The sequence below is a fragment of the Saccharopolyspora flava genome (assembly GCF_900116135.1).
Classification (GTDB): Bacteria; Actinomycetota; Actinomycetes; order Mycobacteriales; family Pseudonocardiaceae; genus Saccharopolyspora; species Saccharopolyspora flava.
In genome coordinates, this window is record NZ_FOZX01000013.1 from 1 (window position 1) to 55,749 (window position 55,749).

Annotated in this window: 61 protein-coding genes, 3 pseudogenes and 1 riboswitch (1 of these 65 only partly in view); of the genes and pseudogenes, 44 read left to right on the top strand and 20 right to left on the bottom strand. The window is 68.7% G+C overall.

Annotation, left to right across the window (positions count from 1 at the left end):
* The 19 genes from BM424_RS25845 to BM424_RS25920 all read left to right on the top strand — a co-directional run.
* Positions 1–305 (top strand): transposase (locus BM424_RS25845; RefSeq protein ID WP_139274164.1); only part of this gene is annotated, 305 nt, incomplete at its 5' end.
* Between the two features lie 23 nt (positions 306–328).
* The gene (locus BM424_RS25850) at positions 329–1,210 is read left to right on the top strand and encodes an ABC transporter permease (RefSeq protein WP_245776131.1); all 882 of its coding nucleotides are present in this window, start codon (positions 329–331) and stop codon (positions 1,208–1,210) included.
* Positions 1,211–1,220: 10 nt separating this feature from the next.
* Positions 1,221–2,084 (top strand): ABC transporter permease, encoded by an 864-nt coding sequence (locus BM424_RS25855; RefSeq protein WP_093423213.1) that lies wholly within the window; start codon positions 1,221–1,223, stop codon positions 2,082–2,084.
* Positions 2,081–3,727: a dipeptide ABC transporter ATP-binding protein gene (locus BM424_RS25860; protein WP_093423216.1), complete on the top strand. Its 1,647-nt coding sequence runs from the start codon at positions 2,081–2,083 to the stop codon at positions 3,725–3,727. Before BM424_RS25855 ends, BM424_RS25860 begins: the two co-directional genes overlap by 4 nt.
* A gap of 11 nt (positions 3,728–3,738) precedes the next feature.
* Entirely contained in the window at positions 3,739–4,362 is a 624-nt protein-coding gene (locus BM424_RS29615) for an acyl-CoA dehydrogenase family protein (protein WP_245776132.1), read from the top strand.
* Entirely contained in the window at positions 4,287–4,958 is a 672-nt protein-coding gene (locus BM424_RS29620) for an acyl-CoA dehydrogenase family protein (RefSeq protein ID WP_245776133.1), read from the top strand. Before BM424_RS29615 ends, BM424_RS29620 begins: the two co-directional genes overlap by 76 nt.
* A 149-nt stretch (positions 4,959–5,107) precedes the next feature.
* On the top strand, positions 5,108–5,194 hold the full coding sequence (locus BM424_RS29920; RefSeq protein ID WP_425442077.1) for a putative leader peptide: 87 nt from the start codon (positions 5,108–5,110) through the stop codon (positions 5,192–5,194).
* A 167-nt stretch (positions 5,195–5,361) separates the two neighbouring features.
* Positions 5,362–5,922, top strand: coding sequence for an OsmC family protein (locus tag BM424_RS25870; protein WP_093423219.1), 561 nt, complete (start codon positions 5,362–5,364; stop codon positions 5,920–5,922).
* 15 nt (positions 5,923–5,937) lie between these two features.
* Positions 5,938–7,185, top strand: a complete 1,248-nt coding sequence (locus tag BM424_RS25875) for a flavin-containing monooxygenase (RefSeq protein WP_093423221.1) — start codon at positions 5,938–5,940, stop codon at positions 7,183–7,185.
* Between the two features lie 21 nt (positions 7,186–7,206).
* On the top strand, positions 7,207–8,499 hold the full coding sequence (locus tag BM424_RS25880; RefSeq protein ID WP_093423223.1) for an O-acetylhomoserine aminocarboxypropyltransferase/cysteine synthase family protein: 1,293 nt from the start codon (positions 7,207–7,209) through the stop codon (positions 8,497–8,499).
* Entirely contained in the window at positions 8,496–8,981 is a 486-nt protein-coding gene (locus tag BM424_RS25885) for a CoA-binding protein (protein WP_093423226.1), read from the top strand. The genes BM424_RS25880 and BM424_RS25885 overlap by 4 nt, the downstream gene beginning before the upstream one ends.
* 11 nt (positions 8,982–8,992) lie before the next feature.
* Positions 8,993–10,090, top strand: a complete 1,098-nt coding sequence (metX, locus tag BM424_RS25890; protein WP_093423500.1) for a homoserine O-acetyltransferase MetX — start codon at positions 8,993–8,995, stop codon at positions 10,088–10,090.
* A 366-nt stretch (positions 10,091–10,456) separates the two neighbouring features.
* A complete protein-coding gene (locus BM424_RS25895) occupies positions 10,457–11,224 on the top strand; it encodes a GntR family transcriptional regulator (protein WP_093423229.1) in 768 nt (255 codons plus the stop codon).
* Between the two features lie 168 nt (positions 11,225–11,392).
* Positions 11,393–11,620: a 4Fe-4S dicluster domain-containing protein gene (locus BM424_RS25900; RefSeq protein ID WP_093423232.1), complete on the top strand. Its 228-nt coding sequence runs from the start codon at positions 11,393–11,395 to the stop codon at positions 11,618–11,620.
* An 11-nt stretch (positions 11,621–11,631) separates the two neighbouring features.
* The gene (locus BM424_RS29285) at positions 11,632–11,826 is read left to right on the top strand and encodes a hypothetical protein (protein WP_217649840.1); all 195 of its coding nucleotides are present in this window, start codon (positions 11,632–11,634) and stop codon (positions 11,824–11,826) included.
* A 75-nt stretch (positions 11,827–11,901) separates the two neighbouring features.
* Positions 11,902–13,044: an ABC transporter substrate-binding protein gene (locus BM424_RS25905; protein ID WP_217649841.1), complete on the top strand. Its 1,143-nt coding sequence runs from the start codon at positions 11,902–11,904 to the stop codon at positions 13,042–13,044.
* On the top strand, positions 13,041–13,469 hold the full coding sequence (locus tag BM424_RS25910) for an ABC transporter permease (RefSeq protein ID WP_093423235.1): 429 nt from the start codon (positions 13,041–13,043) through the stop codon (positions 13,467–13,469). The genes BM424_RS25905 and BM424_RS25910 overlap by 4 nt, the downstream gene beginning before the upstream one ends.
* A 30-nt stretch (positions 13,470–13,499) precedes the next feature.
* Positions 13,500–14,117: a methylthioribulose 1-phosphate dehydratase gene (mtnB, locus tag BM424_RS25915; protein WP_093423238.1), complete on the top strand. Its 618-nt coding sequence runs from the start codon at positions 13,500–13,502 to the stop codon at positions 14,115–14,117.
* Positions 14,117–14,689, top strand: coding sequence for a 1,2-dihydroxy-3-keto-5-methylthiopentene dioxygenase (locus BM424_RS25920; protein ID WP_093423241.1), 573 nt, complete (start codon positions 14,117–14,119; stop codon positions 14,687–14,689). The genes mtnB and BM424_RS25920 overlap by 1 nt, the downstream gene beginning before the upstream one ends.
* 114 nt (positions 14,690–14,803) lie before the next feature.
* Here BM424_RS25920 and BM424_RS25925 read toward each other — a convergent pair whose 3' ends face one another.
* Complete coding sequence (locus BM424_RS25925) at positions 14,804–15,370, bottom strand: GNAT family N-acetyltransferase (RefSeq protein WP_245776153.1); 567 nt, start codon at positions 15,368–15,370, stop codon at positions 14,804–14,806.
* 80 nt (positions 15,371–15,450) lie between these two features.
* Positions 15,451–15,643: riboswitch (cobalamin riboswitch) on the top strand.
* A gap of 254 nt (positions 15,644–15,897) precedes the next feature.
* Here BM424_RS25925 and BM424_RS25930 point away from each other — a divergent pair.
* The 8 genes and pseudogenes from BM424_RS25930 to BM424_RS25965 form a co-directional block, all read left to right on the top strand.
* Positions 15,898–16,626, top strand: a complete 729-nt coding sequence (locus tag BM424_RS25930; RefSeq protein ID WP_245776134.1) for a Rossmann-like domain-containing protein — start codon at positions 15,898–15,900, stop codon at positions 16,624–16,626.
* Positions 16,623–17,753, top strand: coding sequence for a PLP-dependent cysteine synthase family protein (locus tag BM424_RS25935; protein ID WP_245776135.1), 1,131 nt, complete (start codon positions 16,623–16,625; stop codon positions 17,751–17,753). The genes BM424_RS25930 and BM424_RS25935 overlap by 4 nt, the downstream gene beginning before the upstream one ends.
* A complete protein-coding gene (locus tag BM424_RS25940; RefSeq protein WP_093423244.1) occupies positions 17,750–19,027 on the top strand; it encodes an MDR family MFS transporter in 1,278 nt (425 codons plus the stop codon). The genes BM424_RS25935 and BM424_RS25940 overlap by 4 nt, the downstream gene beginning before the upstream one ends.
* A gap of 38 nt (positions 19,028–19,065) precedes the next feature.
* Positions 19,066–20,562 (top strand): ABC transporter substrate-binding protein, encoded by a 1,497-nt coding sequence (locus BM424_RS25945; protein ID WP_093423247.1) that lies wholly within the window; start codon positions 19,066–19,068, stop codon positions 20,560–20,562.
* Positions 20,562–21,509 carry an ABC transporter permease gene (locus tag BM424_RS25950; RefSeq protein WP_093423250.1) on the top strand — a complete coding sequence of 316 codons (948 nt, stop codon included), beginning with the start codon at positions 20,562–20,564 and terminating at the stop codon, positions 21,507–21,509. The genes BM424_RS25945 and BM424_RS25950 overlap by 1 nt, the downstream gene beginning before the upstream one ends.
* Positions 21,506–22,312 (top strand): ABC transporter permease subunit, encoded by an 807-nt coding sequence (locus BM424_RS25955; protein WP_245776136.1) that lies wholly within the window; start codon positions 21,506–21,508, stop codon positions 22,310–22,312. The genes BM424_RS25950 and BM424_RS25955 overlap by 4 nt, the downstream gene beginning before the upstream one ends.
* Positions 22,309–23,886 carry an ABC transporter ATP-binding protein gene (locus BM424_RS25960; protein WP_175548272.1) on the top strand — a complete coding sequence of 526 codons (1,578 nt, stop codon included), beginning with the start codon at positions 22,309–22,311 and terminating at the stop codon, positions 23,884–23,886. The genes BM424_RS25955 and BM424_RS25960 overlap by 4 nt, the downstream gene beginning before the upstream one ends.
* A 142-nt stretch (positions 23,887–24,028) precedes the next feature.
* Positions 24,029–24,211: pseudogene (locus BM424_RS25965) on the top strand (hypothetical protein); the annotation flags it as partial.
* A 193-nt stretch (positions 24,212–24,404) separates the two neighbouring features.
* Here the strand turns inward: BM424_RS25965 and BM424_RS25970 are convergent.
* The 7 genes and pseudogenes from BM424_RS25970 to BM424_RS25995 form a co-directional block, all read right to left on the bottom strand.
* On the bottom strand, positions 24,405–25,079 hold the full coding sequence (locus BM424_RS25970) for a carbonic anhydrase (RefSeq protein ID WP_093423255.1): 675 nt from the start codon (positions 25,077–25,079) through the stop codon (positions 24,405–24,407).
* 108 nt (positions 25,080–25,187) lie between these two features.
* Positions 25,188–25,670, bottom strand: coding sequence for a SulP family inorganic anion transporter (locus BM424_RS25975; protein ID WP_139274165.1), 483 nt, complete (start codon positions 25,668–25,670; stop codon positions 25,188–25,190).
* 6 nt (positions 25,671–25,676) lie between these two features.
* Complete coding sequence (locus BM424_RS29925; RefSeq protein WP_425442078.1) at positions 25,677–25,829, bottom strand: SulP family inorganic anion transporter; 153 nt, start codon at positions 25,827–25,829, stop codon at positions 25,677–25,679.
* 182 nt (positions 25,830–26,011) lie between these two features.
* Positions 26,012–26,401 (bottom strand): annotated as a pseudogene (locus BM424_RS29930) (SulP family inorganic anion transporter); the annotation flags it as partial.
* Between the two features lie 534 nt (positions 26,402–26,935).
* Positions 26,936–28,213, bottom strand: coding sequence for an MFS transporter (locus BM424_RS25985; RefSeq protein WP_217649842.1), 1,278 nt, complete (start codon positions 28,211–28,213; stop codon positions 26,936–26,938).
* 44 nt (positions 28,214–28,257) lie between these two features.
* The gene (locus BM424_RS25990) at positions 28,258–29,478 is read right to left on the bottom strand and encodes an acyl-CoA dehydrogenase family protein (RefSeq protein ID WP_093423261.1); all 1,221 of its coding nucleotides are present in this window, start codon (positions 29,476–29,478) and stop codon (positions 28,258–28,260) included.
* A gap of 30 nt (positions 29,479–29,508) precedes the next feature.
* Complete coding sequence (locus BM424_RS25995; RefSeq protein WP_093423263.1) at positions 29,509–31,074, bottom strand: type I 3-dehydroquinate dehydratase; 1,566 nt, start codon at positions 31,072–31,074, stop codon at positions 29,509–29,511.
* Positions 31,075–31,928: 854 nt separating this feature from the next.
* Between BM424_RS25995 and BM424_RS26000 the strand changes: the two genes are divergently transcribed.
* The gene (locus BM424_RS26000) at positions 31,929–32,489 is read left to right on the top strand and encodes a Chromate resistance protein ChrB (RefSeq protein WP_093423268.1); all 561 of its coding nucleotides are present in this window, start codon (positions 31,929–31,931) and stop codon (positions 32,487–32,489) included.
* A 146-nt stretch (positions 32,490–32,635) separates the two neighbouring features.
* Here BM424_RS26000 and BM424_RS29015 read toward each other — a convergent pair whose 3' ends face one another.
* Together BM424_RS29015 and BM424_RS26005 are read right to left on the bottom strand one after the other, a co-directional pair.
* On the bottom strand, positions 32,636–32,782 hold the full coding sequence (locus BM424_RS29015) for a hypothetical protein (RefSeq protein ID WP_175548275.1): 147 nt from the start codon (positions 32,780–32,782) through the stop codon (positions 32,636–32,638).
* A gap of 1 nt (position 32,783) precedes the next feature.
* Positions 32,784–32,996: a hypothetical protein gene (locus BM424_RS26005; protein WP_093423271.1), complete on the bottom strand. Its 213-nt coding sequence runs from the start codon at positions 32,994–32,996 to the stop codon at positions 32,784–32,786.
* A 229-nt stretch (positions 32,997–33,225) separates the two neighbouring features.
* Between BM424_RS26005 and BM424_RS26010 the strand changes: the two genes are divergently transcribed.
* From BM424_RS26010 to BM424_RS28595, 6 genes are all read left to right on the top strand, one after another.
* The gene (locus BM424_RS26010; RefSeq protein WP_093423274.1) at positions 33,226–34,353 is read left to right on the top strand and encodes an ABC transporter substrate-binding protein; all 1,128 of its coding nucleotides are present in this window, start codon (positions 33,226–33,228) and stop codon (positions 34,351–34,353) included.
* 27 nt (positions 34,354–34,380) lie between these two features.
* On the top strand, positions 34,381–35,379 hold the full coding sequence (locus BM424_RS26015) for a FecCD family ABC transporter permease (RefSeq protein ID WP_217649843.1): 999 nt from the start codon (positions 34,381–34,383) through the stop codon (positions 35,377–35,379).
* Positions 35,379–36,446, top strand: coding sequence for a FecCD family ABC transporter permease (locus BM424_RS26020; protein ID WP_093423516.1), 1,068 nt, complete (start codon positions 35,379–35,381; stop codon positions 36,444–36,446). Before BM424_RS26015 ends, BM424_RS26020 begins: the two co-directional genes overlap by 1 nt.
* Positions 36,447–36,511: 65 nt before the next feature.
* Positions 36,512–37,330, top strand: a complete 819-nt coding sequence (locus BM424_RS26025) for an ABC transporter ATP-binding protein (protein ID WP_093423280.1) — start codon at positions 36,512–36,514, stop codon at positions 37,328–37,330.
* A 62-nt stretch (positions 37,331–37,392) separates the two neighbouring features.
* A complete protein-coding gene (locus BM424_RS29935; protein WP_139274167.1) occupies positions 37,393–37,821 on the top strand; it encodes a transposase in 429 nt (142 codons plus the stop codon).
* Positions 37,730–38,128 (top strand): hypothetical protein, encoded by a 399-nt coding sequence (locus tag BM424_RS28595; protein ID WP_175548271.1) that lies wholly within the window; start codon positions 37,730–37,732, stop codon positions 38,126–38,128. The genes BM424_RS29935 and BM424_RS28595 overlap by 92 nt, the downstream gene beginning before the upstream one ends.
* Positions 38,129–38,298: 170 nt before the next feature.
* Here the strand turns inward: BM424_RS28595 and BM424_RS29840 are convergent, their stop codons facing one another.
* The 4 genes from BM424_RS29840 to BM424_RS26045 form a co-directional block, all read right to left on the bottom strand.
* Positions 38,299–38,526 carry a hypothetical protein gene (locus BM424_RS29840; protein ID WP_342742654.1) on the bottom strand — a complete coding sequence of 76 codons (228 nt, stop codon included), beginning with the start codon at positions 38,524–38,526 and terminating at the stop codon, positions 38,299–38,301.
* On the bottom strand, positions 38,523–39,332 hold the full coding sequence (locus BM424_RS26035) for a tyrosine-type recombinase/integrase (RefSeq protein WP_342742655.1): 810 nt from the start codon (positions 39,330–39,332) through the stop codon (positions 38,523–38,525). Before BM424_RS26035 ends, BM424_RS29840 begins: the two co-directional genes overlap by 4 nt.
* A complete protein-coding gene (locus tag BM424_RS26040) occupies positions 39,329–39,799 on the bottom strand; it encodes a hypothetical protein (protein WP_093423283.1) in 471 nt (156 codons plus the stop codon). Before BM424_RS26040 ends, BM424_RS26035 begins: the two co-directional genes overlap by 4 nt.
* Before the next feature lie 179 nt (positions 39,800–39,978).
* The gene (locus BM424_RS26045) at positions 39,979–41,550 is read right to left on the bottom strand and encodes a recombinase family protein (RefSeq protein WP_093423286.1); all 1,572 of its coding nucleotides are present in this window, start codon (positions 41,548–41,550) and stop codon (positions 39,979–39,981) included.
* Here BM424_RS26045 and BM424_RS29775 point away from each other — a divergent pair.
* The 4 genes and pseudogenes from BM424_RS29775 to BM424_RS26060 all read left to right on the top strand — a co-directional run.
* Positions 41,459–41,926 (top strand): annotated as a pseudogene (locus BM424_RS29775) (AMP-binding protein); the annotation flags it as partial. The gene BM424_RS26045 and the pseudogene BM424_RS29775 sit on opposite strands and share 92 nt — an antisense overlap.
* Positions 41,924–42,352 carry an AMP-binding enzyme gene (locus BM424_RS29780; protein WP_342742656.1) on the top strand — a complete coding sequence of 143 codons (429 nt, stop codon included), beginning with the start codon at positions 41,924–41,926 and terminating at the stop codon, positions 42,350–42,352. The pseudogene BM424_RS29775 and the gene BM424_RS29780, both read left to right, overlap by 3 nt.
* Before the next feature lie 115 nt (positions 42,353–42,467).
* Positions 42,468–43,274, top strand: coding sequence for an Abi-alpha family protein (locus BM424_RS26055; protein ID WP_093423291.1), 807 nt, complete (start codon positions 42,468–42,470; stop codon positions 43,272–43,274).
* A gap of 75 nt (positions 43,275–43,349) precedes the next feature.
* Positions 43,350–44,582 (top strand): DUF445 domain-containing protein, encoded by a 1,233-nt coding sequence (locus BM424_RS26060; protein WP_093423294.1) that lies wholly within the window; start codon positions 43,350–43,352, stop codon positions 44,580–44,582.
* Here the strand turns inward: BM424_RS26060 and BM424_RS26065 are convergent.
* Together BM424_RS26065 and BM424_RS26070 are read right to left on the bottom strand one after the other, a co-directional pair.
* Complete coding sequence (locus BM424_RS26065) at positions 44,579–45,196, bottom strand: acyltransferase (RefSeq protein ID WP_093423297.1); 618 nt, start codon at positions 45,194–45,196, stop codon at positions 44,579–44,581. The two genes, BM424_RS26060 and BM424_RS26065, sit on opposite strands and share 4 nt — an antisense overlap.
* A gap of 278 nt (positions 45,197–45,474) precedes the next feature.
* Entirely contained in the window at positions 45,475–45,699 is a 225-nt protein-coding gene (locus BM424_RS26070) for a hypothetical protein (protein WP_093423300.1), read from the bottom strand.
* 139 nt (positions 45,700–45,838) lie between these two features.
* Between BM424_RS26070 and BM424_RS26075 the strand changes: the two genes are divergently transcribed.
* The gene (locus BM424_RS26075; RefSeq protein ID WP_093423303.1) at positions 45,839–46,039 is read left to right on the top strand and encodes a MerR family transcriptional regulator; all 201 of its coding nucleotides are present in this window, start codon (positions 45,839–45,841) and stop codon (positions 46,037–46,039) included.
* Positions 46,040–46,773: 734 nt separating this feature from the next.
* Here the strand turns inward: BM424_RS26075 and BM424_RS26085 are convergent.
* Positions 46,774–47,619, bottom strand: coding sequence for a helix-turn-helix transcriptional regulator (locus tag BM424_RS26085; protein ID WP_217649845.1), 846 nt, complete (start codon positions 47,617–47,619; stop codon positions 46,774–46,776).
* A 102-nt stretch (positions 47,620–47,721) separates the two neighbouring features.
* On the opposite strand from BM424_RS26085, the gene BM424_RS26090 reads away from it, so the two are divergent.
* Complete coding sequence (locus tag BM424_RS26090) at positions 47,722–48,717, top strand: aldo/keto reductase (RefSeq protein WP_245776138.1); 996 nt, start codon at positions 47,722–47,724, stop codon at positions 48,715–48,717.
* Positions 48,718–48,724: 7 nt separating this feature from the next.
* Here BM424_RS26090 and BM424_RS26095 read toward each other — a convergent pair whose 3' ends face one another.
* A complete protein-coding gene (locus BM424_RS26095; protein WP_093423311.1) occupies positions 48,725–49,522 on the bottom strand; it encodes an SAM-dependent methyltransferase in 798 nt (265 codons plus the stop codon).
* A 68-nt stretch (positions 49,523–49,590) separates the two neighbouring features.
* Positions 49,591–51,453 (bottom strand): DNA helicase RecQ, encoded by a 1,863-nt coding sequence (recQ, locus tag BM424_RS26100; protein ID WP_093423314.1) that lies wholly within the window; start codon positions 51,451–51,453, stop codon positions 49,591–49,593.
* A 208-nt stretch (positions 51,454–51,661) separates the two neighbouring features.
* On the opposite strand from recQ, the gene BM424_RS26105 reads away from it, so the two are divergent.
* The 4 genes from BM424_RS26105 (at position 51,662) to BM424_RS26120 (ending at position 55,589) form a co-directional block, all read left to right on the top strand.
* On the top strand, positions 51,662–52,765 hold the full coding sequence (locus BM424_RS26105; RefSeq protein WP_093423317.1) for an LLM class flavin-dependent oxidoreductase: 1,104 nt from the start codon (positions 51,662–51,664) through the stop codon (positions 52,763–52,765).
* Positions 52,762–53,364, top strand: a complete 603-nt coding sequence (locus tag BM424_RS26110) for an FMN reductase (RefSeq protein WP_093423319.1) — start codon at positions 52,762–52,764, stop codon at positions 53,362–53,364. Before BM424_RS26105 ends, BM424_RS26110 begins: the two co-directional genes overlap by 4 nt.
* 102 nt (positions 53,365–53,466) lie before the next feature.
* Positions 53,467–54,846: a type I glutamate--ammonia ligase gene (locus tag BM424_RS26115; protein WP_093423322.1), complete on the top strand. Its 1,380-nt coding sequence runs from the start codon at positions 53,467–53,469 to the stop codon at positions 54,844–54,846.
* Between the two features lie 65 nt (positions 54,847–54,911).
* On the top strand, positions 54,912–55,589 hold the full coding sequence (locus BM424_RS26120; protein ID WP_093423324.1) for a GNAT family N-acetyltransferase: 678 nt from the start codon (positions 54,912–54,914) through the stop codon (positions 55,587–55,589).
* A gap of 35 nt (positions 55,590–55,624) precedes the next feature.
* Here the strand turns inward: BM424_RS26120 and BM424_RS26125 are convergent, their stop codons facing one another.
* A protein-coding gene (locus BM424_RS26125) for a DUF2252 domain-containing protein (protein WP_093423327.1) crosses the window boundary here: on the bottom strand, positions 55,625–55,749 show its 3' portion. Its footprint extends 1,222 nt past the window's final position; 125 of the gene's 1,347 nt are visible here — the last part of the coding sequence; the start codon falls outside the window, past its right edge; it ends in the stop codon at positions 55,625–55,627.

Here is a 55,749-nt window from a genome sequence, read left to right on the forward strand (position 1 = left end):
ACCTCCTGGCTCGCCTGCGCTATCTGTGCCCGACCATCCGATTGGTCTGGGCCGATTCCGGCTACACCGGCACGCTCATCGACTGGACCAGATCGTTGTTCGGGATCAGCATCGAAATCGTCTCGAAACTCGCAGGTCAGGTCGGGTTCGTCGCCCTGCCACGTCGATGGGTCGTGGAACGCACTCTGGCCTGGATCAACCAGCACCGCCGCTGCGTGCGCGACTACGAACGCCGCCCCGAACACCACGAAGCCATGGTCCGCTGGGCCATGATCCACACCATCAGCAAGCGCCTCACTCGCTAGTTCAGGAACAGGCTCTCACGTTCGTGCTGCTGTTCGTGCTGCCCGCGAACCCGGTCGACCTGCTCTTTGACCCGGCCGAGCTCAACGTCGTCCCGCCGGAGGTGCGGGCGCAGGTCGCCGCGTCCTACGGGTTCGACGAACCGGTGCTGCTGCAGTACCTGGGGCGGTTCGGGCACGCCCTGGTGGGCGATTTCGGCAGCTCGGTGCAGTCGGGGCAGCCCGTGGTCACCGCGGTCGCCGACGTGCTGCCTCAGACCCTGGTGCTCACCCTCGGCGCGCTGCTGCTCGCCCTGGTGATCGCGTTCGCCATCGCGCTGGTGGCCACCGCCACCAGGCACCCTTGGCTGCGCAACCTGGTGGAGTCGTTGCCCACCGCCTCGGTGTCGGTACCGGTGTTCCTGTCCGGAGTGCTGTTCCTGCAGGTGTTCTCGTTCCAGCTCGGCTGGTTCCCCGCGTTCGGGGACCAGGGCTGGCGGAACCTGGTGCTGCCGCTGGTGACGCTGGCGATCCCGGTGTCCGGGCCGATCGCGCAGCTGTTGGTGCGCAACTTCGCAGCCGAGTTCCGGGCCGGTTACGTCGCCACCGGCTGGGCCAAGGGCGCGGGCCTCGGCAACGTCATCGCCGGTGACGTCTTCCGCAACGCGAGCCTTCCCGCGCTGACCATCGCCGGTGTGACGTTCGGGAACCTGCTGGTGGAATCGGTGATCGTCGAGACGGTCTTCGCCCGCAAGGGACTCGGCCGGATGGCCCAGACCGCGATCAGCACCCTCGACCTCCCGCTGGTGCAGGGAATCGTGGTGTTCGTCGCCGCCGCGTTCGCGCTGATCAACCTGGCCGTCGACCTGATCTACCCGCTGCTGGACCTGAGGCTGCGAGACGCGCTCGCGTCCGGGCGGACGGCGTGAGGAGCCGCAGATGACCGCGAACCCGCTGACCGCACCCGCCACCCCGATCCGGGCGGCGTTGTCCCGCGCCGGTGGTGCGGTGGCCAAACCGGGCTTGCTGCTGGCCTGGGTGATCGTGCTGATCGCCGTCGGCTGGGTGCTGTTCCCGGCCGCGTTCACCTCCTACGACCCGCTGATCGGGAACCCCTCGGCGGGCTTCTCGCCGCCGAGCGCGCAGCACCTCTTCGGCACCGACCGCCTCGGCCGCGACCTGTTCGCCCGCAGCGTCCACGGAGCCGCGACGACGCTCGCCGCGACGCTGTTCGCGGTGCTCATCGGCTTCGGGATCGGCTCCCTCGTCGGCCTGGCCGCGGGGTTCCTCGGCGGCGTGATCGACACCGCGATCATGCGGGTGGCCGATGTGTTCCTGGCGATCCCGAACCTGCTGCTGGCCATGGTGATCGTGTCCGTGCTGGGGTATTCGACCAACAACATCGCCCTGGCCGTGGGAATCTCCTCGGTCGGCTCGTTCGCGCGCGTGATGCGCGCCGACGTCTTCACGGTGATGACCCGCGACTACGTGCGCGCCGCGTACGGGCTCGGCGTCGGCCGCCTCGGCGTGGTGTTCGGGCACGTGGTGCCGAACGCGGCGAGCTCGGTGCTCGCCCTGGCCGCCCTGGAGATCGGCAAGGCGATCCTGGCGGTCGCCGGCCTCGGGTTCCTCGGTTACGGGGCCCCGCCCCCGACCCCGGAGTGGGGTCTGCTCGTGGCGGAAGGACGCGACTTCATTGCCGTCTACCCGTGGATCTCCCTGCTTCCGGGTGCGGCGCTGGCCGTGGTCGTGCTCGCCACCCACCGCATCAGCACCTCGTTGAGGAAGGACCACGGGCGATGACCGACACATCCACCCTGCTGCGCATCGACGGCCTGACCGTCGACTACCGCGCGGGAGCGCGCCGGTGGCGCAACGCGATCACCGACCTGGACCTGCACGTGGACCGGGGGGAGCTCGTCTCGTTGGTGGGGGAGTCCGGTTCGGGCAAGACCACCGCCGTGCACGCCGCGCTCGGCCTGCTGCCACCGGAGGCGCGGATCCGGTCCGGTTCCGTCGTCTACTCCGACGTCGAGGTCACCGGCTGGAACCACCAGCGGATGTCGCTGGTGCGCGGCAACCACGTGGGCTTCATCCCGCAGGATCCCAACACCTCCCTCAACCCGGTGAAGAAGATCGGACGCCAGGTCGTCGAAGCCGTCCGGTTCAACGAGCGCCAACCCGCCGGTGGATCGCGGCGCGTCGAGTTCGCGTTGGAAAGCCTGCGCACGGCGGGCCTTCCGGATCCCGATCGGGTGTTCGGCCAGTACCCGCACGAGCTCAGCGGCGGTATGAAGCAGCGGGTGCTCATCGCGATCGCGCTCGCGGGAAGACCCGAGATCATCCTGGCCGATGAGCCGACCAGCGCACTCGACGTCACCGTGCAGAAGGCGATCCTCGACCACCTGCAGCGGCTCCGCGACGAGCTCGGCATCGGGATCCTGCTGGTGACCCACGACCTCGGCGTCGCGCTGGACCGCTCCGACCGCGTCCTGGTGATGCGCCATGGCGAGATCGTCGAATCGGGACCGGTCGACGCCGTCGTGGACGACACGGCCGACGACTACACCCGAACGCTCCTCGATGCCGCACCCAACCGGCACCGGCAACGCCTCGCCCCCACGACCGGACCCGCCACCGAACCTTCCGGTGAGGTCGTGATCGAGGCGCGAGGACTCACCAAGTCCTACCGCCTGCGAAGCGAGCGCGGTGAGCTCCGCGCCCTCGACGCCGCCGATCTGCGGGTGCGGGAGGGCACCACGCACGCGATCGTGGGCGAGTCCGGGGCGGGCAAATCGACGTTCGCGGGAATCCTCGCCGGCTTCACCGTCCCCGACGGTGGTGAGGTGCTCGCCGGGGAACGCTCCCTGGTCGGGCTGCGCGGCCGCAGGCTGCGGGAAGCTCGCCGGGACCTGCAGTTCGTCTTCCAGAACCCCTACACCTCGCTGGATCCGCGGTTCACGGTGCAGCGCATCATCGCCGAACCGCTCCGGGCGTTCGGTCTGGTCAGCGGGCGAGAGGAACGCACCGAACGGGTGCTGGAACTGCTGCGATCAGTCGGGCTGGACGAGAGCCACCTGAACCGGAGACCGAGCCAGCTCTCCGGCGGCCAACGGCAGCGGGTCGCGATCGCCCGCGCGCTCGCGCCGACCCCTCGGGTCCTGGTCCTCGACGAGGCCGTCAGCGCGCTGGACGTCTCGGCGCAGGCCCAGATCCTGCAACTGCTGGTCGATCTGCAAGCCCGGTCGGGGCTCAGCTACGTCTTCGTCACCCACGACCTCGGGGTGGTGAGGTTGATCGCTCACGACGTCACCGTGCTCAAGGACGGTTCCGTGCTGGAAACCGGTTCCGTGGACGAGGTCTTCGGCACGCCCCGGCACGACTACACCAGGCAACTGCTGGCGGCGATCCCGGGAGACCGGCTCGCCATCGCCGACGCCCGCTGAGGAGACACGACATGAGCGATCAGCTCTCCGCCACGGCGACCGCCGAACCGGCGGTCGGCCGCACCCCGACGGAGATCCGGGCCGCGGCGGCTCCCGTGCTGCAGCGGCTCGCGGCGACCGCGGCCGAACGGGAACGAGAACGCGCCTACGCCTTCGACGACGTCCGGGCCCTGGCCGAACAGCGGATCACCCTGATCGGTGTTCCCGCGGCCGACGGCGGAGCGGGCGGCAGCCTGCGCGACGTGACCGAGCTCGTGCGCGAGATCGCCCGCGCCGACTCCAACGTCGCGCAGGCGCTGCGCGGCAGCTTCCTGGTCGCCAACCGCGTCGCGGGCCGACCGGATCTGCCGAACCGGGACGTGACCCTTGCGCGGCTGCGCAACGGTGATCTGTTCGCCGGCACCGTCAACGAGCGCGCAGGCGGCCCGAACGGTTCGGTGCGCACCACGATCCGCCGAGCGGGGGAGGGCCACGTCCTCAACGGCGAGAAGTACTACTCGACCGGGGGGCTCACGCGACGTGGTTCTCCGGCACCGCCGAGAACGAAGACGGGTCCATCGTGGACTTCACGGTCCCAGTGGACCGCGACGGCGTGCTGCTCCTCGACGATTTCGACGCGATCGGCCAGCGCCTGACCGCCAGCGGCACGACGCGCCTGGTGAACGTGACCGTCGGTCCCGAGGAGGTGCACGCCCGCGACGAGCACATCCCGGACAACCCCTGGCAAGGATCGTTCCCGCAGCTCTACCTGTGCGCGGTGCAATCCGGGATCGCTGCGGCCGCGCTCGACGACGCGATCGCGCTCACCCGCGAGAAGGCTCGCCCGATCAAGCACAGCTCGGCCGGGACCAGCGCCGACGATCCCTACGTGCGCGAGGTCGTCGGCGAGATCGCCGCCCACGCCCAAGCGGCGCAGGCGGTGGTGCGATTCGCGGCGGAAGAGCTCGACGCCGTGCGCGGGCTCACCGGCGCGGAGGCCAGAACCGCGGGCGCGCAGGCCTCGGTCGCGGTGGCGCAGGCCGGGGTGACGGCCATCGCCTCCGCGCTGCGCGCCGCGGAACTGCTCTTCGACATCGGAGGCGGTTCGATCACCAACCGCGACCTGGGCTGCGATCGGCACTGGCGCAACGCCCGCACGGTCGCCAACCACAACCCCCGGCGCTGGCGCGCGGCCGTGGCGGGCGCGTACCACCTCACCGGTGAACAGCCGCCGACGACGGGACTGTTCTGATGCGCGCCGGGCCATTTTTCGGAATGGGTGGTCGCCACTTGCGGGACCGGCCCGGGAATTCGGGAAGCGGTCGGAAAACGAATCTTCGTGGTGGGGAGGTGTCATTCTTGATTGACAGGAAGACTCGGCTGCTGGCAACATGATGAACCATGCGCCTTGGGCAGCGGTTCATCACTCGACGCCACGTGGACTTGCGTCGAACCGCCAGCGCGTTGTGTGCCGACTCCATCGGCTGATCTCCCCGCGCCCTTTCGGCGACCGGGTATTCCGCGTCATTCATTTACCCGCTGACCTCTGTGGTTGAGCGGTGTTCAATTCTGCTCGCGAACCGCATTTTCGCATCCCCGTGCGAGTGCGGCACTTTTGTCACGTTTCGTGATGGACATTGTTTCAGGAGGCAATCATGACTTCGACCGACATTCCGGTCGACAACGGCGTCAACGTCGAGGCGCTGCTCGGTGCCCGCTCCGCGCTGGGGGACACACCGGAGATCGGGCAGTTCCGCTGGCGGGCGGTCAACTCCTGGGTGACGGGCACTCACAGCAAGTCCACCGTGGAGACCTTCTACGGGCTCGGCGACGAGCAGCGGCACAAGAAGGCCTTCGAGTACGAAGCGGACCACCCCGAGGTGTTCGCCGCCCAGGACAACGGCCCCACGCCGGTCGAGTTCGTGCTGGTGGCCCTGGGAAGCTGCCTCACCGCCGGGGTGGCCTCGGTCGCCCAGCAGCGCTCGATCCAGCTCCGGTCGGTGCGCGCCACCATCGAAGCCGACTTCGACCTGCACGGCATCCTGGGCGCCGATCCCGAGGTGCGGAACGGGTTCAGCGACGTTCGCGTGAAGTACGACATCGACGCCGACGCCAGCCGTGAGGAGATCGAGGCCGTCGTGGCGCAGTCGCAGAAGCGGTCGGCCGTCTACGACGTCCTCACCAATCCGACCAGCGTCTCCGTCGACGTGAACTGACCGAAGGGGACGGTCTTGTCGAAGGCGACCACGGTCATCATCGGGGCGGGGCACTGCGGGCTGGCCATGAGTCGCCACCTCGCCGCGGCGTCGATCGATCACGTGATCCTCGAACGCGGCGAGGTGGCCCAGTCGTGGCGGACGCAGCGCTGGGATTCCTTCCGGCTGCTCACGCCGAGCTGGATGACGCGACTGCCGGACCACGCCTACACCGGTGACGACCCGGACGGCTACTTCACGGCCGCGGAGACCGTTCGCCTGATCGATGACTACGCGACCGCGACCGGCGCCCCGGTTCGCACCAACACGACGGTGACCTCGGTGAAGCCCTCGGAGACCGGGTACGAGGTGCGGACCGACCAGGGCAGCTGGGAGGCGCGCACCGTCGTGGTCGCTTCCGGCGCCTGCAACGAGGCGACCGTTCCCGCTGTCGCCGAGCGGATTCCGCTGGAGATCCCGACGGTGACCGCGGTGGACTACCGCGCCCCGGACCAGTTGCCGGAAGGCGGAGTGCTCGTCGTGGGCGCGTCGTCCAGCGGGATCCAGATCGCCGATGAGGTGCACCGCTCCGGTCGGCCGGTGACGTTGGCGGTCGGGGAGCACGTCCGGATGCCCCGAACCTACCGGGGGCGGGACGTGCTGTGGTGGATGGACGCCGCGGGGTTCCTCGACGAGTCGTACGCCGACGTCGTGGATCTGGTTCGGGCGCGCAACTTGCCGTCGATGCAACTGGCGGGCACGCTGGAGCGCAGGACGCTCGATCTGAACGCCCTGCGCGGGATCGGTGTGCGGCTGGTGGGGCGGCTCGCCGGAGTGCGGGACACGACGTTGCAGTTCTCCGGTTCGCTGCCCAACATGTGCGCCTTGGCGGATCTGAAGCTGGGCCGGCTGCTGGAGGCCTTCGACGGATGGGCCGATTCGGCGGGTTTCAGCGACTGCGGGCCACCGGAGCGCTTCGACGCGACGGAACTCCCGTCCGCACCCCTCACCCTGGACCTGCGCCGCGGCGAGATCCGCAGCGTCGTCTGGGCGACCGGCTACCGCCCGGACCTGTCCTGGTTGGACGTTCCGGTGCTCGACCGGAAGGGGCACGCGGTGCACGACGGAGGTGTGACCGCCTCGCCAGGTCTCTACGTGATGGGGATGTCGTTCATGCGACGCCGCAAGTCCACCTTCATCGACGGCGCGGCGGACGACGCCCGCGACCTGACCGCCCACCTGCTGGAGCACCTCAGCCAACGGGGCGCGCGCCCCGTTGGCTGAGCGACACTTACCGGAGGACCGATGGACCGCCAGTGGGGCTTTCGCACCCGTGCGCTGCACGCCGGGGCGGTGCCCGACGTCGCGACCGGCGCCCGCGCGGTGCCGATCTACCAGAGCACCAGTTTCGTGTTCAAGGACACCGCCGACGCGGCGAGCCTGTTCGCGCTGCAGAAGTTCGGCACGGTGTACAGCCGGATGTCGAACCCGACCGTGGCGGTGCTGGAGGAGCGGCTTGCCAGCCTCGACGGCGGACTCGGGGCGGTGGCCACGGCCAGCGGGCAGTCCGCGGAGTTCCTGACCTTCGCGGCCCTGGCGGGAGCCGGGGACGAGATCGTCGCCGCGGCCGGGCTCTACGGCGGCACCATCACGCAGCTGGACGTGACGCTGCGCCGTTTCGGAGTGAGCACGACGTTCGTGCCCGGAGCGGATCCGGCCGCGGTCGCGGACGCGATCACCGATCGGACCAAGGTGGTGTTCGCCGAGGCGATCGCCAACCCCTCCGGGGAGGTCGCGGACATCGCGGGTCTGGCCGAAGTCGCGCACGCGGCGGGAGTGCCCCTGGCGATCGACGCCACGCTGGCAACGCCGTTCTTGCTCCGCCCGATCGAGCACGGTGCCGACATCGTGATCCACTCGGCGACGAAGTTCCTCGGCGGGCACGGCACCACGCTCGGCGGCGTGGTGGTCGAGGCCGGCCGGTTCGATTGGGGCAACGGGCGGTTCCCGAGCATGACCGAGCCGATCCCCTCCTACGGCGGGCTGAGCTGGTGGGGCAACTTCCAGGAGTTCGGTTTCCTGACGAAGCTCCGCGCCGAGCAGCTGCGCGACATCGGCCCCAGCTTGTCGCCGACGGCGGCCTTCCAGCTGTTGCAAGGGGTGGAGACGCTGCCGCTGCGGATGACCGAGCACGTCGCCAACGCCCGCGCGGTCGCCGAGTGGCTCGACGCCGATTCCCGGGTGTCCTACGTCCGTTGGGCGGGGTTGCCCGGCCATCCCCACCACGAGCGCGCTCGGCACTACACGCCGCTCGGGCCGGGTGCGGTCTTTTCGTTCGGGCTCGCCGGCGGCCGCGACGCGGGACGGGCGTTCATTGAATCGCTGCAGCTGTGCAGTCACCTGGCCAACGTCGGCGATTCCCGGACGTTGGTGATCCACCCCGCTTCGACCACGCACCAGCAGCTCAGCGAGTCGCAGTTGCGGGATGCCGGGGTGGAGCCGGATCTGGTCCGCATCAGCGTCGGGCTGGAGGACGTCGACGACATCCTCTGGGACCTCGACGTCGCACTCACCGAGGCGTGCAAGGAGCGGGCATGAACGCGAACGAGGCGTGGGCGAACCCCTCGGCGCGGCAGCGGCAGTCCCTGCTGAACCGGACGCGCAGCGTCGCGGTGGTGGGTGCTTCGCCGAATCCCGCTCGGGCGAGCAACTTCGTGGCCACCTACCTGCTGGCCAGCACCGGCTACGACGTGTACTTCGTCAACCCCAACGCCTCCGAGATCCTCGGGCGTCCCGCGTACGGGTCGCTCGCGGACCTGCCCGTGGTGCCCGACCTGGTGGACGTCTTCCGGCGCCCGGCGGACCTTCCCGCTGTGCTGGCCGAGACCCTCGAGGTGGGTGCGTCCGCGCTGTGGCTCCAGTTCGGGCTCCACGACGAGCGCATCGCGGTCGAGGCCGAGTCGGCGGGGCTCGCGGTGGTGATGGACCGGTGCCTGAAGATCGAGCACGCCCGCTTCCACGGCGGGCTCCACCTCTCCGGGTTCAACACCGGGGTGATCAGCTCGCGGCGGCCGCGGTGACCGCGGCCGGGATGGCCGTCACCGGCGCCTGGCGCGACGGCGACCCCGTGGGTCGGCGTCGGTTCGCGGAGATCCCGCCGATGCGCCTGGAACGCGGCACCGCGCTACCGCGAGCCAGGCTGGCCTACGAGACGTGGGGGCGGCTCAATCCCGCCCGGGACAACGCGGTTCTCGTGCTGCACGCGATGTCCGGTGACAGTCACGTGGCTGGGGACGCCGAACCCGGCCACCCCGGTCCGGGTTGGTGGAGCGGTGTCGTCGGGCCGGGGCTGGGCATCGACACGGACCGGTGGTTCGTCGTCTGCCCGAACGCGCTCGGCGGTTGCCAGGGCTCGACCGGGCCGTCCGCGCCGGCATCGGACGCCCGTCCGTGGGGAAGCCGGTGGCCTGCGCTCACGATCCGGGACCTGGTGGCGGCCGAGACGGCCGTCGCGTCCGCTCTCGGAGTGCGCAGCTGGGCCGCCGTGGTCGGCGGGTCGATGGGCGGCATGCGGGCGCTGGAATGGGCGCTGTCCCGACCGGAACAGGTCGAGCGCGCCGTCGTTCTCGCAGTCGGCGCGGAGGCCTCGGCCGACCAGATCGCCACCTGCAGCGTGCAGATCGATGCGATCCGGGCCGACCCGAACTGGCAGGCCGGCGACTACTACGACGGCCCGGCCGGCCCCGTCGACGGCATGGCCATCGCCCGCCGGATCGCGCACCTCACCTATCGCAGCGCGATGGAGATCGACAGCCGTTTCGGCCGCGAAACGAGGTTCGGCGGAGACCCGCTGAGCGAGGGCTTCGCGGTGGAGTCCTGGTTGGACCACGTCGTCGCGGGTTTGGTGAACCGGTTCGACGCGGGCACCTACGTCGCGCTGACCGAGGCGATGAACACCCACGACATCGGCAGAGGCAGGGGCGGTGCGGTTTCGGCGCTGAGCCGGATGCGCGCGCGGCCGACGATCGTCGGCGTGGATTCCGATCGCCTGTACCCGCTGCACCAGCAGGCGGAACTGGCCGAGCAGCTCGGCGTTCCGCTGCGCGTCGTGCGGTCCCAGCGCGGCCACGACGGTTTCCTGGTGGAGACCGATCAGGTCAACGAGATCCTGGCAGAAGCGCTGCGCTGAGCGCCGCCGGTGCGACGACCGCACGCCGATCTCCGGCCGCCGTCCAGCGGTGGAAGCACGCTCACCGACCTACCACTTCCGGTCGGCTCGCCCGGGAATCGAGCTCCTCGGCCGAGTCGTGCGGTGCCGCGTCGCGCGGCTCGGAAGCGTTGGCTCCGGCGGCGCAGGTCGATCATCCCAGATCGTGGAATCCGATCCCACGCGGTTGTGGTGGCGCATCCCGGGGCCCGTCCTTCGTTCCTGCTGTTCAGGACGTTATCGGCGCGCTGACCTGGTGGCGTGATGTCGCCGCGACCGTGCCGTTATCGTTCGGTGATGTCCGGACCGGATTGTCGTGGCTGCTGACCGACCACCACGGGAGCCCCGATGAACCCCCGAACCGCTCCGGCGCCAGGCGAGCCGATCGCCTCGCTCGCCGACCGGCGAACGCGAGCTGATCGCGCCCGGCAGGTGGCCGACGCGATCCGGACGCACATCGTCTCCGGGGTGTACGCCGGCGGTGTTCTGCCGCGGGAGCCGGAACTCGTCGCGGAGTTCCGCACCACCAGGAACACGGTGCGCCACGCGCTGGACCTGCTGCGCGTGGAAGGGCTCGTCGAGCGCTGCCCTGGAGTGGGGACGGTGGTCACCGCCGACAAGTACTCGCATGGCCTGGATCGCTTGCTCGGGCTGGCCGAGGTGATGCGGGAGCACGGGCCGATCAGCAACGAGGTGCGCACCGCGTCGGTCGTCGTCCCGCCCCGGGTGGTCGCGGACCGGCTGGAGCTACCGGAGGGCGCGTTCGTGATCTACCTGGAGCGGCTGCGCCGACTGGGTGGGATTCCGTTGTCCTTGGACCTGACCTATCTCCCCACGGACATGGGGGAGCAGCTGCTCGACGAGGACCTGGCCAACCGCGATGTTTTCGGCTTGATCGAGCACGTCACGGGGCGTCGGTTGGGCGATGCCGATGTCGCGATCGAAGCCGTCAACGCCGACCCGCATTCGGCGGCGGTGCTCGACACCCCTCGCGACGCCGCCTTGCTGCTGGTCGAGCGGCTGACCCGGCTCGATGACGGCCGCCCCGTCGATCTCGAGTTCATCCGGTTCCGCGCGGACCGGATCACGATGCGAGCGCAGGTGACCCGGTCATGACGCCCGGTGTCCCGCTGGTGTGCAGGCAGCACGTCGACCTGCGCCGTCAAGCCAGCGCGCTGTGTCGCTGACGTCTCTCTGAGCGCGGGGCGGACCGTCCCGCCTCGATCTCCGCTGCGCTTCTTCCGCTCGCGGGGCGTTGCGCCCTGCCCGTTTCCAGGAGTTCCCATGTCGCTCGCCGAACAGCGCGCCGATGTCCCGGTCACCATCGACGGTTCGCTCTGGCTGACCGGGTGCCGGCTGTGCGTGGACATGTGCCCGCTCGATTCGCTGGCAATCGACCCCGACACCGACAACGCCTACATGCACGTCGATGAGTGCTGGTACTGCGGCCCGTGCGCCGCCCGCTGCCCCACCGGCGCGGTCACCATCAACATGCCCTACCTGCTGCGATGAGGGAACAATCGATGGCATTCGTCCACAGAAGACTGATGGCGGCCGTTCTCGTCGGCGTCGCCCTCGCCGCCACCGGCTGCGATGTGCGCGCGACGGCCGGGGATACCCAGGTCGTGACCGTCGGCTACCAGTCCAAGACGATCAACACCGCCACCGCGGGCACCCTGCTGCGCGCTCGTGGCTACTTCGAACAGCGACTGGCATAACTGGGGAAATCCACCGGCAAGAACTACCGCGTCGAGTGGCAGGACTACGACACCGGCGCCCCGATCACCGCGCAGATGGTGGCGGGGAAGATCGACATCGGTTCGATGGGTGACTACCCGCTGCTGATCAACGGATCGAGAGCGGGTACCGGCGAGCACGGCACCACGTGGTTGTCGGTGACCGGCTACAACGCCCGAGGGGCGCTCAACGGTGTGGTGGCCAACCCCGGCGCCGGGATCAACGCGCTGTCCGACCTCAAGGGCAAGAAGATCTCCGCCAGCGTCGGATCGGCCGGTCACGGCACGCTCGTGCAGGCGCTGCAGCGCGCGGGGATCGACCGGGACGTCACCGTCCAGAACCAGGAGCCGAGCATCGGCGCCTCGGCGCTCAAGGCGGGATCGGTCGACGCCGTCAGCCAGTTCGTCGCTTGGCCGGGTCTGCTGGCCTTCCGCGACGGGGCACGACTGGTCTACGACGGTGGGCAGCTCGATCTGCCCACGCTGCACGGCGTCGTCGCCCGCAAGGACTTCGTCGGCTCCGACCGGGATGTCGTCAAAGCCTTCTTGCAGTCGCAGCTCGACGCGACCCGGTATCTGCACGAGCACCCGCTGGACGCGGCGGAATCGGTGGCGAGCGCCACCGGGCTGCCCGCCGAGGTGGTCTACCTCTACAACGGCCGGAACGGAGTGTCCACCTTCGACACGACGATCAAAAAGACCCAGGTCGACGCGCTCAAGCACGACGTGCCGTTCCTGAAATCCGTCGGTGTGCTGGACAAACCGGTCAACGTCGACGAGTTCCGAGACGACTCGCTGATCCGCGAGGTTCAAGGCGCCGAGTACGCCGAAGCCGCCGGTGCTCACGACAACCCGGTTGCGATCACCGGTGTCGATGAGACCTGCCACGCGCCCGTCACCGACCCGGCCGTGGCCGGTGAGGTGTGGGTGCGGGGCGAGAAGGACGCCCGACCGGCGGCGAATCCGACGTGCCTGCTCCGCAACGTCGAACGTCTGCAGTCCGAGGGCGCGAAGACCCGCGCGGTCTACGTCCCGGACGCCACGACGGGCACGCGCTGGTTCGCCGACAGGGCGATCTGGTTGCGCGACGGGAACGAGTTCCTGCCGTTCGCCACACCGGCCACCGCCGATGCCTACCGCGCGAAACGTCCTGGGGCGCAGCAGCTCACCTGGGATCAGGCCCTGGAGGCGGTGCGATGACGACCCGAATCGAGGAGTCCACCTCCGTCTCCACCGACCACGCCACCGAGACCGTGGACCCGAGGCACGAGCGGCGGTCGCGCGCAGCGCTGTCGTGGCTGCTGCGGGCCGGGTCGCTGGTGGGGGCTGTGCTGAGCTGGCACCTGCTGACGACCTACGACGTGCAGGCCTGGTTGCGGTTCGACGAGCTGCCCGCTCCGGTCGAGGTCTACCAGGCGCTCGTGCGGGAGCTGGGCGCCTCGGTCTACTACGTCGACGTGCTGCAGAGCCTCGTGCGGATCCTGTCCGGCTTCGCGATCGCGGCGGTCGCGGGCATCGCCCTCGGAACGCTGATCGCCCGGGTCCGCGTTCTCGGTGACGTGTTGCAGCCGCTGTTCGAGGTGAGCCGTTCGCCGACGCCGACTTCGGCCCGCACCGCGCGGTGAAGGAGCTGCCGGAGGTCGAGGTGGTGCCCGGTGGGTGACGAGGTGATCGAGATCGGGGCGCGCTTGGCGACCGAGTCCGCGCGCTACGCCGCGATGGGCTGGATGCGCGGCACGTCGGGAAACCTCTCGGAGGTGCTGTCCCGGGATCCGCTGCGCCTGGTGGTGACCGCCAGCGGCGGCGACAAGGGCGAGCTGACCGAGCACGACGCGGTGGTCGTGGACGAGCACGGCATCGCCGTCGACGGCGGCAAGCCCTCGGCCGAGGCGGGCCTGCACGCCCGGATCGCGTCGGTGTCGGGCGCGGGTGCGGTGGTCCACGTGCACGCGCTGGCCCCGGTGCTGGCCGCCGAGCGCTGGCCGGACGGTGTCGTCCTGCGGGACCTGGAGATGCTCAAGGGCTTCGGCCGCGCCGCCCACGACGACGTCGTGACGATCCCGGTGATCGGCAACGGCCAGGACATGACGGTGCTGGGGGATGCGTTCGAACGCGGCTTCCGCGCGGACACGCCTGCGCTGCTGGTCGCGCGGCACGGGGTCTACGTCTGGGGCGAGGACCTGCTCGAGGCTCGCCACCGGCTCGAATGCCTGGAGTGGTTGCTCCGGTTCGCCACGGCCACCAGCATGAACGTTGTTGAAGGGAGTGCGTGATGACGCTGTTGACGGTGTGGGCCGACGACGCCCCCGACGAGGTGCTGCTGCGGTCCACCGACGGCGAGGAGATCGCCGCCGAGCTCAAGGAGCTGGGCGTCCGGTTCGAGCGCTGGCCGCTGGTGGACCTGCCGGCCGAGCCGACATGTGACGAGGTGCTCGAGGCGTACTCGGACCAGGTGCAGCGCGTCGTGGACACCGAGGGCTACGTGCTCGTGGACGCGATGAGCATGATCCCGGAGGGCACGCCGGAGTGGGCGGAGAAGGCGGCCGTGGCTCGCGAGAAGTTCCTCTCCGAGCACACCCACGACGACGATGAGGATCGCTTCTTCGCCCGCGGCGCAGGCGTGTTCTACCTCCACGTCGGCGACCGCGTGTACGCGGTGCTGTGCGAAGCGGGCGACCTGATCAGCGTCCCCGCCCACACGACCCACTGGTTCGACATGGGCACTCGCCCGGACTACGTCTCGGTCCGCTTCTTCCACGACGAGGACGGCTGGGTCGGCAACTTCACCGGCAGCCGCCTCGCCGACTCCTTCCCTGACTTCGACACCTTGATCGCCTCGAAGTAGTCCACAGGATCGGAGCTGCGCGCGGCGACCACGGCAAGGATTGTGAACGGTGTGGTGGGCGCCGGGGAACCCCGATCCGTTGATGCCGGGGGGTACCAGTAGCGAGAGCGCAGGTCACGTGCCGGTCGTGGCTGGTGGTACCGGGATCTCGAAGTGGATGGTCGGGCTGTACTGGCTGTGGTTCCGCGCGTCGTAGATCTCCTTGGCCACGCTGCGCCAGAAGGGTTCTGCGCCTTCGATCGCCGGATTGGTGTGCAGGTAGATCGTGTCATAACGCCCGGTTTCGGCGATGAACTCGCATGACTGCTCCACCAGGGCACGGGCGAGCCCGTTCCTTCGGTGTTCGGGATTGACGTAGGTGCGGAACAGCTGGGCGGTACCGGGTGTGCCGTAGCGGTCGGCGATCCACTTCGGGTGTGGTGGATTCTTCGGCCCACTGGCGCGGACAGCGGCCGTCCCGACGACTTCGTCACCAAGCGTGGCGACGAACAGTGCTTGGCCTGGTGTGTGGAAGTAGGTTCGTTCGAGGTCGATCACGTCGGCGTGCCACTCGGCAACGTATCCGTGGCCCATGACCCAGTAGAAGGTGTTCAACATCAGCGTCCGAGCATTGTCGATGTCTTCTCTGCGGGCGCGTCGCACCTCGTAATCCCCGAGCACGCGGACTTTCTCCTGCAGCATTTCCACCTCCACATGTTCAAATGAACAGATCATCATTGTTGCTAGATCTGTGCAATAGATATCACTTGGCGATTGACTGCGCGCGGTTCCTGCTGCGATGTTGGTTCGAACATCCATGTGACGGCGTGGAGGAAGCCGGTGTGAATCCGGCACGGTCCCGCCACTGTGAGTGAGGAGTCGTCTTCGTTCGAGCCACTGCCGAGTGTCCGGTGGGAAGGCTGAAGGCGACGTCGATCCACGAGTCAGGAGACTCGCGTCGTCACGCCGATTCGTACGGGGTCGCGGAGCCCCGGAGGAGGTCACCGGTGCGTCCGGATCAGTGGGTCGTCGTGTCATTTTCGGGCCTGTCGAGGGCTCGTCTCGTTGCTGTCCGCATCGCATAGGGCCATGCGCTTCGTGGCCGTTCCTCTTGCGATGTGGAGACAACTGTGTCTGTGAGTTTTCCTTTTCCGCGGCAGCGCGCTCATTCGGCGTTGGAACGCGTGATCGGTGATCGGGACGGGAAATCCGTCGAGGCGAAGACATCGGTGGCTTTCCTGACCGTGCAGGCGGCGCAGCACGTGGGGCGCCGCAGCGGTTATGTGAACGCGGTGCTGAGCGTGCGGGTGGGCTCAGCGGTGGGCTCCTGCGCGGTCGAGCCCGGTGAGATCGACGACGAGGTCGTGCGCGAAATCGTCGGGGCCGATTTGGCCGAGCTGCTGCGGCACCCCGTGACGGCGGTGCGGGTGGCCGCGCTGGACGCCTGCCTGGGGGATGCGGTGCCGCACGCGCGGCACCCGCGGGCGCGCTCGGTGCGAGTGCCCGCGGGGACCTCGCTGGAGAAGTCCACGGCGCGTGCCCGTGCTGTGGCTGAGCTGGTCGAAGTGCCGGCAGGCGGGCGGGTCGCCGTGGTCGGGGTGGTCAACTCGCTTCTGGCGGCACTGCGCGAACGCGGGATCGACTACGTGCCCTGCGATCTCAAGGGCGGCGTGACGGAGTGGGAGGAACCCGTCCTCACCGATCACCAGCGCGCGATCGACGGTGCCGACGCGGTGCTCGCGTCCGGAATGGTGCTCGGCAACGGCACGTTCGACTCCATCGCCGCGCTGTGCCGGTCGCGGGAGCTGCCGTTGGTGATGTTCGCCCAGAGCGGGAGCGCGGTGTTCCGCGAGATGCTGGGCGAGGAGATCACGGGGCTGTCGGCCGAGCCGTACCCGTTCTTCTGGCTCAGCGGCGGCGACACCGACGTCCACCTCTACCGAGGGGGTCTAGGGTGATCCCGCTGCAGCAGGGCGCCGCCGACGGTGTCGCGGGTGGCAGGAAGTGCGAGTCGTTGCTCGATCTCATCGGCGACACCCCAGTGCTGCGCGTGGCGACACCGCTTCCGCGACCGCACCCGGGGTTCTGGGCGAAGCTGGAGTCGGTCGGTCCGGCGACCATGAAAGCCCGTGCTGCGCTGTCGATGCTGCGCGGCGCCCGCGAGCGCGGTGAGCTCCGCACCGGGGCTGCGGTGGTCGAGTCCAGCAGCGGCACCCTCGCCGTGGGACTGGCGTTCGTGGGCTCGGCGCTGGGACATCCGGTGGTCATCGTTGCCGACTCCGAGCTCGACGAGATGACCCGGCGGTTGTTGCGCGCCTACGGCGCCCGCGTGGAGATCGTCCCGCAACCACATCCGGTCGGTGGGTGGCAGCGGGCACGGCTGGACCGGGTGCACGAGCTGTTGGCGGAGATTCCCGGCGCCTACTGGCCGGATCAGTACAACAACCCGGACAACCCAGCGGGCTATCGGGAGATGGGCCGCGAACTCACCGTGCAGTTCGACGAGCTCGACGCGGTGGTGTGCAGCGTGGGAACCGGTGGTCACAGCGCGGGCATCGCCTCGGTGGTGCGCAAGCGGTGGCCCGGAGTGCGCGTCGTGGGCGTCGACTCGCCGAGGTCGAGCCTGTTCGGCCAAGTGCCCGGGCATCGCCTGATGCGCGGGCTGGGAAGCAGCATCCACCCGGGCAACGTCGCCTACGACCAGTTCGACGAGGTGCACTGGGTGGGGCCTGCCGAGGCGGCCGACGCGTGCCGCAGGCTGGCCGCGCGCAGCTTCGTCAGCGGTGGCTGGAGCACGGGTTCGACCGCGATGGTCGCCGCGTGGTGCGCGCGGGAACTCGATTCGGATCGGGTCGTGGCGGTCTTCCCCGACGGTCCGGACCGGTACTGGGAGTCCATCTACGACGACGACTTCTGCCGGCACCACGACTTGGTCGCACGCGCCGCCATGCCCTCCACCGTGGACCACCCGCGCGAGGCCGTGGGCCGGCGGTGGGCGCGGTGCCGCACCGTGGCTGATCCGTGCTGCCGACGAGCCACCTCGGGGCAGTGGTGCCCGGTGTGCGAGGAGGGCGCGACATCATGACGAGCAAGGGAGCTTTCCTGCGGTTGTCCACGCCCGCGCGGTTGCTGGTGGTCAACCAGTTCGGGATCAACGTCGGCTTCTACATGCTGCTGCCGTTCCTCGCCTCCTACATGAGCCACGACCTCGGCTACGGCGCGGCCGTGGTCGGACTCGTGCTCGGAGTGCGGAACTTGAGCCAGCAGGGCATGTTCCTCGTGGGAGGAACCGCCGCCGACCGGATCGGCTGCCGGCCGATGATCATCCTCGGTTGCGCGCTGCGGGTGGTGGCCTTCGGCCTGTTCGCCTTGCTCACCTCGCTGCCGGGCCTGGTCCTGGCCGTGGTGCTGACCGGACTGGCCGGGGCTCTGTTCAACCCCGCCGTGCGGACCTACCTGATGCACGAGGCGGGCGAGCACCGGGCGGAAGCGTTCTCGGTGTTCAACGTGTTCGCCCACGCCGGGACCCTGGTCGGGCCGCTGCTCGGCGCGTTGCTGCTGAGCATCGACTTCCGCGCGGTCGCGCTGGTGGCCTGCCTGGCCTTCGCCGCGCTCACCGCCGCGCAGATCGCGGTGCTGCCGCACCGGGAAGTCGAACCGCAGGGCAGCAGCGTGCTCGGCAGCTGGCGGGAAGTCGTGACCAACCGACGTTTCCTGGCGTTCACGTTGTCGCTGTCGGCCTACTTCGGCCTCTACAACCAGCTCTACCTGACGATTCCGCTGGAAGCCCAGCGCGTGTCGGGGCTGTCGTGGGCGATCGCGGTGGTGTTCGTGGTCTCCACCGTGATCGGAGTCTTCGGCCAGGTGCGGATCACGAACTGGTGCCGTGGGCGCTGGTCGTCGGGGCGCTCGACGGCGGTCGGGTTGGCGTGCATGGGGTGCTCGTTCGTCCCGCTGATGGTGGCCGGGCCGCTGCTGCCCACGCGCGAGGTGGGCGAGACCGGCCAGAGCTGGGTGCTGCTGCCGGTGATCGTGACGACCGTGCTGTTCACCGTCGGCCAGGCGATCACGAACCCGTTCGCGATGGAGTTGCTGCCGATCGTGGGCAGCGAGCGGCTCGCGGGGACCTACTACGGCTTCTACTACCTGGTGTCGAGCCTGGTTGCGGCCGGTGTCAGCTGGCTCGTCGGAGCGATGCTCGACGCGTTTTCCTCGCCGGGGCTGCGCTGGTTGCCGTGGCTGGTGCTGTGCGCGGTGGGTCTGGCCGGTGCGGCGGGCACCGCCGTGATGCACCGGCGAGGCCTGCTGACGCGGAATCCGGCACCGTGCCGGAACGATGAGAGGAAGGCAGGAGCATGAGCGAAACCGGCAAGCGCCCACTGTGGAGTCGTCGGAGGATGCTGACCACGGCGCTGGGTGCCGCGGCAGCTCTGCCGCTGGCCGGGTGCGCCGGTGCGGGAGCAGGGGGCGGCGGTCGGCTTCGAGCGGCGTTCCCGACGTCGGGCGCCAAGGAATCGCTGGATCCTCACACCAGCTCGCTGTTCGTCGACCAGGCCCGGGCCAAAGCGCTATTCGACACGCTGGTCGCCTACGCAGACGACATGAGCGTCGTGCCGCGCCTGGCCGAATCGTGGGAGCCCGACGGGACGGGCACCCGGTGGCTGATCCGGCTGCGCCAGGCCAGGTTCCACGACGGCCGGCCGGTGACGGCCGAGGACGTGCTCTACAGCTTCCGCCGCATCACCGACCCGGCCACCTCGGCGGCTGCGGCCAAGCAATTCGTTGGCGTGAACTTCGCCGTCAGCCGCGCTCGCTCGGCCACCGAGCTCGAAGTGGTGCTCAACAGCCCCAACTTCGAGTTCCCGTCGGCGTGGGGCGCGCCAGGCGCCGAGATCGTCCCGGCGGGCACGACCGACTTCCACGCCCCGGTGGGATCGGGACCGTTCCGCTTCGTGGACTTCCAACCGGGCGCGAGCGCGGTGTTCGCGCGTTTCGACGGTCACTGGTCCGGCGCCCCGACGCTGCCGGAACTGGAGTTCGTGCCGATCAACGAGGACTCGGCCCGCGTGGCGGCGCTGCTGTCCGGTCAGGTGCACTATGCCCACGACATCGGCGCGAACGCTGCGCGCCAACTCGAAGCCGATCAGCGGGCCCAGCTGCTCTCGGCCGAGCGCAGTACCATGCAGGCGGTCGCGTTCAAGGTCGACCGGGCACCGTTCCGCGACCCTCGCGTGCTGCACGCGGTCCTGCGCGGCGTGGACCGCCGGGCGCTCGTCGACGTCGCTCTCAGCGGCAAGGGCGACGTGGGCAACGATCTGTTCGGCAAAGGACTGCGCCACTATGCTGAGAACGTGGCGCAGCGACCGCGCGACGTCGACCGCGCGAGGGCGCTGCTGCGCGACGCGGGTGCCGAGGGCTTGGCGTTCGATCTGCTGACCAGCGGCGCCGACCCGTACTTCGAGCCGGCGGCGATGCTGATCGCCCAGCAGCTCGGCGACATCGGCATCCGAGTCACCCCGCAGGTGCGCCCTTCGGAGACGTACTTCTCCGACATCAAGGAACAGGGCGTGGCCGCGCACACCAGGACCGCGGCCCTGCCGGTGGCGGCATTCCTCGGACAACGGATGACCAGCGGCAGCGGGACCAACAACTACACCCACTTCCAGTCGCCCGAGTTCGACGCGCTGTTCAGCACGGCGCTGGCCACCGCCGACGAAGGAGAGCGGGCGCGGCTGCTCTCCCAGGCCCAGCAGCTCGCGCACGAGCGCAGCGGGCTGATGGTGTGGGGCTTCAGCAACTGGAACGTCGCGGTCACCGGCGACGTCCGGGGCTTGCGGGCGGCCACGCCGAACTCCCTGGACTGGGCCCGGTTCGACCGCGCCGAGCTGGGTTGATGCCGAAGTTTGCGATCAGGCGGCTGGCCACGGGACTCCTGCAAGTCGTCGCGGTCGTCACCGGCGTGTTCGTGCTGACTACCTGGCTGCCGGGCGACACAGCGGTGGTCGTGCTGGGCGAGAACGCCACCGAACAGCAACTGGCGGCACTGCGCGACCAGCTCGGCCTGGACCGCCCCTGGCCGGAGCGGTTCCTCGACTGGGTCGCAGGCCTGGCCCGAGGTGATCTGGGGACGTCGCTGCTCACCGGGCAATCGGTGAGCGAGCAGCTCGGTCGAGAACTGATGAGCACCACGATGCTGGCCATGCTGACGCTGCTGGTCGTGCTGCCGCTGGCGGTGCTGATCGGGGTGCTCAGCGGGGTGCGGATGGGATCGCGCACCGACCGGGCGCTGACCTCGGCGATTGTCGTGCTCGACGCCATTCCGGAGTTCGCCCTGGGCATGGTGCTGGTCGCCCTGTTCGGACTGCAGCTCGGCTGGTTGCCCGCCACCGCGGCCGGGCTGTCGGGTCTCTGGCTGGCCGAGGAGCCGGCGGTGTTGGTGCTGCCGGTCACCGTGCTGGTGTGCAAGCAGTTGTGCGCGCCGACGCGGCAGATCCGGATCGGAGTGGCAGAAGCGGTCGAGGCCGGATACGCGACGCACCTGCGAATGCTCGGTGTGCCGGAACGGACGGTGCTGATGCGTCACGTGCTGCCCAACGGACTCGCACCGGCTGTCCAGCAGCTCGCCCGAACCGTGGACGGCCTGCTCGGTGGTGTTGTCGTGGTGGAGGCGTTGTTCGGGCTCACCGGGGTGGGATCGGGATTCGTCGACGCCGTCAAAGCCCGCGACCTTCCCGTGGTGCAGGGGTATGCGCTGGTGTTCGTGCTCACGACCGTCCTGGTCAACATCGCCGCCGATGTGGCGGCACGTCGGCTGATTCCGCAGCGGGAGGTGGTGGTGTGACCACGACGAACCTCCTGCGCGCCGTGACGGGATGGCTGCTGCTCGGTATTCCGCTGTGCCTGGCCCTGCTGGGGCCGGTGTTCGCCGGGACCACCCGGTCGGAAGCCGGTCCGCTGCTGTCACCGGACTCGGCACACCTGCTGGGGACCGACGCGCTCGGCCGGGACGTGCTCGCGCTGGTGCTCTCCGGTGGGCGCACGGTCGTCGTGCTCACCGGGGCGGCGCTGGCGCTGGCCTATCTCGCGGGCGTCCCACTGGCCTTGGTGATGGTCGGCCAGGCGCGGCAGTGGATCGACCAGGCATTGCTGCACGGGCTGGACGTGCTGCTCGCGCTGCCTGGCCTTCTCGTTCTGCTGGTGCTGGCCGCGACCGGCAGGCAGAGCGCGGCGAGCCTGGTCGTGGCGGTCGCCGTGCTGCAGCTCCCGGCGATCGTGCGACTGGCGCGCAGCGCCGCCCTGGCCCCGGGTTGTCGCACGGTCGTGGAAACCATGGTCCTGCAAGGCGAACCGTGGTGGCGGATTCACCTATGGCACACCGGCCGTGCAGTGCTCGGTCCGGTGGCAGTGGACGCGGGCAGCCGACTGATCCTGGTGTTGCAGCTGATGGCGTCGGCTAACTTCCTCGGCTTGGGTCTGCCCGCCTCGGCCAGCGATTGGGCAGTCCTGGTGGAACGCAATCGCGAAGCCCTGTTCCTACAACCGCTCGCCGTGGTCGCGCCCGCGTTGTTGCTGGTCGCTCTGTGCACCGGCGCCAACCTCGTGGTCGACCGCACGGCAGCGAAACGAAGCGAGGTCGCGGCGTGAGCGAACCCATCCTCGTCGTGCGCGGGCTCCGCGCCGCCGCGGGTGACCACTTGTTGCTGAATACCGTCGACCTGGACCTGAGACCGGGCACCGTGCTGGCGGTCATCGGCGAGTCGGGCAGCGGCAAGACCACGCTCGGACTGGCGTTGCAAGGCGAATCCCTACCCGGCGTCGCTCTTTCCGGCAGCGTCCGGCTGCACGACACCGAACTTCTGGGCTGCACGGATGCGCAGCGGCGCCGCGTGCGTGCCGGGAAGACCGCGGTGTTGCCGCAGCACCCGGCCGGTGTGCTCAACCCGATGCGGCGCGTTGGCACCGTGCTGCGCGAGCTAGCAGCACTACGTCACGCGGATCGCCGCACACGTGACCACGCCGTTCGGGACGCGATGACGGCAGCCCAGCTGAACCCGGAAGCAGGCCTCCAGCGCCGCTACCCGCACCAACTGTCGGGAGGCCAGCAGCAACGCTTCGCGCTCGCCCAAGCACTGATCACCCAACCCGGCATCGTCGTCCTCGACGAACCCACCACGGGTGCCGATACCATCACCACATCCGAAACCGCCGACATGTTGGCAGCTCTCGCGGCCAACGGGACGGCGTTGGTGCTGCTCACCCACGACCTGGCACTGACCCGCAGGATCGCGCACCACACGCTCGTCTTGCACGGCGGCCGGATCGTCGAACACGGGACAGCCACGCGATCGCTGCCCGCGCCTACCCACGCCCACATCAGAAAGCTCCCGGCAGCGGAGCGACACCTGTCCGCCAATGCCGACGTCACTCGGGCCGGTCCTGAGCCTGTGCTGCGTGTTGACAACATCGGTCGTCGGGCAAAGAACGGCACGCCTCTGATCAGCGGCGTGGATCTGACCGTGCACTCCGGCTGGTGCGCCGCGATAATCGGGCGGTCCGGAGCAGGAAAGACGACCCTGGCCCGCTGCCTGGCCGGGCTGACCCGTCCGGACACCGGCCGGATCCTCCTCGGCGACGTCGAACTGGCCCCGACGGCACGTCGACGACCTCGCGAACACCGCCGCCACGTGCAGTACATCCACCAAGACAACCGCGCCGCGTTCGACACGCGGAGTCCAGTGGTGCACCAGGTCGCCAGAACCGCGGAACTCCTGAGAGGCCTTTCCCGCCCGGACGCACTCCGGGAGGCCGGAGACGCGCTGGCCACACTCGGGCTGGAGTCGGCGCACACTCTGAGGCGCCCCTCCGGGCTCTCTGGCGGTCAGCTCCAGCGCGCGGCCCTGGCGCGCGCACTGCTGGCCCGCCCATCGGTGCTGATCTGCGACGAGATCACCTCATCGCAGGACGTGGTCAACCAGTCCGACCTGCTGCGCGTACTGGCTACCGTGAAAGCAACGTGTCACACCAGCATCGTGCTGATCAGCCACGATTTCACCGCGGTGTCCGCGCTGGCTGACGAGGTGCATCTCATGCAGGGCGGTCGCCTCGTCGAATCGACCACACCACGTGAGTTGTTCAACGCCCCGCGATCCGAGTTGGCATCCAACTTGGTTGCAGCGGACCGGAAACTCCGCCGGGGTCAGCACGTGACGGACGGCTGATCCACGGCACGCGACGGGATGGTCCAGCTTGCCAGGAGTGTGAACCTTTCCGCGGTGGGGCTGTCCTCGTCTGCACTGTAGGCCGTGATGGACAGCCTGTCTCCGCCGGGCATCTCCAATGTCGGCGGCGCCTGTCGGCCAACGAAAAGACGTCAACACAGCACATGCCCGACTACGTGGCCCGGGAGAACGCGCGAACGCCCAGCTCAAGTCCTGGAATATCCTGCGCAAGATTCGTTCCAGCCCACGACAGACGACCAGGCTCGTCAACGCCATCCGCAGCGTTATTCATGCAGGCTGTGCCAAAGTGGAAAACGTTCACTGATGGCTGCTTCCGATCCTATCGGACCATGATTTGGGGCTTTCCGTGAAAGCGGGGGAACCTCACCTGGCGGGATCGGATCAAGCAGGCCCACTTCGGCCGTGGCCAAAGGGGGCGTAAGTACCGAGGAGCGAGCTGCACCGTGAGTAGGAGGGGCCCGGGACCTGGGGTGCGGGCCCACGGTGGCGAGTTGGGGTCAGTCGTCCGCGTTAGCGGTGGTGAGCTGACGAGGAGTCAGCTGGCCGGTCGGGGTGAACTGACCGGTGGCTTCATCGAGAAACTGGACTTCGGCGGCGCCGATGTCGAAGTACATCCCGGTCAGCTGAAGAGCGCCGTTGTCCACCCGTTCCCGCACTCCGGGGTAGGTGAGCAGGTTGTCCAGTTGCTGGGCAACGTTGGCCCGACATAGGTTCTCGTGCGACATCGACCCGTGCTCGTCGTTGCTTGTGGTGTCGACGCGGTATCGGGCCAGGGTGTGGGTGCCATGTTGGAGCCATGCGTCCAGACCGGTAGTGGGACTGTTTTCGCCGTGGCCGTCCATGAGCGCGCGAATGGCTCCGCATCCGGAGTGGCCGCAGACCGTGATGTCGGTGACTTCCAGCACCTCGGTGGCATATTCGATGGCAGCGGCTACGGAGTGGTCGATTCCCATGGTGGTGGGGTCGACGTGGTGCTGTGGCACGAGGTTGCCGACGTTGCGCACGATGAACAGATCGCCAGAACCGCTGGTGGTGATCAGGTGGGGCACGATGCGGGAGTCCGCACAGGTGATGAACAGCTGCGAGGGTGCCTGCCCGCCGGCCAAATCTTCGAAGAGGCCGCGGAGTTTGGGTGCCACGGTGCGCTGGAACTCGTCAACGCCCGCGAGCATCTGCTGTCCCGGTGACGTCTCGGATTGCTGGGTCGGACGGGGCAGGAAGGCTGGCTTGGCCGGGGTGGATTTGGGTCCACCTGCGCCGTGTTCGGAGGCGTTGTGGTATCAGGCTTCGTGGATCTCATCGATGTCGACCTTGCCGCCAAGACGCTCCTGGGCCGTGCGCCAGTTGTGCAGCGCGTCGAAGGCGGCGTGGTCGAGGAAGTCCACAGCCAGGTCAACGTCCACGCTTGACCCGGCCGGGATCTGGGCCAGAGCGCGGGACAGCTTGGGCACCACGGCGAAGGTCAACGAACCTTCGACTACCACGTGCCACCGCTCGCCCTTATGCTCGGTGCGGACCGTACACCGCGTGAGCCGGAACAACGTGAACGCCACCGCTGTTCCGAGGCCCAGTAGCACACCGTCCATGAGGTTCAGGCAGACGACCCCCAGTGCCGTAATCAGATACAGCGGCAGCTCCCGATGACGCTGCAGCGCACGGATTTCTTTGATTTTGATCAGTTTGAGGCCGATCATCACCAGCAAGGCCGCCAGCACCGCAGTCGGAATCTGGCGGAGGAGTCCGGCGGCTAGCAACACGAACAAGATGACTTAAACACCGTGCAGAATCGTCGACACACGACTGCGGGCGCCAGCGGCCACGTTGGTGGAACTGCGCACGATGACACCGGTGATCGGTAGACCGCTGAGGCCACCGGAGACCCTGTCCCACCATCTCGCGGTTGAGGTCGGCGCGCGGACCATCGTGCATCCGGTCCACCGCGATCGCCGAGACCAGCGATTCGATGCTCGCGATCAGAGCCATGGTCACTACGGCCAACGCGATGCTGCCCCAATTCCCACTCGGGAAAGGCGGGTAGAACGTGGTCGTTCAACAGGTCATCGGGAAGGTTCACCCTGGGCACATCCAGCCCTGCGACCCAGGCCGTGGCGGTGGCCAACACCACCGCGATCAGCTGCGAGGGCACGGAGCTGACCTGTCGCGGCAATCGCGGCCAGACCAGCAGCACGCCGACGGTGAGAACGCCCAGTCCCAAGGCAGTTGGGTTCACCTGTGCCAGCTGGCCCGGCAGCGAGGCCAGGCTTTCCGGGGCCGAAGTGTGCGGCTGCCCGCCGAACACCACATGGATTTGTGCCAGGACGATCACGATGCCAATACCGGCGAGCATCCCCTGCACGACCGCCGGTGAAATCGCCAACGCAACCCGGGCAACTTTGGACATGCCCAGCAAGATCTGCAGCAGGCCAGCGCCAATCTCAATGGGCACATCGGGCGTCCGATGAACCTCGTGTCGATCCTCACACGCGCGATCCATACACGAGTGTTCCTCAACGATTACGAAAAGGGCCTGAATAACGCTGTCAGAATGTACGTGATCAAGACCGTAAAAGGATTAGTCGGGACTACCCTGAGTATCGGGATGCTTGGGAAAGGCCGAGTAGAGAATGCAGGAGCGCGAGCGGAGATCGACACCGATGGGAAGTGAGGCATCCTGTGGCCGATCAGCTCACCACCTGGCTACGCACAATCGTCCCGCCACTTGGTCCGCGGTCATCACCGCGCTCGCCACCGCCGGCGCTCCCCGCCTGGCTCACCAACTCGCTCGGCCATACCGGGCCACGCTCGTCGTGTTGCTCGTGCTCGCCACGGTCTACGCCCTGTTGCGCTGGGGGGACCGCGGCCTCCCGTACCGATCGCGAATCTACTGCTTGGAACCGCGGCCAAGCCGAAAGACCCTGGCCACGCAGGCACGTGACGTGAATCCTGTGTGGGTCTGGCGGGGCGGCCAACACCGCGCCAGCCGTGCACTCTCTCAGCAAAGACACAACCTAGATCACTGCTGTTCTTGCTAAGCGTGGTGCCTGCGCGCGGGTGGTCTGGTCGTGCATGCCGCTGCGATAACTAGCAGCGGTAGAGAGCACAAGACGGCCAGTGCGCATTGGTAGGAGTCGAACCACGTTCTGCCGAGTGCGAGAACGAGTGGGCCGAGTGCGGAAGCGCCGATGATGACCGAGTGCACGACGCCGCGTAAAGCTCCGAGATGGTGGGGGCCGAAGCGGTCGATGAAGACCACCGCCTTGAGCGTGCGCACCCCGCCGGTGCAGGCACCGAGTGCCAATCCGTATCCGATGGCCGCCCAGCCAGGTCGCACCCACGCTGCGCTGATCGTGGTGAGCGCGAGGATCGCCATGATGGCGATGGTGAGCGCGCGGTCACTGATGTGATCGGATAGCCACCCCACGAGGAAGCTGGCGAACAGTCCGGCGATCAGCTGCGGGATGAAGTTCGCGGCAGCTTCGGCGACGTCTAGCCCACGTTCACCCAGCAGGGAAACTTGGTGGAAGGTCAACGCGGTCGTCACCAGGCTGCACACGCCCGCACCGCTGATGACGACCCAGAACACCGCTGTCCGGCTCACGCGCCGGAGAGTCCAGTCGGCAGTGGCGAGCGCTGGCCCGGCTTCGACCGTGCTGAGGCTCGCAGTAGCGTCCTCCTCTGCGCGCACGCGCCGCGGCAGGACCAGCAGCGCGGCCGGTACGGTGAGCGCGAGGACGGCGCAGCCTTCCAACTGCCAGGCGGTGCGCCAGCCGAGCTCGCCGATGAGCCGCTCGAGGACCAATGGAGCCAGCGAGATAGCGGAGGTGCCGATCGCCGAGACGACGCCCGTCGCGAAGCCCTTGCGCTGCTGTACGTAGACCGCGACGGTGGTGGTGGCCACGAGGCTCAGCGCTCCCTGCCCGCCGATGCGGATGCCAACGAAGGCCGCGGTCAGGCCCACGATTTCGGTAGCGGTGCCGGCCGCCAGCAGGATACTGCCGAAGCAACATCCGATGACGGCCATAACCCGGCGCGGTCCGAAACGATCGAGCCCCTTTCCCAGCAGCGGCATCGCCACCGCGCCCGCCAGCGAGCCGATCAGATAGGCCGTGGCCACCGACGAACGAGACACGTGCAGGGATGTGATGAGCGGGTCGACGAACACCGAGATGCCCGCGGTCTGCCCAGGAGCCGTCATGGCTAACGCCACCGAAGCCGAGGTAATCACCCTTCGGCGGTAACTCCGCGTGGAACCCCCGCGGCCTGCTTTCGCCCCCTCCGACATGAACCGATCGAAGGTGATCGACACGAGCGCTCCTTTTCAAGTGTGCGGAAGTGCGCGACCGGATTCGGTCAGGGTTTGAAGAACGAGGAGTCGTGGGTCTGTCCGAGTGCTGCCCGTCCGATCGTCGCGAGGATGTGATCGTTGTTGTCGTGACGCGCGTAGAAGGTAAGATCGCGCAGGATGCGTTCCACGGGGCTGGGCCGAACCAGGCTGCGGGCTCCGCAGGCGCGGACGCAGTGGTCCACCGTGTCCAGCGCTAGATGTTCGACGAGGTGGCGGGCGCGGTTACCGGCGCGTTGCGCTTCGAGGCGACGACCGCTGTCCCAAAGCTGGGCCACGTGGGCCAGCCAGAGGTGCGCGGTTTCGATGTTGACCGCCATAGACCCGACACGATGCTGGACGTAGGGGTCGGCGGTCTTGTCTTGCCGGAGAAGGTATTCGAGCGCGTAGGCGTAGGCGCCTTCGGCGGCGCCGAGGAAGCTGGCCGCGTAGTGGGGAGTGAAGGCACTCTGCCAGCCCTCGTGCAGGTAGGCGCCCGGTGTCCCGATCAGGTTCTCCTCGGGCAGGAAGGTCTGGTTGAACTCGACCACGTGGCTCGCGGTGGCTCGCATGCCGATCGGGTCCCACCACGAATCGTCAACGGTGACCGCAGGGTCGGAGAGGTCGCACGCCAGCAGGAGCAGCCCCTCGGCCGGGCCGTCCGAATGGCGGGCGCCACCCGGCCCGGCGGTGTTGACCAGCAGAATGGCCCAGTCCGCACCCGTCGCGCTGGTGGCGAAGGCCTTGGCCCCGTCCAGGACCCATCCACCGTCGACAGCGGTGATGCTCGTGCCGAAACTATTGCCCTCACCGGGCTTTCGCGCCTGCGGCTCCCCGCTCCAGGCGACCCACTTCTCGCCGCCGCGCACGATTCCGTCGAACCAGCGAGCTTGTTGCTGGTCGGAGGCCAGCGCGTTGAGGAGCACCAGCGAGTTGGTGTGCCCTTCCCAGCATCGGCCGAGCGAGAGGTTCGCTTTGGCCAGCTCCTTGGTCATCAGCCACAGCGGGAGCGTGTCACCGTTCAGCGGCCCGAGCCCCAGCCCGCCATGCTCGCTGGGAACTGTGGCAGCGTTCAGGCCGGCGGCGGCCAAATCGTCGAAGTCCTTGCTGGGAAACACCGCTAACCGGTCGTATTCGTCCGCTCGCTCGGCGCAAGCTTCGGCTACTTCTCCGACGCGCCCGAGCAGTTCCCGATTTCGAGAGCTGAGACCTTGCAGCCACGTTGGTTCCAAGGTGTCGTCGATGAGCACGCGAATTCCTTTCTGTCTGAGTTCGAGGAGTCAGCAACGTGGAGATCCGTCGCGCGGGGACTTTCGCCCAGACTTCAGTAGCGCGCGGGTCTGTTCGGTGGGGATGTGCTGACCGGTCATGAAGTGGAACTGGCAACTGGCGTCGGCGAGGAGCACGTCCCACCCGTCGACGACGGTGAGTCCGCGCTCGCGCGCCGCGCTGCTGACCGCGGTCTCGCCCGGGGCGTAAACCATGTCGACAACGACCGCGTCGTCCGCAAGGTCATCCATGTGAAAAGGAACCCGCTCGGTCACAGGTGTCGCATGCACGAGGAGCGAAAATCCATCCGCGCGGAACTCGTCCAGAGGTATGAACTCAAAGCCGAGCGTCTCGGCGACTGACCGCCCCCGATGGTGATCACGGTTGACGAGCACGGGATCGGCGCCGCAGTCGGCGAGCGCGAGGGCGGCAGCGCGCCCGGCACCACCGCATCCGATCACAGCGGCCTTGCGGCCAGACACGGGTGCATCGATGCTGGCAAGGGCTCTGCTAATCGCGGGACTGTTAGAGGTGTCGGCGTGCCAGGTCTTCCCTCGTCGGACAAGCGAGTTCGCCGACCCGGAACTGTCCGCCGCGGGACTGGCCGTGCGAGCCGTGGCCAGGGCCGACTCCTTGTGCGGGGCCACGACAGTGGCCGCCCGCAGCGGAAGACCGAGCTCAGTCAAGCCAGACTCAGCGACTTCTCGCCAGAAGCCCCCGAAATCCTCGACCTGAAACGGCAAGTACAGCGCGGGGATACCGAGCGCGCGATAGCCGGCGTTGTGCGCACGGGGCGACACCGATGCCAAAACCGAACGGCCGACGATGCCGTAGACAGTGCTCAATGGGCGTAGCCGGGGGAAGCCGTAGTCGGCCACCAGCTGGTCGACAGTGGGCACCTCGGCGTCATTACCATCCAACCCACCAAACACGACGGGGGCACCGAGCCAGGGAGCCAGCAGGCGGCTCCAGAACCCGGCGGCGCCGGTGCCGAACGCGGTGACGTCCGGCCGCCCGATTTCGCCGAGGAACCGCAGCGGCGCCAAGGCTTGCTCAGGCCGCGATACGGCCGTCGTGAGCACATAAAGCCCAGCTCCCACGGCGGCCATGCGGTCGAAGTGCTGGTGCAGCAAGCCGTGTTCGGCGGCGGTTCCGTGCCAGGAAATGCGACGTTGCGTCACCGGAATCCGCTCCAGCAACTCCGGGACCAGGTCGTGCTCGGCCTCCAGATCGACCACGTCGTAGTGCTCGGACGCGGCCAGCAGCCGGGCGCATCGTTGCTGCGACGACCCCTCGAAGGCACCACCGTGCTCACGGCTGCGAAGACAGTACACGAGACAACCATCGAAACGATCCCGCAACCAGGAAGTGTCTACCTCACCCACGAGATCAGCCCGAACCTCAACCAGATCTGGTTCGTGCCGTAGCGCGTCCCACTCGAAGTCACCGTGAGACAGTGGCCTGGTCAACCCCGCGTTAATCGCAGCGCTGTCCCACTTCTCTGTACCAACGTGGATCAACGTAGCCTCCCGGCATGCGTGTTGCAGAATGGCAATTGGAGACTTCTCAGCACACACACGAAGCGCACCGATGCTGTCGATGAATCGCCGACCAAACCATGGCGTCGGTGCCGAAAGGCGTGCTTCAGTTACGCGTTTGAATCGCGTGCTAAGCGGTGTTAATGACGGCGTCGAGGATCAGGAATCCGACCAGCGCTACTCCGAGGACGGGCATGGCCCAGACGTGGAGACCGGCGGCCAGCACAACTGCGCACAGCGTCGTTCTCGGCAGTTCGCGCCATACCCGCGGTGATGTGGGCGGCCACCGCGCATCGCATTGACGTTCTGCGGGGTGAACTCGTTATCCAGACCCGTGAGGCACATGACGACCAGGAACGGCGCGATTGCGAAACCGGCCAGGAAGTGCACGCATCGAGCGAGGACGGCTCGAAACGCGGCTTCGCTGCACCCGAAAGGCCAGCGGGACGGACCTCCCGCGTGTGCTGTGGCTCCTCGTCCGGAAGTGGTCGGCCGATGGTAAACGTCACCATGAGACTCCCAAGGTAGACGGTCAAGAGGAGAAACCAAATCGACATCAAGAATCGCGAGCTGCGATGCCGAGCTGCGTGGTGGTCGCATTCACCGAGTTCGCAGATCGTTCTGCAGCGAAAATGTTGACGCAGAGTCCCGCGAGCATCAATGACCCGGCAACGAAAGGTGTTTGATGCGTGACCGTCGGATCGTCCCGTTGAACGGACGGAGTCTCCGCCAGGCCGGAGCACATAAGTGAAAGTCCCGTTCGAACGCCGAGGGCGTCTCGCCGGTTCTGTTTGAATCCTAACTGCGGTTAGCTTGTCGGTGCAACTTCGATGGCCTTGTGAACTCGCGACCGATGCATGACGGCGCCGACCGCATGATGGCAAGCTGATGGCGTGACCGAGGACTCCGCTGACCGTGAAAACACTCCGCCAGGGTGGCTACTACTCATCTACCGAGTCCCGCGCGAACCGACCCGGCTGCGCGCGAGCGTATGGCGGAGGCTCAAGACCATCGGCGCGGTCTACCTGCAGAACTCCGTCGCAGTGCTGCCCGAGTCGACGTCCCACGAACGCGCGCTGCGCTCCTTGCGCAAGGACATCGGGGAGCTCGGCGGCACGGCCCAGTTGATGCGTTGCGAGGTTCTGGGCGGCATGGGCGAGGTCGTCGCGACCTACAACGCCAAGCGCAACGAGGAGTACCAGGAGATCATCGACCGGTGCCACGGTTTCCAGGCCGAGATAGACAAGGAGACCGCCGCCGAAAAATTCACCTACGCGGAACTGGAGGAGAACGACGAAGACCTCACTAAGCTGCGAGGCTGGTTCGACAAGGTCCGCCTCCGGGACTCGCTCGGTGCCGACCGCCGGACCGCTGCCGAGGAGGCGCTGCAGGCCTGCGTCGCAGCGCTCGACGTCTTCGCCGATCAAGTCTACCTCGCCGAGGACAGCCAGTGACCACAGGAAGCGCCCGGAGACAGTTTGGGCAGCGTCTTTCCTACCTTCGTTGCTCCCCCACGCTGCACACGCCGGAGACCATCTGCACGGTGTCCCCGACCATCCGCGCACCATGAAACGCGATCTCACGGAACGCGTCCCAGGCGTCACCGCCCAGCCGCCTTCGGAGTTGCCACGGGCTTGAGGTAGCTCTGCTCGGCCTGCTCGATGTTGGCCGAGGCCTCCCGGAGCCACTGGCAGGTCGCGGTGAAGTTCTCCGGGTGGCCCTTGAGCTCGGTGTCCAGTTCTTCCACGTCAGCGCCCGGCCTGCGCACTCTTGACGTTCAACGCTTCGTTGTAGTCGATCGTGTCGTACTCGGTGCGGCCATCCGCGACTGCGTCCCCCAGGCCGCCCGCGCCGGCGGCGACGTTGCCGACGCCCTCGCACAGGACAGCTTCGCCGACAAAAGCTCGGTCTCCCGCTCCACGATCTCCTGAGCGATGGCCGGCGGTGATGAACGTGGGCACGAAACGCGAATTTGCGCTCGTGTCACGGAGGAATGCTAACCGCCGTCATTTTTCATAGATAACCCTCGATCGTTCTCCGCGCTTTCGTGGACCGACACCTAAACTCCGCTCGTATCTCAAATCGACCCGGCGGTCACGCATCCCGTCCGTTTCGTCCTCGGGTCGTTGATACTCGCACGTCCCTCGCTCAAGGTTCCCGCAGAAGATCACGGGCATCGTGCGCTGGGAGTTGAACGGCATCGCGCGCCGGTCGGAAATCACCTCCGAAACCGTTCGGGCCGTTCACCGCCCGGCCCGTTTCCGGTGCCGGATGAGGATGCGGCGATCGCGTCCAGAACGGAGTCTGCTCGAGATGAGTCATCGCATCGGACATTGGGGAAAACGCGGTTGGGGGGCGATCTCCGCACTGGTGCTGAGCATCGTGCTGCTCGCCGGGTGCGCCACCGGCGGCGGAGGCGGAGAGGAAGCACCGGCGCCGACCCGAACGGTCGCGCATGACCTGGGTGCGAGCGCGGTCCCCGACAAGCCCCAGCGCATCGTGGCGCTCGAGTTCCCCTACGTGGACATGCTGGCGTCTCTCCGGGTGACCCCGGTCGGTGCGGTCGACGACGGCGATCCGGAGAACCTGATCCCCGAGGTGCGGAACCGGATCGGCAAGTGGGAGTCCGTCGGGTCCCGTTCGGAGCCGAACCTGGAGCAGATCGCGAGGCTCAAACCCGACCTGATCATCGCTGACAACGAACGCCACGCGGGGATCTACCACGAGCTGAGCGCGATCGCGCCCACGGTCGTGTTCACCGCCCGCTACGCCGGGTACGAGGAAACGCTGGACGTGGCTCGGAAGGTCGGCGACGCCATCAACAAGCCGGCGGAGATGAACGCGGAGATCACCCGCCTGAACGGTCGGCTGGACGAGTTCGCTCGAACCGCTCCCCAAGGTGGTGGACGCGATGCTCTGGCCGTCATCCCCCGGGATCACGGCACTGCGCAGGTTCTGGGAGAGGGGTCGTACGTGGCCGAAATCCTCCGCCGGGTGCGGGTGACGTACGCCCCGGAGGCGGCGGCCTACCCGGAGAACTCGGATTCGTCCTCGGTCGGGTTGGAAGGGCTGGCGCAGATCAACCCGGCCGTGCTGTTCGTCATGACCGACGCGAAGACCACGACGAAGGACTGGGAAGCGGCACCGGTGTGGCAGAACCTCAGCGCGGTCGCGGCCGGCGACGTCCACTCGGTGAATCGGGCCTTGTGGACCCGCTCCAGGGGACTCGTCTCCATGGAACTGATCGCCGAGGAGGCGACCAGGTTGCTCTACGAGCGAGCTCCGGCGAACGCCGGTCAACCGCAACAGCCGAACTAGTCGTCCCGGCCGGGCAGGATCATCTCAGTGTTGCGATCGCGGTACGCGCTCCTCCTCGGATTGGCGGTCTGCGCGTCGGTTCTGGCCGCAAGCCTCGTCATCAGCCTCAACTTCGGGGTGGCCGGAATCGGCGTGACGGACGTGGTGCGGGCCTTCGCGGACTTCAACGGGTCCCGCGATGACCTCATCGTCCGCACGATCCGGGTTCCGCGTGCGCTCAGCGCGGCGCTGGTCGGATCCTGCCTGGCCGTGGCCGGTGCGCTGATGCAGGGGATCACGCGCAACCCGTTGGCCGATCCCGGGATCCTTGGGATCAACGCCGGAGCGTCCTTCGCCGTGGTGATCACGGTGTTCGTGTTCGGCGCGACCTCGTCGACGACGTTCGCGCTGTTCGCCTTCGTCGGGGCGGCGGTCGCGGCCGTGCTCGTGTACGGGATCGGTTCGGCCGGCCGCGGCCAGATGGGCACGATGCGGTTGGCCATCGCCGGGGCGGCGCTGGCGGCGCTCCTGTCGTCGTTCACCACGGCCACGCTGATCTTCAGCGACCAGACGATGGACACGATCCGGTTCTGGCTGGCCGGCTCGGTGCTCGGGCGCGACCTCGCACTGCTGCAGCAGATATCGCCGTACGTCCTCGTCGGGCTAGGGAGCGCGCTGGCGTTGAGCCGTCAGATCACCGCGCTCATGCTCGGCGAGGACGTGGCCGGCGGGCTGGGTCAGAAGACCGCGCTCACCAAATCACTCGCCGTGCTCTCGGTGGTGCTCCTGGCTGGCAGCGCGGTCGCCGTGGCGGGGCCGGTGGGCTTCATCGGGCTCGTCGTGCCGCACGCCGTGCGCTTCTTCGTCGGCCTGGACTACCGCTGGATCCTGCCCTATTCCGCGATCATCGGAGGGATCGTGCTCCTCGGCGCCGACATCGTGTCGCGAATCGTCCTGGCGCCCCAGGAAATCCCGGTCGGCGTGACGACCGCTCTCCTGGGCGCCCCGTTCTTCATCTACCTGGCGCGCTGCAGGGCACCGCAGTGATGGCACGGCTGAGGTCCCTCGCCTCCCGGACGAACACCGGTGAGGCCGCGCTGCGAGCCGGACCGGTCTCGTTGCGGCTGAACCTGCGCGCGGCACTCGTCTTCCTCGCGCTGTCGTCGGCCGCGTTCGCGGGAGGCGTGGCGAACGTCGGGTACGGCGCCTACCCGGTGCCGCCGCTCGAGGTCGTGCGCACGCTCCTCGGTCTCGCGGACGACAGCGGTCAAGCGTTCGTCATCAACACCCTCCGGCTGCCCCGCGCGCTGGTCGCCGTGGCCGTGGGAGCCGCGCTGGCGGTGAGCGGGGCGATGCTGCAGGGCCTCACGCGCAACGACCTCGCCGCGCCGGACATCATCGGCGTCAACGCCGGGGCGTCGTTGGCCGCGGTGAGCCTGATCGTGGCCGCGCCCGCGGCAGCCACCGCCTACCTGCAGCCGGCGGCGTTGGGCGGGGCGTTCCTCGTGGCCGGGTTGCTGTACGCGCTGGCGTGGCGGGGGAACAGCTCACCGGTGAGGCTGGTGCTCGTCGGAATCGGGCTGAACGCGATCGCCGCCGCCGGCACCACGCTCATGATCACCATCGGCGAGATGCAGCAGGTGTCCTTCGCCCTGATCTGGCTCGCCGGCAGCGTCCACGGTCGCGGCTGGGACGAGCTCCAGTCGTTCGCGCCGTGGTTGGTGGTCCTACTCCCGCTGGCGTTGTTCCTCGCCCGTCGGCTCAACGCGATGAACCTGGGCGACGACGTCGCACGGGTGCTGGGGCTGCGCGTCGAGACGACGCGCGGGCTGCTGCTCCTGGCGAGCGTGGGACTGGCCGGCACTGCGGTGGCCACAGCGGGAGCGGTCGGTTTCGTCGCGCTGATGGCCCCGCACATCGCCCGCCAGCTGGTCGGCTCGTCCTACGGAGCCCTCATCCCCGTGGCGGCGGCGACCGGAGCGGCGATCGTCGTCGGCGCGGACTTCGTCGGGAGAACCCTCTTCGCCCCGGTGGAGATTCCCGCCGGAATCGTGACGGCGGTTCTCGGCGCACCGTTCTTCCTGTACCTGCTCCACCGGAGCAGGAACAAGTAGGTCTCGAGGTTCCGGTTTCACAGAGCGTCTGGAGGGCGAGTGTTCCTGTTGGGGAGGCGAGAGCCGTGAGCGAGCTCAGGACGGAGCGGATCACGCTCGCCTACGACGAAGCCACCGTGATCGCCGATCTTTCCGTCGCCGTACCGGAAGGCCGGATCACCTCGATCATCGGTCCGAACGGCTGCGGGAAGTCCACGCTGCTGCGCGCGATGGCTCGCCTGCTGAAACCCCGCGCGGGCACCGTCCTGCTCGACGGCCAGGCCATCACCGATCTCCCGACGCGCGAGGTCGCGAAGAGATTGGGCGTGCTGCCGCAGGACCCGCGGGCCCCGGAGGGGCTCACCGCCCGCGAACTGGCCGCGCAGGGCCGCTACCCGCACCAGAGCTTCCTGCGGCAGTGGTCCCGGTCCGACGAGCGGGCAGTCGCCCGCGCGCTGGAGATCACCGGCGTGGCCGAGTTCGCCGACCGGGCGCTGGACACGCTGTCCGGCGGCCAGCGCCAGCGCGCCTGGATCGCCATGGCCCTCGCGCAGCAGACCGACGCGCTGCTGCTGGACGAGCCCACCACGTTCCTGGACATGGCCCACCAGCTCGAGGTACTCGAACTGCTCGCCGACCTGAACCGCGACGAGGGCCAGACCGCCGTCATGGTGCTGCACGACCTCAACAACGCCGCCCGCTACTCGCACCACATGATCGCCCTCTGCGAGGGCGCGATCTACGCCGCCGGAACACCGCACGAAGTCATGACCCAGGACATGCTCCGCGACGTCTTCGGCGTCGAGGCCGACATCGTCCACGACCCCCGGAACGGCAGCCCCCAATGCCTGCCCTACCAACTGCTCACCCGGAACCCTTCACAAGAGTCGCGCCGCACCCGCTGAATGGCCTCGTCGACTGGTCTGCCCCGGGTTTGACAGAGTCCGATTGTTGGATTGAGGGTGGCATGGGACGACGTGGGTATCCGCCGGAGTTCCGGCGGAAGGTGCTGGACGTGATCGACGCTGGCCGCAAGGTCGCCGACGTGGCGCATGATCTGGGGATCAGCGATCAGACGTTCTACGCCTGGCGGCGACAGGATCGGAACGACCGGGGCCTGGAGTCCGGGTTGACCAGCGCGGAGAAGGCCGAGCTGACCGCCGCGAAGAAGAGGATCGCCGAGTTGGAGGCCGAGCTGGCGGTGTATCGGCGAGCGACCGAGCTGCTGAAGAAGGAGGTGGTGCCCCCAAAGCCCGCTACGCCGCGATCGCGGGTCGCGGGGTTGACCCTGGAGGAGGTTGCCGGTGCTCGCCGATCCCAACGACGACCCGCCCGATGGGCTCGCGGACTTCCTGGCGGGTTACAACGACATGGTCCACACGGTGCATGGTGCTGACACAGGCCTGCGCTTGCTGGCACTTCGCTCGATCTATACCGCCTTCGAGCTCATCATGACGGAGGAAGCGGAAAGCCAACCCTTGGCGCGCATTGCCTCTGATGCGGCCATGCTGACGGCGAACCTCACCAATGCGTATCGACTTGACCAGCAACAGCCAGCCGATCGCGAAATGCGCGCCGTCGAAAGTTCTGCTGAGTATTTCCTTCGTGCTGTCACCCAAGCCCTCAGCGATTATCGCACATCAACGGCCGCGTCTGTGGCTGAGAAAAACCCCTGCCAGCGTCGACCACGGGACCCAAATTAGCTCCTACGCTAATAACAGGAATCTTCCCGGGAGCGCTTAGATTGCGTGGTGAACTCGCCCGGTAGTTGATGGACCAACAGTATTAAACCGGGGTTGTCACTGCTGGCTCGTGTTAGGGGGCCGTTCACCACGAGCCGGCCGAGCGTGCGCCTTCCGAGTGCGGTGGTTGGTCAGCCCGTTCGGCTGGTAGCGAGTGGGTGGGGTTCGCCGGTGAGGGTGGCCAGGGCGGTGGCGATTTCGGTCATGCCGGCGCGGGTGTAGGCGGCGGTGGTTCCGGTGTCGCTGTTGGTGGTGGTGTGGCCTGCGTAGGCGCGGGCGATGGCGTAGCCGTGGTTGCGTTCGACCCAGGTGAGGGTGGTGTGGCGGAGCCAGTGGGTGCTGACTCCTTGGGTGGTCACCCAGGGGAGGTGGTGCCGATGCGGGTCCAGAGGTGGTCGTAGCGGCGTCTGGTGATGGGTGTCCCGTTGCGGTAGCGCAGAAGCTGGTCAGTGGGTTTCGTAGTGCCGCGCTGCTGAGCATGCTCGCGCAGGTGGGTCATGAGGGTGGGGGAAACGGGCTGCCAACGGACGGTTTCGCCTTTTTCGTGGAGGCGGATGAGGCATTGGTCCGGGTCGAGGTCGCGGAGGGTGAGGACGAGGGCTCCGCCGCGGCGGCAGGCGGTTTCGATGTGCAGGCGCAGGATGAGGGTGTCGAGTGCGGGGTCGTCGCCGGTGGTGGCGGCGATGTGGTTGATCTCGTTGAGTCGGTTGTCGGTGAGTCCTCGTCGGGTGCTGGCGAGCCTGCGGGGTTTGGTGGCGTTCTTGGCGGGGTTGTCTCCTTCGGTGATGAGGTTGTCGGCGACGGCGTGGTTGTAGAGGCAGCGGATGGCGGCGATGAGGTGCTCGGCCGCACCCCGTCCGCCGCGGGCGTTGCGGCGCACGACGACCTGGGAGCGGACGGCTTCGGCGAGTTGTTGGATCTCCAGGGTGGTGGGTTCGTCGAGGTGCCGGTCGCCCCAGTGTTCGAGGATCCTGTTCCAGTACGTGCCATACACGCGCTTGGTGCCAGGGGAGACGGCTTTGGCGACCTCGGGGATGTAATCGGCGAACGTCGGAGCCTGCGGCTTCGGTGCGGCTGCACCGAGGAGGTCTTCGGGGGTGACGCCCATCTTGGCCAGCAGCAGGCGAGCGGCGTCGAGTTCGGGCGCGTCGGGGTGGTGGGTCATGGGGTGTCAGCTCCGGGGGTGTGGAAGGCGGCGACCATCGCGTCGAGAGCGCGCATGGTGTGGATCAGAAGAAGGCCGGGATCCGGGGCGGCGGCCAGCAGCAGCCGGTCGCCGGGGTTCAGGCCGCACCAGCGGCGCACCGCCGCCGACAGCGGGAGGTGGGCGCGGCGGGCGAGGGTGAACACCCCGTCGGGGTCGGCCTGGACGGTCACCGTGGTGTTGGAGAGCACATCCAGGCGCATCCGTCGCCCGGCTTGCCAGCCCAGGGCGTTGACGATGCTGCTGTCGGCGATGCGGCCTTGGGCGTCGAGGGAGGCGATCCGATAAACCATCGAGGTCGTACTCGGCAGTGCGGCCAGCTGCGTGAGCGGCACCCGCCGGGCCGTGCCGCGCGCGGCGATCAACTCGGCGCGCTCATCCACCGACAGCGGATGCAGCTCGATCGCGGGAACAGTCCGGTCAGCCACGGCTGCCACCCCCGAGCCAGGACTCTGTGGCAGAAGACGCGACGAGACGGCGGATGCAATGCACCTCGCCGTCTCGCGTTTGAAACCATCTGTGGTGTCGTGGGACGGATCCCACCCACTGGTGTCCGAGGGCGGACTTGAACCCGGCAGAGGACGATCAGACTGATGTGAGGCTGGTGCTATTTCCAGTCGATTTGAACTGATTCTTCCATGGTTGCCCAGGGGCCTCGCTTGTTGGGAAGCAGTGTGACGGTGCAGAGCGCGTCGATGGTGCCTCGCTTCAGGTCAAGGTCGGAATCGAGAAAACGTTGCCCGGGATCGTCGGTTCCGGATAGGTAGGCGAGTTCGTCGCGACCGAGCCGGGCGAGTTCGTCGTTGATTGCGTTGAGTCGGGAGGTCAGCGCCTGTGTCGCAGTTTGGACTTGCCCGGCGGTGAGGAGGCCTTGGGCATAGTCGACGCCCAGTCCATCGAGGCGTTGTCGAAGGCCGGCGGCGGTAGTGCGTAGCTCTGCGGCCCTTTGCTTGTTCTCCTGGCCAGCGAGGAGTTCGATGATGTCATCGCGGCGGAGGCGGGCGGCGACGGTGGTCAAGACGTAGGCGTCGACCTTGTCAGCACGGCGGCTGTTATGTCCGGTTAGCCTACATCGGTAGCCGCGGACTCTGTTGGGCATGTAGTCGGATTTCACGCGTGCGCCGCACTGGCCGCAGACAAAGAGGTTGCCACCTATCCAGCGTCGCGCGGTTCCGTCCTGGGCGCGTCGCCCTGGATCGGCAAGCAGTTGTGTCGCGGCTTGCCAGGTCTCTTCACTAACGATGGGGTCCCACTGTGTCGCGATGTCGAGGCGCTCGCCCTTGTAGAACCGCACGCCGGCATTGCGCGGGTTGCGCAGCACGGAGCGAACTGATGTTCGTGTCCACGTGTTGCCTCGCGCGGTTCGGAATCCTTCTTCGTTGAGCTCATGCGCCATTCGTCCGAGCGTGCGACCTGCGAACAGGCCTTCGTAGAGGCGCTGCACGGCGGCCCGTTCGGCCTCGATCTGCTCGTTGGGGACCGCGTGTCGTTCCTTGCCGAGCGGGGTCTCTACCCAGTGGCGTCGCGGATGCCCGAACGCCGATCGGGAGGGTGGTTTGCCCTCGTAGGCTGCCGCCTTCGCGGAGCGGGCAATCCGGCCTGACATCTTGCCGCTTTCGTACTCGCTATCGACCGCGTCTTCGAGCAGCGATCTGCGGTCACGGGGATTGCTGGGGTCGTAGGTCCGGCCGTGGGTGGTGACGCGGACGAGGACACCCTGCTCCTCAAGCAGGTCGCAGAGCAAGACCCATTCACCGACCCGTCGAGATCCACGGGACGACTCCCAGATGATCAGCACGTCGGCGTCGAATCGCTTCCCTTGCAGATCCGCGATGAGCTCGTCGTAGCCCTCGCGCGCCTTCTTGGAGTACGCGAGGCCGAGATGGATGTGTCCTCGTAACGGCGGCCCAAGACCCAGCCTTGACGTGCGGCGTCGGCGGCGTTGTCGGTGTGCTGCTCGGTGTTCGAGCGCGCCCTGCCTGACCGGTCGTATGACACCCGCAGGTACTCGCGCGCCCTCAACGGGGTCGGATCGCTGCTCATGAAGCCAAGGTAGTTCAAGACAGTAGAGAAACGGCTGGTGCTTCCCCTGGGCGGTGACCGCGGCCGGCGGGGTGCACCACTGCCTGCGGAAGGTCGATCCCGGCGCGATCTGGGAGGCGATCGACCGGGAGGGCATCACGCACTTCTGCGCCGCGCCGACCGTGCTGGCGATGCTCGCCGAGCATCCCGACGCCCACCACCTCGATCACGTGCTGCGGGTCTTCGCCGGTGGGGCTCCGCCGTGGCCGTCGCTGCTGGCGCGGATGGGCGAGCTCGGCTTCGACATCCGCCACCTCTACGGACTCACCGAGACCTTCGGGCCCGCCGTGGTCTGCGAGTGGCAGCCCGAGTGGGACGACGCCGATCCCGAGAGCCGAGCGCGGCTGATCGCGCGGCAGGGCATCGCCAACGTCATCGCCGAACCGGTGCGCGTCACCGACCCGGAGGGGCGCGAGGTGCCCGCCGACGGGCGAACTCCCGGCGAGATCCTGCTGCGCGGCAACGACGTGATGCTCGGCTACTACCGGGACCCCGAGGCCACCGACAACGCCACGCTCGACGGTTGGTTCCGCAGCGGTGACCTCGGCGTTCGCCATCCCGACGGGTACGTGGAGCTGCGCGACCGGATCAAGGACGTGATCATCTCCGGCGGCGAGAACATCACCTCCATCGAGGTCGAGAACGCCCTCACCGCGCACCCCGACGTCGTGGAGGCCGCGGTCGTCGCCGCGCCGCACGACAAGTGGGGAGAGGTCCCGGTCGCCTTCGTCAGCCTCCGGGAGGGCGCTTCGGCGGGGGAGGGGGAGCTGATCGAGTTCGTCCGGTCGCGGATCGCGGCGTTCAAGGCGCCGAAGAAGATCGTCTTCGGGGAGCTGCCGAAGACCTCCACCGGCAAGCTGCAGAAGAACGTGCTGCGTGCGAAGGCCATATCCGAATAGAACCGTGACACCCCCGGTCTGGTCCGCGCGGGGTCGGTCAGGCCATACTCGCCCTCATCGTTGATCCATCCGAGGCAACGGATCACGAGCGATCGGGGTAGACGTAGGGGGCCGCGTGACAGGGGAGATCGAGCTCAGCCGCAGAGCCGATGAGCAGCACGGCGATGAGGGGTCGGCGGGTTCGAACGTGCTGGGCGGCCTGCTCGGGTTGGCCGGCCGCGTCGGCCGCGACGTCGCGCGCACAGGCATGGGGCTGGTGCGGGAGCTGCCGGGCGGCGTCGAGGTGGAACGCCAGGTGCAGGCCATCGAGAAGGCCGTGTCCACCGGTGTGCGGGTGTGGCTGGAGTCCGTCGACGATCCCGTGCCCGGCGAGGACGCCGAGCCCGAGGACGACGAGGACGAGGGCGAACCGGTCCAGGACGGGTTGCGCGAGGCGATGTCCGAGCTGCTGTTCCGCTCGGCGACCGCGACCAAGGCCGAGGCCCGCGAGCACCTCTACGCCGGGATCCTGCGGATCATCACGCCTGATGAGGCGCGCATCCTGGCCGGTCTCGGCGACGGCGCTGCGTACCCGGTGGTGGACGTCGTCGAGCGCTCGGGCATCGGCGGGGCGAGCCGGTACGTGCTCCGCAACGGCTCCACGGTCGGCCGCGCGGTGGGGGTGGCGCTGCACGACGAGGTGCCGCACTACCTGACCCGGCTGCAGGCGCTGGGGCTCGTCGAGATCGGCGCCGAGCTCGACGCGATGGACGACCAGTACGAGATCCTGCAGACCGAGTCCCGGATCCGAGAAGCGCTGCGCTCGGCGAAATCCACCAAGGTCGTGCGCCGCAGCGTGCGGATGTCCGAACTCGGCACGCGGTTCTGGCGCCGCTGCGATCCGACCCTGATACCCGGGGTCGAGGACGCGTTGAAAGCGTAACCGCGCGAGGTAAGGTCACTGCCACTGTGTCATCGCGCACAGGTGGTTCAGGGGTTTTTCGGGGAAGGGTGTGCGATGGGAGCGATCCTCCAGGACTTCAACCAGCACTGGATGCTCTACCTCTCCATCCCCGTCGTAGCGGCCTTGATCGGTTACGTCACCAAGATCCTGGCCATCAAGATGATGTTCTACCCGGTGGAGTTTCGGGGCAAGAAGCCGTTCCTGGGCTGGCAGGGCATCGTGCCCAAGCACGCGGCGAAGATGGCCGGCATCGCCTGCGACACGCTCACCGAGCAGCTGCTCACACCGCAGGAGGTGGTGTCGCGGCTGGATCCCGAGCGCATCGTCAACGAGGTCGAGGGCCCGCTGCGGCAGGCGATCGAGGAGATCGTCGAGGAGGTCGCCTCCACCTATCAGCCGGGCATGTGGGAGGCGCTGCCGAAGGCCGTGCGGCGGGCGATGATCCAGCGCGTCCAGAACGACGCGCCGCGGATGCTCACCGAGATCATGGACGAGATCAAGTCCGATGTGGACAACGTCTTCGACCTCAAGGCGATGGTCGTCACCGCGTTGGTGCGCGACAAGGAGCTGCTGAACCGGATCTTCCTGGAGGCCGGTGACAAGGAGTTCCAGTTCATTCGGCGCTCCGGCGCGGTGTTCGGGTTCGTCATCGGCCTGGTGCAGATGTCGGCGTGGGTGCTGTTCAAGGCGCCGATCCTGATGCCGATGTTCGGCCTGTTCACCGGGTGGTTCACCGACTGGCTCGCGCTGAAGATGATCTTCCGCCCGCAGCAGCCGACGACCTACTTCGGGCTGTTCGAGTGGCAGGGCCTGTTCCTCAAGCGCCGCAAGGAGGTCTCCGAGGCCTACGGCGAGCTCATCGCCCGGGAGATCGTGACGCCGCGCAACATCATCGAGGCGGTCCTGCGCGGCCCGCTGTCGGACAAGGTGCTGGCGCTGGTCACGCGCAAGGTCGACGAGGAGCTCAACCGGCGCACCAGCATCGCCAAACCGCTGGTGGTCTTCGCCGTCGGCGGGCGCCGCTACCAGGACCTCAAGGGCCGCATCGCCGAGATGGTCATGGGCAAGCTGCCCGAGACGATGAGCTACATCGAGGACTACGCTGCCGACGCGATGGACATCCGCAACACCCTGGTCAGCAAGATGCAGCAGCTCGACGCCGAGGAGTTCGAGGAGCTGCTGCGTCCGGCCTTCCGGGAGGAGGAGTGGATGCTCATCGCCACCGGCGCCCTGCTCGGCTTCGCCGTCGGTGAGGTGCAGGTCGTGGCTCTGGAGTTCCTGACCTAGACGGCGTCGGCCTCGACCGGGGAGTGGGTGCGGATCACGCGCGCGGGAACACCCGCGAGCACGCTGTTCGGCGGGTACACCCCGGCGGTGACCTGGGCGCCGGAGGCGACGATGGAGTTCTCGCCGATCTGCGCCCCGGCGAGGATGACCGAACCGGTGCTGATCACCGTCCCGGAACCGATGGTCACCGGCCGGACCGGCAGCGGCCACTGCGCGGCGACGGGCACGTCGGTGAGGTCGTGGCGGTGGTGGTGATCGACGATGGTCACGCGGCTGGAGGTCCACACGTCGTCGCCGAGCACCACCGAGGACATCGCGAGGATCTCGGAGTTGCGCCCGAGCACGCAGCGATCACCCATGACGATCATCGGCTCGCCGTCGCCCAGCGCGGCCCCGGGGAGTCCGGCGGAGAGCACGGTGTGCTCGTTGATGATGCAGCCGTCCCCGATGTGGACGCGTTCGGTCCCGGTCAGCGCTCCCTGCGGGAACGCCAGGTGACTCCGCGCCCCCAGCGCGCCGAAGCGACGTCCTTCACGGGTGCGCGCGGTGATCGCCGCGCCGTTGCGCGCCCACTGCCACCACGCCCGGGTCAGCCGACCCAACCAACGACTCATCGCTCGACCTCGAAGAACAGCGCCACCAGAGCTCCAACCCAACCCCGCCCGAACGGGCCTACCCGGCAGTAGGAGAAGTACTGTAACCCGGCGAACGCCCACGCCTCGATCCCCAGGTGCCCCTCCGCCAGGTCGATCGGTCGCCGGGGCGGTGATGGTCGCCAGGGGACAGTTTTAGTCCAAATTGCCCAAGGGTGATGCCCGAAATGTCCGGACAGTTCTCACTAAAACTGTCCACGGCTCAGGACCTCCACCCAGAACTCGCCCCCGAAGAGCGCTCACCGCTGCTCCAACTTGAGGGTGTCGTAGCAGCTGGGGCAGGTGGGGTGGCAGATCCAGTCCATCTCCGAGGGCTTGGCCATCGCGACCTCCTGGCCGCAGACCGTGGTACCGGTGTGCTCGCCCTCCCAGCGGGGTCCGCGGAAGGCGTGCCGAGTGCCGCTGCACTGCGACGAGTCGGGGATGGGTAGCCAGTAGTGGCGGGTGGAGGGCGGGGGAGTCAATTCGTCTGCCTGCCTTTCGCGGCCCGTGCGGAGGTTCGGCGGTGAGCTCGAACTGGGACAACTGAGCCATCGTAAGACAAAGAAAGCCAACTGAGAGCTGAAGTGAGCCAATCGGGGACATCTGTGACACGTTTGGTGAATGCCGCAGCCGAAGTTGCTCACCAGCAGTCAGCTGGCCTTGGAGCTCGGGGTGAGTCGTCGGAGCATCGCGCGGTACGTCCAGGCGGGCGTCCTGGTGCCTGAGATCTACACGCCAGGTGGCCAAGCGAGGTTCGACCTCGAGGCTTCGAAGCGCCAGCTCCGCGAGTACACCCGCACAACGCGCGAGCAGCGCGGCTGAGGTCGCGCGCACTGGAAGGCGGCGTGGACGTCCCGGGTTGGTCCGAGGTCTGGGGATCTGCGAGGTGGTGGAGAACGTTGGGACAGTTTTCATGAAAACTGTCCCAACCCACAGCGTCGGGGGCGTCGGGTTGGAAGGAGGTGGACCGGACGGCGGGGGGCTGTCCGGTCCACCTCGGCTCGGGGGCTCCTACGGGAGGAGCGGGGCCTCTGCTGCGGGGGCGGCGGCAGGGGCCGGCTCTTCGGGGGCGGGGGCTGCGAGTGCCTGAGTGGTCGGGGCGATCGCGGCCATGACCAGCACTGCGGCGGCGGCCAGGCCGTGGGTCAGGCGGCTGGGGTCCTCGCGGGTGGACTCCGGCAGCAGTGTGAGGAGACGCTGGCGGAACACGGCTTCCTTTCGGGGTCGCAACGGCTACCGGGTGGGGACGAGCCCGGGAGCGGTCGCAGCCGATCGGGGGTCTCAACTGCGTCGGGGGCGGCTGGCTGCCGTGACCGTTCCGTAACTCGCCTGACCGAAGGTAACCACGGGTAGTCGTGGCTTCAAGGAGCTCTCACGCGAACAGGGGATGCCCAGGGCTGATAACCGTGGTCGGTCGCAGAGGGTGACCGAAAGTGTTCATGTGCGACCAGGGAAAACGTCCCGGCGCACGACCTGCTGTGCGGTCCGTCACAGATTGCGAAAACACCAGGTCAGAGCCCCTTTTCGGTCGATGCCGTGTTCGACGGCACCGCGCGTCAGGGGGTGGGGTGGAGGTCCTGGGTGCCGATGACGCGGAGGAGGTTGAGCTTGTCCCGGGCGTCGGTGCCCTCGGTGGGGAAGTAGGCGAGCAGCTTGAGGTCGGAGTCGGGGGTGAGCAGCGTTTCGCAGCTGACGTCGACCTCGCCGACCTCCGGGTGCAGGAACCGCTTGCGGTCCTTGTGGCGGACGGCGACCTCGTGTCGCTCCCAGAGCTCGCGGAACTCGGCGCTGCGGGCCAGCAGGTCCTCGACCAGGCCGGTGATGTCGGCTTCGCCCGCGCGGCGCGCGTAGGTGGCGCGCAGGTCGCTCACGTGGGCCGCGGAGTGGTGCGCTCGGTCCTCCTCCGGCATCCCGCGGCGCATCTCGGGATCGGTGAACCAGCGCCAGACGACGCTGCGGTGCTTGTCGCCGGGCCGTCGCTGATCGCCCATGAGCGCCACCGCCAGCGGGTTCTGCCAGAGGATCTCGTTGAGATCGCTGCAGATCGTCACCGGCACATCGGTGAGCCGGTCGGCCAGGCTGATCAGGCCCGGCCGGATGTGCCCGCCCGCGCGACGCGGCGGCGGGGTCAGGCCCACCAGGTGGAACAGGTGGTCGCGCTCGTCGAGGGTGAAGCGCAGCGCGCGGGCCAGCGCCGCCACGACCGGCTCCGACGGGTGCGAGCCGCGCTGCTGCTCCAGGCGCGTGTAGTAGTCGGTGGAGATCCCGGCCAGCTGCGCCACCTCGTCGCGGCGCAGGCCCGGCGTGCGGCGGCGGACGCCCTCGGGCAGGCCCACGTCGGCCGGCCGCAGCAGCGCGCGGCGCCTGCGCAGGAAGTCGGCGAGTCCCGGTCGATCGATCACGCCTCCCATCATCGACCCGCCGCTGCCCGCCAGCCAGGGAGAGCCCGTCCCCGGATGAACCGGGCCTGGGCGGTGCGCCCGGGCCGGGACCACAGTGGTGGCATGACACAACGAACTCAGCTCCGCACCCGCCGCCTCGGCGCCACCGGGCCCAGCGTCAGCTCGCCCGGACTCGGCTGCATGGGCCTGTCCGGCGCCTACGGGCGCACCGACGACGCCGAGAGCGTGCGCGTCATCCACTCCTACCTCGACGCCGGCGGCACCCTGCTCGACACCGGCGACTTCTACGGTCACGGGCACAACGAGATGCTCATCGGCCGCGCCCTGGCCGACCGCGACCGCGACGCGGTCGTGCTCTCGGTCAAGTTCGGCGCCCTGCGCGGGCCCGACGGCGCCCCGGTCGGCTACGACGCGCGGCCCGAGGCGATGCAGAACTTCCTGACCTACTCGCTCAACCGGCTCGGCGTCGACCACGTCGACGTCTACCGCCCGGCCCGGCTCGACCCGAACGTCCCCATCGAGGACACCGTCGGCGCGATCGCCGAGATGGTCGACAAGGGCTACGTCCGCCACATCGGCCTCAGCGAGGTCGGCGCCGAGACCATCCGGCGCGCCGCCGCCGTCGCCCCGATCAGCGACCTGCAGATCGAGTACTCGCTGCTCACCCGCGGGATCGAGGACGAGATCCTGCCGACCTGCCGCGAGCTCGGCATCGGCATCACCGCCTACGGCGTGCTCTCCCGCGGGCTCATCGGCGGCAGCGGCGCCGTGGACGGCGGGCTGCGCGCCATGCCGCGCTTCCAGGACGGCAACCGCGAGCACAACGAGGCGCTGGTGGCGCGGGTGCGCGAGATCGCGGCCGAGAAGGACGCGACCGTCGCGCAGCTGGCCATCGCGTGGGTCGCCGCGCAGGGCGAGGACGTGCTGCCGGTCATCGGCGCCCGCAGGCCCGGCCAGATCGACACGATGATCGCGAGCAACGACGTGCACCTCGACGCCGCCGACCTCGCCCGGCTCGGCGAGCTCATCCCGCGCGACGCGGTGCGCGGCGACCGCTACCCGAGCGTGCACATGGCCGCGCTCGACAGCGAGAAGTAGTCCGCGCTCAGGGCTTCCGGGCGATCAGCCCGTACTGCGGGACGCTCGGCTCGGACGGGTCCGGGTTGTGCCAGCGGGCGCAGGAGACGATGCCCGGCTCGACGAGCTCCAGATCGTCGACGAACCCGGCGATGTCGTCGTGACCGCGCGCGGTGATCGGGGGAGTGGCGTTCTTGTTCCAGAACGCCATCGCCTCCCGGTTGGCCTCTCCGTCGAGCTCGGTGGTGGGGTGGCTGATCACCACGTAGGAACCCGAGGGGATCGCCCCGACCAGGCGGCGGACGATGTCGCGGGCCTGGTCGGTGTCGGAGATGAAGTTGAGGATGCCCAGCAGCATCACCGCCATCGGCTGCTGGAAGTTCAGCGTCCGCGAGGCGGCCTGCAGGATCTCCTCGGTGTGCCGGGCGTCGGCCTCGACGTAGTCGGTGCGCCCGGCCGCCGAGCTGGTCAGCAGCGCGCGGGCGTGGGTGAGCACCAGCGGATCGTTGTCCACGTAGACCACGTGCGATTCGGGTGCGATCTGCTGCGCCACCTGGTGGGTGTTGTCGGCGGTGGGCAGGCCGGTGCCGATGTCGAGGTACTGGCGGATGCCGGCCTCACCCGCCAGGAAGCTCACCGCGCGCTTGAGGAACGCGCGGTCGGCGCGGGCGACGTCGGCGATCAGCGGGAACATGCTGTGGATGTGCTCACCGACCTGGCGGTCGACCTCGTAGTGGTCCTTGCCGCCCAGCCAGTAGTTCCACACCCGCGCGTTGTGCGCGACCGTGGTGTTCACACCCCGCAGCGGGGGCCAGTTCTCGCTCATCGGCGCGTTCTCCTCGATGCCACCGGTTCAGGCCTGTCGGCGGAGTGTAAACGCCCGGCCACCTCAGCTCATTCCGCCGGATCGGGCGCCGCGAGGGCCTCCAGCACGCCCTGGCCGTAGCGGTTGAGCTTGCCCTCGCCGACGCCGCTGATCGTCGCCAGTTCGTCCAACGTGGACGGTTGCACGGTGGCGATCTGCTTCAGCGTCGAGTCGTGGAAGATGATGAACGGCGCCTTGCCCTCCTCGCGGGCCACCTCCATGCGCCACGCCCGCAACTTCTGGAACACCGGCTCCACCTCGGGCGGCATGTCCACCGGGGCGCGCTTGGAGTCGCGGGCCTTGGCCTTGGCAGCGGGGGTCTTCTTCGGCTCGGTGCGCAGCCAGACCTGCCGCGGGTCCTCCCGGCGCAGCACCTCGGAGCTGGTGTCGGTGAGCACCAGCGTGCCGTAGTCGCCCTCCACCGCCAGCAGGCTCTGGGCCAGCAGCTGCCGGATGACGCCGCGCCACTCCGCGTCGCTGAGGTCGGAGCCGACGCCGAACACGCTGAGCTCGTCGTGCCGGAACTGCTCGACCTTCTGGGTCTTCTTGCCGCGCAGGATGTCGATGATCTGCCCGGCGCCGAACTTCTGGTTGCGCTCGCGCTGCAACCGCACCACGGCCGACAGCAGCTTCTGCGCGGCGACCGTGCCGTCCCAGGACTCCGGCGGGCTCAGGCAGGTGTCGCAGTTGCCGCACGGCTCGGCGTCGGGCTGGCCGAAGTAGTCGAGCAGCCGGGCACGGCGGCACGACACCGTCTCGCACAGCGCGAGCATCGAGTCCAGGTGCCTGCTCTGGGTGCGCCGGTGCGCCTCGTCGCCCTCGGAGTTGTCGATGAGCTTGCGCTGCTGCACTACGTCCTGCAGGCCGTAGGCCATCCAGGCGGTGGAGGGCAGTCCGTCGCGGCCTGCCCGGCCGGTCTCCTGGTAGTAGCCCTCGATGGACTTGGGCAGGTCCAGGTGCGCCACGAACCGCACGTCGGGCTTGTCGATGCCCATCCCGAAGGCGATGGTGGCGACCATGACCAGCCCGTCCTCGCGCAGGAACCGGGCCTGGTGCTTGGCGCGGATCTCCTTGTCCAGCCCCGCGTGGTACGGCAGGGCGGTCACGCCGTTGGCGGTGAGGAACTCGGCGGTGCGCTCCACCTCGGCGCGGGAGAGCCGGTAGACGATGCCGGACTCGCCCAGGTGCTCGGTCTGCAGCAGCTGCAGCAGCTGCCTGCGCGCGTCGGTCTTGGGCGCGATCCGGTACTGGATGTTGGGGCGGTCGAAGTCGGAGACGAAGTGCCGCGCCTCGGTCAACTGCAACCGGTTCGCGATCTCGTCGCGGGTGGCCGGGGTGGCGGTGGCGGTCAGCGCGATGCGCGGCACGTCGGGCCAGCGCTCGTGCAGCACCGACAGCGCCAGAAAGTCGGGCCGGAAGTCGTGGCCCCACTGGGCGACGCAGTGGGCCTCGTCGATGGCGAACACGCCGACCTCGCCGCGCGCCAGCAGCTCCAGCGTGGAGTCCAGCCGCAGTCGCTCGGGGGCGAGGTAGAGCAGGTCGAGCTCGCCGGACAGGAAGGCGTCCTCGGTCTCGCGGCGCTGCTGGTAGCTCTGCGTGGAGTTGAGGAATCCCGCGCGCACGCCGAGCGCGGCCAGCGCGTCCACCTGGTCCTGCATCAGGGCGATCAGCGGCGAGACCACGATGCCCACACCGGGCCTGACCAGCGCCGGGATCTGGTAGCACAGCGACTTGCCGCCACCGGTGGGCATCAGCACCAACGCGTCGCCACCGGCGACGACGTGGTCGATGATCTCCTGCTGCGTGCCCCGGAAGGAGTCGTAGCCGAAGACCCGCTGCAGGACCTTCAGGGGTTCGGTGGACGGGTCGGTCGCGGTTTCGGGAGACGCCACGGCGGGAATCTTACGCAGGACGCCGGACGGCCTCGGGTGCCCACACGCCACCGGTGAGTCGGGCCGGAACGAGAGCGGGCTGTGAGCTGTGCCAACCGTGGGGTGTGTCGCGGTTTCGCTGGAATACTTCGTAAGGAAGACTCGTTCCCGAAAGTAGTTGAAGCTCGTAACAAATGACTGCGGGCTCGGGCTCAGGTAGGGAGTTCACATGCAGTTCGGGATCTTCTCGGTCAGTGACGTGACGACTGACCCGACCACCGGCCGGACCCCGACCGAGGCCGAGCGCATTCAGGCGATGGTCCGGATCGCGCTCAAGGCCGAAGAGGTCGGGCTCGACATCTTCGCCACCGGCGAGCACCACAACCCGCCGTTCGTGGCCTCGTCCCCGACGACGATGCTCGGCTACATCGCCGCCCAGACGAAGAACCTCATCCTGTCCACCTCCACCACGCTGATCACCACGAACGACCCGGTGAAGATCGCCGAGGACTTCGCGATGCTGCAGCACCTGGCGGGCGGCCGCGTCGACCTGATGATGGGTCGCGGCAACACCGGCCCGGTCTACCCGTGGTTCGGCGAGGACATCCGCCAGGGCATCCCGCTGGCGATCGAGAAGTACGCGCTGCTGCGCCGCCTGTGGCGGGAGGACGTGGTCGACTGGGAGGGCAAGTTCCGCACTCCGCTGCAGTCGTTCACCGCGACCCCGCGCCCGCTCGACGGCGTGCCGCCGTTCGTCTGGCACGGCTCGATCCGCTCGCCCGAGATCGCCGAGCAGGCGGCCTACTACGGCGACGGGTTCTTCCACAACAACATCTTCTGGCCCGCCGAGCACACCAAGCGCATGGTGCGGCTCTACCGCCAGCGCTTCGAGCACTACGGCCACGGCAAGGCCGACCAGGCCATCGTCGGCCTCGGCGGCCAGGTGTTCATGCGCAAGAACTCCCAGGACGCCGTCCGCGAGTTCCGGCCCTACTTCGACAACGCCCCCGTCTACGGCGGCGGCCCGTCGCTGGAGGACTTCAGCACCGCCACGCCGCTGACCGTCGGCAGCCCGCAGCAGGTCATCGACCGCACCCTGGGCTTCCGCGAGACCGTCGGCGACTACCAGCGCCAGCTGTTCCTGATGGACCACGCCGGCCTGCCGCTCAAGACGGTCCTGGAGCAGCTCGACATCCTCGGCGAGGAGGTCGTGCCGGTGCTGCGCGAGGAGTTCGCCAAGCTCAAGCCCGCGCACGTGCCGGACGCCCCCACCCACCAGTCCCTGCTCGCGGCCAAGCAGCAGGACGAGCAGAAGCAGGAGGTCGCGAAATGAGCGAGCGCGAGATCGTCGTGATCTCGGCCGGGCTGAGCAACCCGTCCTCGACGCGGATGCTGGCCGATCGCCTCGCCGCGGCCACCGCGCGCCAGACCCCGGTCACCACCCGGGTCGTGGAGCTGCGGGACCACGCCAAGGACATCGCCAACAACTTCGTCACCGGCTTCCCCAGCCCCGAGCTGGAGGAGGTGCTGGAGGCGGTGCGCAAGGCCGACGGGCTGATCACCGTCACCCCGATCTTCCAGGCCTCCTACAGCGGGCTGTTCAAGTCGTTCTTCGACGTGCTCGACAAGGACGCGCTGGCGGGCAAGCCGGTGGTCATCGGCGCCACCGGCGGCTCGGCCCGGCACTCGCTGGCGCTGGAGCACGCGATGCGGCCGATGTTCGCCTACCTGCACGCCGTCGTCGCGCCGACCTCGGTCTACGCGGCTTCGGAGGACTGGGCGACCGGAGGCGAGAGCACGCTGGCCGACCGCGTCGAACGCGCCGCGGGCGAGCTGGCCGCGCTCATCGACCAGCGCCCGGCGGTGCAGGCCGCGGACCCGTTCGAGGAGCCCGTGCCCTTCGAGCAGCTGCTGGCCCAGCAGCAGAACTGACGCGCCGAACCCGGAACTCCCGTCGCGATCCGCGGCGGGAGTTCCGCGCGTTCGCACCCGAAACGGCTGCGCCCCGAGTGTCCACCCGACTACCGTGGGTGGATGAGCGGCGATCGGATCCCGGCGGCGGAGCCCGCCGAGCTGGTGCCCGCCTCGGCCCGGCTGCGGGCCGAGGGCGTGGAGCTGGTCGAACTGTCCTTCGTGGACAACGCGGGCATCGTGCGGGTCAAGACCGCGCCGCTGGACCGGCTGCCCGACATCGCCCGCCACGGGCTCGGCGCCTCGCCGTGCTTCGAGACCTTCACCTTCGACGACATGATGCTGCGCGGCACCCACCTCGGTGGCCCCGACGGCGACCTGCGGCTGGTCCCCGACATCGCGCGGCTGACCCGGCTGGTGGCGATGCCCGGCTGGGCCTGGGCGCCGGCCGACAAGTTCACCCAGGACGGGCCGCGCTTCGTCGCCTGCCAGCGCGCCTTCGCCGCCCGGCAGGTCGCCGCGGCCGCCTCGGCCGGGCTGACGATCTCCGCGGCGTTCGAGCACGAGTGGGTGCTGGCCGAACCCGGCCTCGACGAGTTCGTGCCCGCGATCAGCGGTTCCGGCTACGGCCAGGTCCGGCTGGAGGCGCTGGCCGACTACGGCCTCGCGCTGGTGCGCACCCTGCGCGAGCAGGGCCTCGACGTGCTCCAGTTCCACCCCGAGTACGCGCTCGGCCAGGCCGAGCTGTCGGTGGCCGCCAAGGACCCGGTCGGCGCGGCCGACGACGCCGTGCTCACCCGGCACACCGTCCGCGCGGTCACCCGCCGCCACGGCTGGCGCGCCAGCTTCGCCCCCTGCCTGGTCCCGGACGGCGCGGGCTCCGGCGCCCACCTGCACCTGTCGGCGCACGACAGCCGCGGGAACCTGTTCGCCCACGGCTCCGGCCGGCACGGCCTGCAACCGGTGGGGGAGGCGTTCCTGGCCGGGGTGCTGCGGGAACTGCCCGCGCTGGTGGCCATCGGCGCGGGCAACCCCGCGAGCTTCCTGCGCCTGGGCCCGTCCCGCTGGGCCGGGATCTGGCAGGCCTGGGGCCACGAGACGCGCGAGGCCGCGCTGCGGCTGATCACCGGCACCGAGGGCACCCGGTCCTGGGCCGCCAACGCCGAGATCAAGTGCTTCGACGCCACCGCCAACCCCTACCTGGTGGTGGGCGCGGTGATCGCCGCCGGGCTCGCCGGAGTCCGCGAGGAGCTGAGCCTGCCCGGCGAGATCACCGGCGACCCCGCGCTGCTCACCGACACCGCCCGTGCCGAGGCCGGAGTCGAACGCCTGCCCACCGGCCCCGCCGAGGCCGCCGACGCGCTGGCCGCCTCCGAAGTGCTCGCCGAAGCGCTGGAACCCGAGCTGCACGACGCGCTGCTCACCGTGCGCAGGGGAGAGGCCGAGCGCTTCGCCGAGGCCACCCCCGGCGAGCTGGCCGCCGCCACCCGCTGGACCTGGTAGGGAACAAGCGGGGTCTGCGAGCGGTTGATGCTCAGCGGAAACGACCGAGCATCCCGGGGAGGACCGTGTCCGAAGAACTGCGCAACCCGGTGTGGCACTCGCTCAACGGTGCTCACGCCCGCTTCGCCGAGCGCTCCGGAGAGGCGCTGCGCTACCCGTCGGCGGTCTCGCCGTTCCTGGGGCTGCCGCTCGAACCCGACGAGGCGGCCTGGGCGGACGCGGCCAAGCTGGCGGGACCGGGCGGGTTCCTGATCATCACCGGGCCACCGCGCACCCCGCCCGCCGGCTGGGAGACCTTCGAGGACGCGACGGCCGTGCAGATGATCGACGACGGCGTGGCCGGTGAAACCGACCCGGAAGCCGTCCGGCTCACCGCCGCCGACGTGCCGGAGATGCGCGAGCTGGCCGCGCGCACCAAGCCCGGTCCCTTCGAGCAGCGCACCATCGAACTCGGCACCTACCTGGGGATTCGCCACGACGGCAAGCTGGTCGCGATGGCCGGGGAACGGATGCGGCCGCCGGGCTGGACCGAGATCAGCGCCGTGTGCACCGACCCCGACTTCCAGGGCCGGGGCCTGGCGAAGCGGCTGATCAGGACGCTGGTCGCCGGCATCCGGGCGCGCGGCGCGCAGCCGTTCCTGCACGCCGTGGACACCAACACCGGTGCCATCGCCCTCTACGAGCGGATGGGCTTCCGGATCCACCGCCGCCCGGTGTTCCAGGCGATGCGCGCACCCGCCTGAGCGGGTGGCCCCCGGACCGGGGGCCACCCGCGGGCTCAGCTCGCCGTCGCCGCGACGCCGCCGATCTCGCCGTGGCGGAAGGCGTCGACGAACAGCCGGTGGTCGTCGCGGACCACCTCGGCGTAGCCCAGGGCGAACTCGACGAGCCAGTCGACGAACT

Coding starts and splice junctions, on each gene's coding strand:
- BM424_RS25855 (WP_093423213.1), top strand. CDS start 1,221: ATGACCGCGAACCCGCTGACCGCACCCGCCACCCCGATCCGGGCGGCG.
- BM424_RS25860 (WP_093423216.1), top strand. CDS start 2,081: ATGACCGACACATCCACCCTGCTGCGCATCGACGGCCTGACCGTCGAC.
- BM424_RS29615 (WP_245776132.1), top strand. CDS start 3,739: ATGAGCGATCAGCTCTCCGCCACGGCGACCGCCGAACCGGCGGTCGGC.
- BM424_RS29920 (WP_425442077.1), top strand. CDS start 5,108: ATGCGCCTTGGGCAGCGGTTCATCACTCGACGCCACGTGGACTTGCGT.
- BM424_RS25870 (WP_093423219.1), top strand. CDS start 5,362: ATGACTTCGACCGACATTCCGGTCGACAACGGCGTCAACGTCGAGGCG.
- BM424_RS25880 (WP_093423223.1), top strand. CDS start 7,207: ATGGACCGCCAGTGGGGCTTTCGCACCCGTGCGCTGCACGCCGGGGCG.
- BM424_RS25885 (WP_093423226.1), top strand. CDS start 8,496: ATGAACGCGAACGAGGCGTGGGCGAACCCCTCGGCGCGGCAGCGGCAG.
- metX (WP_093423500.1), top strand. CDS start 8,993: ATGGCCGTCACCGGCGCCTGGCGCGACGGCGACCCCGTGGGTCGGCGT.
- BM424_RS25895 (WP_093423229.1), top strand. CDS start 10,457: ATGAACCCCCGAACCGCTCCGGCGCCAGGCGAGCCGATCGCCTCGCTC.
- BM424_RS25900 (WP_093423232.1), top strand. CDS start 11,393: ATGTCGCTCGCCGAACAGCGCGCCGATGTCCCGGTCACCATCGACGGT.
- BM424_RS29285 (WP_217649840.1), top strand. CDS start 11,632: ATGGCATTCGTCCACAGAAGACTGATGGCGGCCGTTCTCGTCGGCGTC.
- BM424_RS25905 (WP_217649841.1), top strand. CDS start 11,902: ATGGTGGCGGGGAAGATCGACATCGGTTCGATGGGTGACTACCCGCTG.
- BM424_RS25910 (WP_093423235.1), top strand. CDS start 13,041: ATGACGACCCGAATCGAGGAGTCCACCTCCGTCTCCACCGACCACGCC.
- BM424_RS25920 (WP_093423241.1), top strand. CDS start 14,117: ATGACGCTGTTGACGGTGTGGGCCGACGACGCCCCCGACGAGGTGCTG.
- BM424_RS25925 (WP_245776153.1), bottom strand. CDS start 15,370: ATGCTGCAGGAGAAAGTCCGCGTGCTCGGGGATTACGAGGTGCGACGC.
- BM424_RS25940 (WP_093423244.1), top strand. CDS start 17,750: ATGACGAGCAAGGGAGCTTTCCTGCGGTTGTCCACGCCCGCGCGGTTG.
- BM424_RS25945 (WP_093423247.1), top strand. CDS start 19,066: ATGCTGACCACGGCGCTGGGTGCCGCGGCAGCTCTGCCGCTGGCCGGG.
- BM424_RS25950 (WP_093423250.1), top strand. CDS start 20,562: ATGCCGAAGTTTGCGATCAGGCGGCTGGCCACGGGACTCCTGCAAGTC.
- BM424_RS25970 (WP_093423255.1), bottom strand. CDS start 25,079: ATGCTCGCGGGCGTTGACGAGTTCCAGCGCACCGTGGCACCCAAACTC.
- BM424_RS29925 (WP_425442078.1), bottom strand. CDS start 25,829: ATGGTCCGCGCGCCGACCTCAACCGCGAGATGGTGGGACAGGGTCTCC.
- BM424_RS26020 (WP_093423516.1), top strand. CDS start 35,379: ATGGCACGGCTGAGGTCCCTCGCCTCCCGGACGAACACCGGTGAGGCC.
- BM424_RS29935 (WP_139274167.1), top strand. CDS start 37,393: ATGGGACGACGTGGGTATCCGCCGGAGTTCCGGCGGAAGGTGCTGGAC.
- BM424_RS26035 (WP_342742655.1), bottom strand. CDS start 39,332: ATGACCCACCACCCCGACGCGCCCGAACTCGACGCCGCTCGCCTGCTG.
- BM424_RS26045 (WP_093423286.1), bottom strand. CDS start 41,550: ATGCCCTCCCGGTCGATCGCCTCCCAGATCGCGCCGGGATCGACCTTC.
- BM424_RS29780 (WP_342742656.1), top strand. CDS start 41,924: ATGCTCGGCTACTACCGGGACCCCGAGGCCACCGACAACGCCACGCTC.
- BM424_RS26060 (WP_093423294.1), top strand. CDS start 43,350: ATGGGAGCGATCCTCCAGGACTTCAACCAGCACTGGATGCTCTACCTC.
- BM424_RS26065 (WP_093423297.1), bottom strand. CDS start 45,196: ATGAGTCGTTGGTTGGGTCGGCTGACCCGGGCGTGGTGGCAGTGGGCG.
- BM424_RS26075 (WP_093423303.1), top strand. CDS start 45,839: ATGCCGCAGCCGAAGTTGCTCACCAGCAGTCAGCTGGCCTTGGAGCTC.
- BM424_RS26090 (WP_245776138.1), top strand. CDS start 47,722: ATGACACAACGAACTCAGCTCCGCACCCGCCGCCTCGGCGCCACCGGG.
- BM424_RS26095 (WP_093423311.1), bottom strand. CDS start 49,522: ATGAGCGAGAACTGGCCCCCGCTGCGGGGTGTGAACACCACGGTCGCG.
- BM424_RS26105 (WP_093423317.1), top strand. CDS start 51,662: ATGCAGTTCGGGATCTTCTCGGTCAGTGACGTGACGACTGACCCGACC.
- BM424_RS26110 (WP_093423319.1), top strand. CDS start 52,762: ATGAGCGAGCGCGAGATCGTCGTGATCTCGGCCGGGCTGAGCAACCCG.
- BM424_RS26115 (WP_093423322.1), top strand. CDS start 53,467: ATGAGCGGCGATCGGATCCCGGCGGCGGAGCCCGCCGAGCTGGTGCCC.